Source organism: Mesorhizobium sp. BR-1-1-10 (genome assembly GCF_020165595.1).
Lineage (GTDB): Bacteria > Pseudomonadota > Alphaproteobacteria > Rhizobiales > Rhizobiaceae > Mesorhizobium > Mesorhizobium australicum.
This window is the reverse complement of sequence record NZ_JAIUIL010000001.1, coordinates 515,440-573,110: the sequence shown is the minus strand read 5'-3', so window position 1 is coordinate 573,110 and position 57,671 is coordinate 515,440. Positions and strand designations below refer to the sequence as shown.

48 protein-coding genes, 4 pseudogenes and 1 other annotated feature (2 of these 53 only partly in view) are annotated in these 57,671 nt (G+C 60.4%); of the genes and pseudogenes, 28 read left to right on the top strand and 24 right to left on the bottom strand.

What is annotated here, in order from left to right; translation table 11 throughout:
* From LB555_RS02595 to LB555_RS02580, 4 genes and pseudogenes are all read left to right on the top strand, one after another.
* Positions 1 to 298 (top strand): annotated as a pseudogene (locus LB555_RS02595) (NADP-dependent oxidoreductase); its annotated part reaches 309 nt to the left of the window's first position; the annotation flags it as partial.
* Between the two features lie 436 nt (positions 299 to 734).
* The gene (locus LB555_RS02590) at positions 735 to 1,019 is read left to right on the top strand and encodes a hypothetical protein (RefSeq protein ID WP_140877066.1); all 285 of its coding nucleotides are present in this window, start codon (positions 735 to 737) and stop codon (positions 1,017 to 1,019) included.
* A 416-nt stretch (positions 1,020 to 1,435) separates the two neighbouring features.
* Positions 1,436 to 1,621, top strand: coding sequence for a hypothetical protein (locus tag LB555_RS02585; RefSeq protein ID WP_140877068.1), 186 nt, complete (start codon positions 1,436 to 1,438; stop codon positions 1,619 to 1,621).
* A gap of 897 nt (positions 1,622 to 2,518) precedes the next feature.
* Positions 2,519 to 2,817 (top strand): annotated as a pseudogene (locus LB555_RS02580) (IS630 family transposase); the annotation flags it as partial.
* 291 nt (positions 2,818 to 3,108) lie between these two features.
* Here the strand turns inward: LB555_RS02580 and LB555_RS02575 are convergent.
* The 5 genes and pseudogenes from LB555_RS02575 to LB555_RS02560 all read right to left on the bottom strand — a co-directional run bounded on the left by LB555_RS02575 (position 3,109) and on the right by LB555_RS02560 (position 8,515).
* On the bottom strand, positions 3,109 to 4,656 hold the full coding sequence (locus LB555_RS02575) for a Do family serine endopeptidase (protein ID WP_140877070.1): 1,548 nt from the start codon (positions 4,654 to 4,656) through the stop codon (positions 3,109 to 3,111).
* A gap of 290 nt (positions 4,657 to 4,946) precedes the next feature.
* Complete coding sequence (locus LB555_RS29250; protein ID WP_281405332.1) at positions 4,947 to 5,189, bottom strand: AcvB/VirJ family lysyl-phosphatidylglycerol hydrolase; 243 nt, start codon at positions 5,187 to 5,189, stop codon at positions 4,947 to 4,949.
* Positions 5,186 to 5,527, bottom strand: a pseudogene (locus tag LB555_RS29245) (AcvB/VirJ family lysyl-phosphatidylglycerol hydrolase); the annotation flags it as partial. The gene LB555_RS29250 and the pseudogene LB555_RS29245, both read right to left, overlap by 4 nt.
* Complete coding sequence (locus LB555_RS02565; RefSeq protein WP_140877076.1) at positions 5,527 to 6,288, bottom strand: hypothetical protein; 762 nt, start codon at positions 6,286 to 6,288, stop codon at positions 5,527 to 5,529. The gene LB555_RS02565 and the pseudogene LB555_RS29245, both read right to left, overlap by 1 nt.
* A 1,522-nt stretch (positions 6,289 to 7,810) precedes the next feature.
* A complete protein-coding gene (locus tag LB555_RS02560) occupies positions 7,811 to 8,515 on the bottom strand; it encodes a DUF4336 domain-containing protein (protein ID WP_140877078.1) in 705 nt (234 codons plus the stop codon).
* Positions 8,516 to 9,002: 487 nt separating this feature from the next.
* Here LB555_RS02560 and LB555_RS02555 point away from each other — a divergent pair.
* Positions 9,003 to 9,786: pseudogene (locus LB555_RS02555) on the top strand (TAXI family TRAP transporter solute-binding subunit).
* Between the two features lie 400 nt (positions 9,787 to 10,186).
* Positions 10,187 to 10,242: a sequence feature (sul1 is cis-regulatory element that is thought to sense ions involved in sulfur or methionine metabolism; They are found in Alphaproteobacteria), on the bottom strand.
* 483 nt (positions 10,243 to 10,725) lie between these two features.
* Here the strand turns inward: LB555_RS02555 and LB555_RS02550 are convergent.
* The 11 genes from LB555_RS02550 to LB555_RS02500 form a co-directional block, all read right to left on the bottom strand.
* Entirely contained in the window at positions 10,726 to 11,511 is a 786-nt protein-coding gene (locus tag LB555_RS02550) for an anti-sigma factor family protein (RefSeq protein ID WP_140877082.1), read from the bottom strand.
* Positions 11,498 to 12,031 carry a sigma-70 family RNA polymerase sigma factor gene (locus tag LB555_RS02545; RefSeq protein WP_140877084.1) on the bottom strand — a complete coding sequence of 178 codons (534 nt, stop codon included), beginning with the start codon at positions 12,029 to 12,031 and terminating at the stop codon, positions 11,498 to 11,500. The genes LB555_RS02550 and LB555_RS02545 overlap by 14 nt, the downstream gene beginning before the upstream one ends.
* A gap of 55 nt (positions 12,032 to 12,086) precedes the next feature.
* Complete coding sequence (locus LB555_RS02540) at positions 12,087 to 12,278, bottom strand: ribbon-helix-helix protein, CopG family (protein WP_224682251.1); 192 nt, start codon at positions 12,276 to 12,278, stop codon at positions 12,087 to 12,089.
* Between the two features lie 670 nt (positions 12,279 to 12,948).
* Positions 12,949 to 13,437, bottom strand: coding sequence for an invasion associated locus B family protein (locus tag LB555_RS02535; RefSeq protein ID WP_140877088.1), 489 nt, complete (start codon positions 13,435 to 13,437; stop codon positions 12,949 to 12,951).
* A gap of 248 nt (positions 13,438 to 13,685) precedes the next feature.
* Positions 13,686 to 14,243, bottom strand: coding sequence for an SH3 domain-containing protein (locus LB555_RS02530; protein ID WP_140877090.1), 558 nt, complete (start codon positions 14,241 to 14,243; stop codon positions 13,686 to 13,688).
* Positions 14,244 to 14,510: 267 nt separating this feature from the next.
* Positions 14,511 to 14,918 carry a hypothetical protein gene (locus LB555_RS02525; RefSeq protein WP_140715735.1) on the bottom strand — a complete coding sequence of 136 codons (408 nt, stop codon included), beginning with the start codon at positions 14,916 to 14,918 and terminating at the stop codon, positions 14,511 to 14,513.
* A 476-nt stretch (positions 14,919 to 15,394) separates the two neighbouring features.
* Positions 15,395 to 16,294: a dihydrodipicolinate synthase family protein gene (locus LB555_RS02520; RefSeq protein ID WP_224682217.1), complete on the bottom strand. Its 900-nt coding sequence runs from the start codon at positions 16,292 to 16,294 to the stop codon at positions 15,395 to 15,397.
* A 29-nt stretch (positions 16,295 to 16,323) separates the two neighbouring features.
* Positions 16,324 to 17,211 (bottom strand): shikimate dehydrogenase family protein, encoded by an 888-nt coding sequence (locus tag LB555_RS02515; RefSeq protein ID WP_140877094.1) that lies wholly within the window; start codon positions 17,209 to 17,211, stop codon positions 16,324 to 16,326.
* Positions 17,208 to 18,503 (bottom strand): TRAP transporter large permease, encoded by a 1,296-nt coding sequence (locus tag LB555_RS02510; RefSeq protein ID WP_140877096.1) that lies wholly within the window; start codon positions 18,501 to 18,503, stop codon positions 17,208 to 17,210. The genes LB555_RS02515 and LB555_RS02510 overlap by 4 nt, the downstream gene beginning before the upstream one ends.
* On the bottom strand, positions 18,500 to 18,997 hold the full coding sequence (locus tag LB555_RS02505; RefSeq protein ID WP_140877098.1) for a TRAP transporter small permease: 498 nt from the start codon (positions 18,995 to 18,997) through the stop codon (positions 18,500 to 18,502). The genes LB555_RS02510 and LB555_RS02505 overlap by 4 nt, the downstream gene beginning before the upstream one ends.
* A gap of 14 nt (positions 18,998 to 19,011) precedes the next feature.
* Complete coding sequence (locus LB555_RS02500; protein ID WP_318012978.1) at positions 19,012 to 20,019, bottom strand: sialic acid TRAP transporter substrate-binding protein SiaP; 1,008 nt, start codon at positions 20,017 to 20,019, stop codon at positions 19,012 to 19,014.
* Between the two features lie 243 nt (positions 20,020 to 20,262).
* Between LB555_RS02500 and LB555_RS02495 the strand changes: the two genes are divergently transcribed.
* The 10 genes from LB555_RS02495 to LB555_RS02450 all read left to right on the top strand — a co-directional run bounded on the left by LB555_RS02495 (position 20,263) and on the right by LB555_RS02450 (position 32,006).
* Complete coding sequence (locus LB555_RS02495) at positions 20,263 to 20,919, top strand: GntR family transcriptional regulator (RefSeq protein WP_140877102.1); 657 nt, start codon at positions 20,263 to 20,265, stop codon at positions 20,917 to 20,919.
* 1,473 nt (positions 20,920 to 22,392) lie between these two features.
* Positions 22,393 to 23,373, top strand: a complete 981-nt coding sequence (locus LB555_RS02490) for a manganese catalase family protein (RefSeq protein ID WP_140877104.1) — start codon at positions 22,393 to 22,395, stop codon at positions 23,371 to 23,373.
* 4 nt (positions 23,374 to 23,377) lie between these two features.
* Positions 23,378 to 24,208: a DsbA family protein gene (locus LB555_RS02485; RefSeq protein ID WP_140877106.1), complete on the top strand. Its 831-nt coding sequence runs from the start codon at positions 23,378 to 23,380 to the stop codon at positions 24,206 to 24,208.
* 139 nt (positions 24,209 to 24,347) lie between these two features.
* Positions 24,348 to 24,722 carry a hypothetical protein gene (locus LB555_RS02480; RefSeq protein ID WP_140877108.1) on the top strand — a complete coding sequence of 125 codons (375 nt, stop codon included), beginning with the start codon at positions 24,348 to 24,350 and terminating at the stop codon, positions 24,720 to 24,722.
* Complete coding sequence (locus LB555_RS02475; protein ID WP_140877110.1) at positions 24,719 to 26,815, top strand: pyrroloquinoline quinone-dependent dehydrogenase; 2,097 nt, start codon at positions 24,719 to 24,721, stop codon at positions 26,813 to 26,815. Before LB555_RS02480 ends, LB555_RS02475 begins: the two co-directional genes overlap by 4 nt.
* 160 nt (positions 26,816 to 26,975) lie before the next feature.
* Positions 26,976 to 27,989 carry a ubiquinol oxidase subunit II gene (cyoA, locus tag LB555_RS02470; protein WP_224682216.1) on the top strand — a complete coding sequence of 338 codons (1,014 nt, stop codon included), beginning with the start codon at positions 26,976 to 26,978 and terminating at the stop codon, positions 27,987 to 27,989.
* Positions 27,979 to 29,982 carry a cytochrome o ubiquinol oxidase subunit I gene (gene cyoB, locus LB555_RS02465; protein WP_140877114.1) on the top strand — a complete coding sequence of 668 codons (2,004 nt, stop codon included), beginning with the start codon at positions 27,979 to 27,981 and terminating at the stop codon, positions 29,980 to 29,982. Before cyoA ends, cyoB begins: the two co-directional genes overlap by 11 nt.
* Positions 29,979 to 30,686: a cytochrome (ubi)quinol oxidase subunit III gene (locus LB555_RS02460; RefSeq protein WP_140877116.1), complete on the top strand. Its 708-nt coding sequence runs from the start codon at positions 29,979 to 29,981 to the stop codon at positions 30,684 to 30,686. The genes cyoB and LB555_RS02460 overlap by 4 nt, the downstream gene beginning before the upstream one ends.
* On the top strand, positions 30,683 to 31,147 hold the full coding sequence (cyoD, locus tag LB555_RS02455) for a cytochrome o ubiquinol oxidase subunit IV (protein WP_140877118.1): 465 nt from the start codon (positions 30,683 to 30,685) through the stop codon (positions 31,145 to 31,147). The genes LB555_RS02460 and cyoD overlap by 4 nt, the downstream gene beginning before the upstream one ends.
* A gap of 124 nt (positions 31,148 to 31,271) precedes the next feature.
* The gene (locus LB555_RS02450) at positions 31,272 to 32,006 is read left to right on the top strand and encodes a DUF4396 domain-containing protein (RefSeq protein ID WP_140877120.1); all 735 of its coding nucleotides are present in this window, start codon (positions 31,272 to 31,274) and stop codon (positions 32,004 to 32,006) included.
* 271 nt (positions 32,007 to 32,277) lie between these two features.
* Here the strand turns inward: LB555_RS02450 and LB555_RS02445 are convergent, their stop codons facing one another.
* Genes LB555_RS02445 through LB555_RS02435 form a run of 3 tightly spaced genes read right to left on the bottom strand, consistent with a single transcriptional unit; the run spans position 32,278 to position 36,049 of the window.
* Positions 32,278 to 33,531: a c-type cytochrome gene (locus tag LB555_RS02445; protein WP_140877122.1), complete on the bottom strand. Its 1,254-nt coding sequence runs from the start codon at positions 33,529 to 33,531 to the stop codon at positions 32,278 to 32,280.
* Entirely contained in the window at positions 33,528 to 35,294 is a 1,767-nt protein-coding gene (locus tag LB555_RS02440; RefSeq protein WP_224682215.1) for a GMC family oxidoreductase, read from the bottom strand. The genes LB555_RS02445 and LB555_RS02440 overlap by 4 nt, the downstream gene beginning before the upstream one ends.
* A 5-nt stretch (positions 35,295 to 35,299) precedes the next feature.
* Positions 35,300 to 36,049 (bottom strand): gluconate 2-dehydrogenase subunit 3 family protein, encoded by a 750-nt coding sequence (locus tag LB555_RS02435; protein ID WP_140877124.1) that lies wholly within the window; start codon positions 36,047 to 36,049, stop codon positions 35,300 to 35,302.
* Between the two features lie 232 nt (positions 36,050 to 36,281).
* Here LB555_RS02435 and LB555_RS02430 point away from each other — a divergent pair, with 232 nt between their 5' ends.
* Positions 36,282 to 37,499, top strand: a complete 1,218-nt coding sequence (locus LB555_RS02430) for a cation:proton antiporter (RefSeq protein ID WP_140877126.1) — start codon at positions 36,282 to 36,284, stop codon at positions 37,497 to 37,499.
* Between the two features lie 224 nt (positions 37,500 to 37,723).
* Here LB555_RS02430 and LB555_RS02425 read toward each other — a convergent pair whose 3' ends face one another.
* From LB555_RS02425 to LB555_RS02410, 4 genes are all read right to left on the bottom strand, one after another.
* A complete protein-coding gene (locus LB555_RS02425; protein ID WP_140877128.1) occupies positions 37,724 to 38,422 on the bottom strand; it encodes an ABC transporter ATP-binding protein in 699 nt (232 codons plus the stop codon).
* The gene (locus LB555_RS02420) at positions 38,419 to 40,269 is read right to left on the bottom strand and encodes an ABC transporter permease subunit (RefSeq protein ID WP_140877130.1); all 1,851 of its coding nucleotides are present in this window, start codon (positions 40,267 to 40,269) and stop codon (positions 38,419 to 38,421) included. The genes LB555_RS02425 and LB555_RS02420 overlap by 4 nt, the downstream gene beginning before the upstream one ends.
* Positions 40,270 to 40,279: 10 nt before the next feature.
* Positions 40,280 to 41,155 carry a branched-chain amino acid ABC transporter permease gene (locus tag LB555_RS02415; RefSeq protein ID WP_140877132.1) on the bottom strand — a complete coding sequence of 292 codons (876 nt, stop codon included), beginning with the start codon at positions 41,153 to 41,155 and terminating at the stop codon, positions 40,280 to 40,282.
* Positions 41,156 to 41,306: 151 nt separating this feature from the next.
* Positions 41,307 to 42,662 (bottom strand): substrate-binding protein, encoded by a 1,356-nt coding sequence (locus LB555_RS02410; protein ID WP_140877134.1) that lies wholly within the window; start codon positions 42,660 to 42,662, stop codon positions 41,307 to 41,309.
* 226 nt (positions 42,663 to 42,888) lie between these two features.
* Here LB555_RS02410 and LB555_RS02405 point away from each other — a divergent pair, with 226 nt between their 5' ends.
* From LB555_RS02405 to LB555_RS02350, 12 genes are all read left to right on the top strand, one after another.
* Positions 42,889 to 43,602 (top strand): Crp/Fnr family transcriptional regulator, encoded by a 714-nt coding sequence (locus LB555_RS02405; RefSeq protein ID WP_181174044.1) that lies wholly within the window; start codon positions 42,889 to 42,891, stop codon positions 43,600 to 43,602.
* 180 nt (positions 43,603 to 43,782) lie between these two features.
* Positions 43,783 to 44,622: a GntR family transcriptional regulator gene (locus LB555_RS02400; RefSeq protein ID WP_224682214.1), complete on the top strand. Its 840-nt coding sequence runs from the start codon at positions 43,783 to 43,785 to the stop codon at positions 44,620 to 44,622.
* Positions 44,623 to 44,668: 46 nt separating this feature from the next.
* Complete coding sequence (locus LB555_RS02395) at positions 44,669 to 45,655, top strand: sialic acid TRAP transporter substrate-binding protein SiaP (RefSeq protein ID WP_140877138.1); 987 nt, start codon at positions 44,669 to 44,671, stop codon at positions 45,653 to 45,655.
* Between the two features lie 81 nt (positions 45,656 to 45,736).
* Positions 45,737 to 46,288 (top strand): TRAP transporter small permease, encoded by a 552-nt coding sequence (locus LB555_RS02390; protein ID WP_140877140.1) that lies wholly within the window; start codon positions 45,737 to 45,739, stop codon positions 46,286 to 46,288.
* 12 nt (positions 46,289 to 46,300) lie between these two features.
* On the top strand, positions 46,301 to 47,575 hold the full coding sequence (locus LB555_RS02385; RefSeq protein WP_140877142.1) for a TRAP transporter large permease: 1,275 nt from the start codon (positions 46,301 to 46,303) through the stop codon (positions 47,573 to 47,575).
* Positions 47,576 to 47,772: 197 nt separating this feature from the next.
* Positions 47,773 to 48,972 (top strand): amino acid ABC transporter substrate-binding protein, encoded by a 1,200-nt coding sequence (locus tag LB555_RS02380; RefSeq protein ID WP_140877696.1) that lies wholly within the window; start codon positions 47,773 to 47,775, stop codon positions 48,970 to 48,972.
* A gap of 29 nt (positions 48,973 to 49,001) precedes the next feature.
* Positions 49,002 to 49,865, top strand: coding sequence for a branched-chain amino acid ABC transporter permease (locus LB555_RS02375; RefSeq protein WP_140877144.1), 864 nt, complete (start codon positions 49,002 to 49,004; stop codon positions 49,863 to 49,865).
* Positions 49,862 to 50,809, top strand: coding sequence for a branched-chain amino acid ABC transporter permease (locus LB555_RS02370; protein WP_140877146.1), 948 nt, complete (start codon positions 49,862 to 49,864; stop codon positions 50,807 to 50,809). Before LB555_RS02375 ends, LB555_RS02370 begins: the two co-directional genes overlap by 4 nt.
* Positions 50,806 to 51,540, top strand: coding sequence for an ABC transporter ATP-binding protein (locus LB555_RS02365; protein ID WP_140877148.1), 735 nt, complete (start codon positions 50,806 to 50,808; stop codon positions 51,538 to 51,540). The genes LB555_RS02370 and LB555_RS02365 overlap by 4 nt, the downstream gene beginning before the upstream one ends.
* 5 nt (positions 51,541 to 51,545) lie before the next feature.
* Positions 51,546 to 52,271 carry an ABC transporter ATP-binding protein gene (locus LB555_RS02360; RefSeq protein ID WP_181174064.1) on the top strand — a complete coding sequence of 242 codons (726 nt, stop codon included), beginning with the start codon at positions 51,546 to 51,548 and terminating at the stop codon, positions 52,269 to 52,271.
* Positions 52,272 to 52,450: 179 nt separating this feature from the next.
* A complete protein-coding gene (locus LB555_RS02355) occupies positions 52,451 to 54,748 on the top strand; it encodes a glycogen debranching N-terminal domain-containing protein (protein WP_140877152.1) in 2,298 nt (765 codons plus the stop codon).
* Between the two features lie 167 nt (positions 54,749 to 54,915).
* The gene (locus LB555_RS02350; RefSeq protein ID WP_140877154.1) at positions 54,916 to 56,118 is read left to right on the top strand and encodes an FAD-binding domain; all 1,203 of its coding nucleotides are present in this window, start codon (positions 54,916 to 54,918) and stop codon (positions 56,116 to 56,118) included.
* Between the two features lie 1,092 nt (positions 56,119 to 57,210).
* On the opposite strand, the gene LB555_RS02345 is transcribed toward LB555_RS02350, so the two are convergent.
* Positions 57,211 to 57,671: the final stretch of an AI-2E family transporter gene (locus LB555_RS02345; RefSeq protein ID WP_224682213.1), read on the bottom strand. Its footprint extends 688 nt past the window's final position; the window shows 461 of its 1,149 coding nt (coding positions 689–1,149); its start codon lies off the right edge, out of view; it ends in the stop codon at positions 57,211 to 57,213.

Sequence of the window (57,671 nt, the reverse complement as noted above, 5' to 3'; positions counted from 1 at the left end):
ACCTCGCGCCGCTGCCGGGCGATGTCGACCTTACAGCGGGCGCGAGCCTGCCGATCTCGGGCCTGACCGCATGGCAGGGGCTGTTCCAGCATGGCCGCCTTGAGGCGGGGCAGAGCGTGCTTGCTCATGGCGCAGCGGGTGCCGTCGGTTCGGCCGTGACGCAGCTTGCGCGAGAAGCCGGCGCCTATGTCGTCGGCACCGGGCGCGCTTCTGACCGCCAGAAGGCGCTCGACTTCGGCCGAAACGAATTCGTCGACCTGGGGAAGACACCCTGGAAGACCTCGGCGCAGTCGATTTGGGTTCGGTGTCGCTATCGTCGTTGTGCAGACCTGCCGTGACAATGCTGCCGATTGGTACGCACTAGCGAAGGAAACCGATCGGGAAGGATGACAGCTCTGCCGCAATTCATCTTGTCAGCACAAGCTCTAATCAGGCTTCATAGCGGTCTGCGGGGTTTCAGCGTCCCAAATACTGCAGTTCCGATTGCGTCCGCGAACTCAAGGCCTGTCCTCTCCCTGATCGGCATTACTTTTGAACAGCAAAAAGGGCCGGCGGATTGAGACGCTATCCACCAGCCCTTTGGCGAGGGCGGGTAGCAAGAGGGAAGGACTCCTCACGCCGCCAGCGACGCCACAGGCAACAATAGGGCGCAATTCGGACCTTGCCACAATTTCGTTTCATTTCGGACCATTCGCAAGGTCAGCGGCTCCGGTTGGACATGGAGACAATCTGACATGAATTTCCGTGAGAATTCGAACGGACAGATGACCGTTGCTGCCATCATAAAGCGTCAGATTGGCTCCAATGGAGTGAAGCGCTACACGGCGACCTTGCCGGTGTTCCAAGTTGACGACACCATCCCGGAGGTGTTCAAAGCATTGCTTGAACAGCTGGATCAGGCAGAAAAGACCAGCCTTCACAAAGAACCTCCCCGACGGGCCTCCACGAGGCAGGGCATTGAGACTGGCCTCTGCCTTTCGTCAGTCGTAACCGGGTCCAAAAGTCGACGAGCGGATTGAGCTTCGCTGATCGTACCTCGCGATCGGCCAACCCGTGGCTATGGCGCATCGTCGAAGATCGTCATGTCTGGCTGCGGAATGTTGATCGTGAATGGGCGGGTCGAATTGGCGAAGCTCGCGCCCAGAACTGCTTCGGGAGCAGTGATAAAGCAATTGAAGCCTAGATGCCGCAACAAGTTCGCGCCTTGTGAGTGAATGTAGTTCTGGTGATACGACGTCCTCTTTGCCGATCTGATCCACTTAGACGCGAGACTCAAAAATCAACTGACATCGAAGGCAATCTATCGCACGATCGTATCGGTGGTACGTTTGTACCGATTGATCAATTGCCCACTGTCGCGATTGAAAACCGCTGAAGCGCAGCTTGGCTGCTATCGTGCTGAGCTGGATGCGCGGCACGTCGTGAGCCTTGCGGCTTGCGCATCGAACTCGAAGCCGCGCCTCGATGGACCCCGGCCTATCTGATCGCCGCCAACTGTACGACGCCGCGCAAGCAAGGCGGTTCCACAGCCACGCCATATGCGCGCTGGCGCGGTCAAGACACCGGCGCAGAAAGCTGGGCGGGGAATGGTTTGTGTGGCAGTTTCGGCGACAAGGCATGAACGGAAGACCCGGAAGACAGACAGCTGCCAGGATCGAGATCGCCAGTGGCAAACTTCCCGTTGCTGCAGCGAGCACGCCAATTGCCATAGGTCCGATTGCGCCGAGCAGCCGACCGAAACTAAAAGCGAGCCGGATCTGCCGGCAGTGGTCGATCCCAAGCGTATTTGCACCATCGGATCGCGAATGCCGATCCTTGCTCCCGCTCGGCCCGGCGCTGCCTGATGGCGTCGCTGCGCAATGCGCATCGCGTGCTTGGCATGCGGCGCAAAGGCTTGGGACTCGGCAGGCTCGGTTTCGGCTCCGCCAACGCCGCGCTGACGACTGACATCGCAGAGAGAACTCATGTAGATCGTCCTGCCGTTTGATCCCGCGATCGTCTACCGCGCTCCCGCACCGCCGCAAGGCGATCCTGTTTTGCATGGTGATCCTGCAGCGCACGCTCGAGATAATCGTATAACGGGAGCCATGCTTCACCTTGCTCGCCTCGCGCAAGGAGGATCTCGGCTACGCGATCGAGCGCGCGCTCAATCCGCTCAACCGTGATCGGCCGAGCTGTTGGCGAGCGCCGCTTCACGGTCCGTTGTTTCTGGTCATCCACGAACAAAGCATATCATCTGCGTAAGCTAAGGGAAGGGCGTGCCTCTGGTCGGGCGGCGACCGGCGGCTGCGGCGTACATTTCGGACAGATCGCTGACCACACCCGCTAAGAGATGGTAGCGTCAGAGCGCTACCGCCAATACAGCGCTGCAACCGAGTTCGTCTGTCGAAGGGACTTCGCAAGCGAGGTCAGCAGATTCAAATCCTGTCCCCGCAACCACTTTCATCATAAATCAGTAACCGTCCCGGTCTGACCGGGGCGTTTTTTTGGTTCTGGGGGCCAGGAGTGTCTCGTGCTGGTTAGGGCATGGCTGGCGCGACGGCCGCACTACCAAGTCCACTTCACGCCGACGTCGGCATCCTGGATCAACCAGGTTGAACGGTGGTTCGCCGAACTCACCCGCAAGCAGTTGCGCCGCGGCGTCCACACCTAGACCAGCCAACTCGAAGCCGACATCCGCTCCTTCATTGATACAATGAGAACCCAAAGCCATACCGCTGGGTCAAATCCGCCGACGGCATCCTCTCATCCGTCAAGCACTTCTGCCAAAAGGCCGAACAGACCTTATGCAGCGAAATTTTAGATTCAGGTGACTAGTTCATCGATTTCCTATTGACGCAAAAGCTCGGATTCGGTTGCCCGTGGCTCGAAGTCCCAGCCCGCTGGCAGGAGTGGTGATTACAAGCGTGAAACTTCGGCGGAGCGCATTGAGGCGTAAAATTGGGCCAGGAGAACTTCGCCACAAATCGATCGTGGCCGCCTTCTGTGGATCGCAATAGAGGCCGTGGAGCGCTCCACCCTTAGTGAGCATTTCCGCTTCCGCAAATCATGCTTTCCCTGCGGCGGCTTGAGGGCGTTTGAACCCACCGCAGGGAAGGTCGGCAGAGGTTAGCCCTTGGCGACCGGCAGTGCGACGAAGCGGCTGTTGTCTTCACGGGTGATCTGCATCAGCACCGCCTTGCGGCCGGACTTCACCGCATCGGCCATCGCCTTATTGACGTCGCCTGCGCCGTTGACCTCGGTCGAGTTGACCGCGGTTATGACATCGCCGGCCTGGATGCCCCGGTCGGCGGCATCGCTGTTGGGGTCGACATCGGTCACCACCAGCCCCTTGCCGTTTTCGGACTTGGTGACGGTGAGGCCGAGAGCGGCCAGCGTGTCGGGCTTTGCCGGAGCGGCCGGCTGGTGCTGGTCGACTGAGGCCTGCTTGTCGCTGGCAGGCAGTTTGCCGAGATCGACCTTGACCGTCTGGCTCTTGCCATCGCGCCAGACCGTGACATCAACCGACTTGCCGGGCGAATAGGCGCCGATCAGGCGGGCGAGTTCCTTCGGCGACGCAACGTCCTTGCCGTCGACCTGGGTGATCACGTCGCCGGCTGATATGCCGGCCTTCTTGCCGGGGCCGTCGTCCTGGGCGCTCGAAACCAACGCGCCATTGTTGGACTTCAGGCCGAGCGATTCGGCGATGTCGGAGGTGACCGGCTGGATTTCGACGCCGAGCCAGCCACGCTGCACCGCACCGCTCTTCATCAGATCCCCGACGACCTGCTTGGCGGTCGAGGCCGGAATGTCGAAGGCGATGCCGACGCTGCCGCCGGAAGGCGAGAAGATGGCGGTGTTGATGCCGACCACCTGGCCGTTGAGGTTGAAGGTCGGGCCGCCTGAATTGCCGCGGTTGACCGAGGCGTCGATCTGGAGGAAATCGTCATAGGGGCCGGCGCCGATATCGCGGCCGCGCGCTGAGACGATGCCGGCGGTGACGGTGCCGCCGAGGCCGAACGGATTGCCGACAGCCACGACCCAGTCACCGACACGAACCTTGGAATCGTCGGCGAAGTCGACATAGGTGAACTTGCCGCCACCATCGACCTTGAGCACGGCGAGATCGGTGCGCGGATCGGTGCCGACCAGCTTGGCGTCGAGTTCCTTGCCGTCATTGGTCACAACGGTGAAGGCGGTGCCCTCTTCGACGACATGGTTGTTGGTGACGAGGTAACCGTCTTCGGAGATGAAGAAGCCGGAGCCCTGCGCTACCGGGCGCGGCTCGCCGTTGTTGCGGTCGCGATGTCCGAAGCGACGATGACCCTCGTCGTTCTGGCCGCCCAGGTCGCCAAAGCCGCGGAATTCCTTAAAGAAACGACGCAGCTGCGGATTGTTGGGAAGATTGTCGAGGCCGTCCTGATCGTCGGAGCCATCATCGGCGGTCGGCTGGATCTTGGCCTTGACCTTGACGCTGACCACGGCTGGCGACACACGCTCCACGACATCGGCGAAGCTCGGAACCTGCGGGGCCTCGACGCGCACGGCGTCAGCGAGAACGGGTGCTGTACCGGTGGCAAGGGCGCCTAAGCCGATCGCCCCGCTAATAGCCAGGGAAGCAGCGGCAGCCATCAAGCGTTTGCGGGGGCTGCAAGATACACTAGAGAAGGTTTTCATGATGTCGCATCCTCTTTCGATAATGTGGCCCTGAAAGGGCGTCGTGCTTAAAAGAATAGAGAGGCGTACATTACGACGTCATTGCCATTGCATGAACATTTCGTAACCTTGGTTGAATAATCTATCCAGGGATTACCTTGAGATGATCTCATGCTGCGGATCGCGGCGAAGGTCGGGAGCCTGAGTTACTACCTGTGCCCTGAATAGCACCAGAAGTGCTGCGATCATGCCGAGGCCGCGTTTGCAGCATGGCTGCGTTGGACTCCAGACCGGTGTGCAGTCGACGAGCGCTACATCCTGGCAGCGACCCTCCTGTTGAAGCCATCCAGGATCTGCTCGGCGAAACGGGCGTAGTTGCCATCAAAGTGATGGCCGCCGGTTGTGTTGATCACCTCGACACCTCTCCAGGAGAGCGCGTGGCAGAATGTTTCTGTCCCCTCATCTCCGTAGAAACATTGGACCACCTTTGAACGCACCTGCTCGATCGCTGTTGCGACCGGAACGGCTTCCGAACTGGGGCAGCGCCAAGCCACCCTTCGACCTGAATCTCCCAGTCGGCTGCATTCGCGAAGCCAAGCAGCGAAACACGCCCGATATGTGATTTCACGCCAGTGGCGAGGTCGTTGTAGACGAAGGGGAGGACGTCGGCGCCAAAGGAGTAGCCGACCAATGCGACGTTTTTGGCGTGCTATTTTTCACCGATGTCTGGATCACCGAAGTCAGGTCCGCGGCCGTCTGTTCGGGCTTTTTTCTTCCAAAAATAGCGGACGCTGTCCCTACCGACGACGGATACACCACGTGACTGCAGCTCTTCGGCGATTGTCTTGTCCAAGTCGTGCCAGCCGCCATCGCCTGACAGAACGATCGCCATCAGCCATTCGGATTTGGCGCCGGCAGCTCGATCAAGGGAAGTGCCGAGAGCCCGGTGGCGTCACCCGCATTGAAATGCGGCTGGGCAAGTGAGATGACTGCATCGCTCCCGGTGCCCGGAAAGGGCTGGATACTCATCGGCGTGCCAGCGCTTTGGAGGGAGGCAAAATAGGCGCGCGCTTCTTTCGGCTCAGCCGCCGTAAAACCAAGGCTCCAAAACCCCTGCAAGGCCTTGGAAGGTCCGTACGCGAAACCGCCAAGCCGAGGAGACGAGGGCGCTCCCGCGCAAAGCGGGCGCTCGCTGGGCAGAACCACACTCGGATCCACCGAGATAGCCCCAGCCACCGTGTTAGCTGGAGCCTGCGCCAGAATGGCGCCCGCAAGTGTTCCGCCGGCATCGACACCAGCCAAGATGGGAAAATGGTACTGCAGGCCACTGTGCTCACGTTGCAGCCGGCGGCTCAGTATCTCTACATCGCCCACGAGGTTATGGCAGGGCTCCTTTTCTTCGGAAAGCCTGGCCAGATAGGTTTTGGTGTCCACGCCGACCGCGAGCGCCCCCTGCCGCCCAAGGGCCGCAAGTGCCGTCTGGTTTGCGTCGCTCCATCCGTTCTGATCCGAAAACAAGACGACGTATCCCCGGATCTGGCCGTCCGGCACCAGAAGGTGGACATCTCCAAAGCGGCCGCCCTCGATAGCCAATGATGGTGTCGCTGCCAGGATTGCAAATGCTGCTAACAGGAGAAAGGCTAGCCTATTCATTCTGCTTGCTCCTGAGCCTCTAAACCTGCCACCGATCCCAGCGGTCCCGGACAGGGAAGTAACCGCTGGGCCCGATGGGAGCGCTCTCCTTCCGATTGCAAGCGCTGACGCTGTCGCAATTCGCCAGTGCCATGCTGGCGCTCCCAACAGTCGACCCTGGCTGCGACGTTTAAGTTCAACGAACTTCTGATGTCGGCCGGAAACTATTCCATCCTGTCAGCCTTTTTTCGCAAAAGGTGATGCGGCAGGCCGCGGACGGAGTCCTGCACAGTTAACGGGTGCCTCTGCTCCCGCTGCCCTTGCCTGGCTCACGACACCTTGCCAAATACCGAAATTGGCAGCTGTGACGAACTCGTTGTGCCCTCAATTGGGCGTTCGATAACGGTTCTCGATCCCGAAGTTGGTCAGCAGACCGATCTGCAAGCCAGCATTCAAGCCGCAACTGAAGTGCTACGAGCGACCACGACGCTATAAGGGAACGCTCTCGCTTCTCATTGGTACAGAGCAGTAAGTGCCAGGTCGCCCCGCTTGAACGCACTGCCGGGACGCTGCTCTTAGGTTGACTTGTCGAATGGAAGAGCTCGCTAGCGCCGTCTCGACTGGGGTCCGGGGAACTTTTCGACCGGTTTGCGGTCAGCTTGGCCAACCTTGGATCAATAAGGCGTGGGGACGTCTTCTTCGCGCCCACTCCGTCTGCGACCACAATAGCCTTCTTCGCGATAAGGTAGTCGGCCCTGTTTGTTCGGAAGTCCTGTTGCACAGCCATCATTGTGATCTCCCAAGAAATCAACGCAACTAGACGCAAACCGGTTCGAGATTCTTACCTAGTGCTGCAACGCCCTGAGCCGTTGCGTGTTTCGGAACCGCTTTCTTGGCGAGAAATCCTGGACCAAGCGCGCTTTCCATCCAATTCTTCCTCAGCCTGTGCACCGGTTTGGAGAACAAAGTCCGTCTCTGTTAAGGTTTGCAAATGCCAGATGTATCATTATCTCGAACATGTGGCCCTCCACACATTCGGACAGGACTTCGAGTTGGCCGGGCGGCAGCGCCGCCCTATTTAGGAGCAGGAGGTTCCGGTCATGGTCCGCGGAGCAATAGTTGCTCTCTCATGTTGGTTGGTGGCCGGGACCCAGGTTAAGACCATAGAACAATATAACGCCTTTCAATATGGCTCGCAGTCGGCCGCTTTGGCCAAGTGCCACAGCCTGTGGGTAACAAACCCCGTTGAGTACCTGCACCAGGCCAACAAATACGAACGGCTTGATCAAAGTGATCCCCTGTTCAGATACTATCGGCGCGGTATGGCGGATTTTAACAGCAGATGGAAACGCACCGGCGAAGCGAACTGCGGCGCCGAGGGTCTCCTAAGCAACTTCCTTGGCACAGACATTCGACACTAACCGAGCATTGCTGGCGATCGAATGTGACCCTTGAATCTTGACGTTCAAACCACGTGTAGGCGTCGAGAAGCACCAGATGGAGAGGATGCTCGCAATGTTTCGCCTGTTTGCCCATTTGCAGGCTACCATCGTTCGAGTATTCCGTTCCAAGCCGCAGCCGCCACAGCGCGAGCGTTACGATCGATCAGGTCGCCATGCGACAACACGATCTGCTGAAAGTCCCACGCCAGAATGCGCCGTAGCGACTTCGCCGCTGCGTGGCGGTCGCTCCACCCCATCCGGTATTCCGGCGCGGGACGGGGATTGTCCCACATCCGCAACACGTACTTGAACCAGAACTTCAACGCCCCTCCGGTATGAGGCGTGGCGTCGGTGAAGTTCTCGATGAGGTCGACGAGGATCAGCGTCCGGCTAGCGCGATGGAACATCGCGACCTCGCGCATTATGCGCGTGCCCTGCACGAGCACCTGGTCTATTTCGCCGATCCAGTCGGCGGGGGCAACGTCACCGAGGAGACCATCATATGCCAAGCCGGGGCGTCTTCTCTCGATGCCGGGACAGATCCACGTCTTGGCCCCTGGAAACGCGGCTTGCGCGGTGGCTGCGTATTTGTGGTGGAAATTTCCAGGAGCAACTATGTGGGCAACAGGTCCGAGCAACGAGATCTCTTCCGCCACCGTCGAAGTGATGTTGCATGGCGAGTGCAGCATGAGCTCGCCAGAGGCGAGGCGCACCACCGTCATTCGTGCCTCGAACCGCGTAAATGCCAATCGAATGGGATATGGGCAGAGCCATATCTGATCTGCGACATAGGGCGTAAGGCGCATCGCTATCCTTCGATGGGACGGTTGATGGATGTCGTGTCGGACGGAGCGCAATCCGATGGACCAGTCCAGGTGCACGCCCGCTAACAATAGCGGTAGCGCCGATCCATCACCTACAAGCGTGCCCCGCTTTGGGGCCGTACGATTTGGCACGGCCTTGAATCATGGTCTCAGGCGAAATCACCCGGAGACAATCGCCGCGTGCTCGATAGCTCCTTTGTGTTTTGCGTTTCGTTCCTGATATCTTGCGACATGCCTTTCATTTACGGTCGGCACCCGGCCACCGGTCGCCGGAGTAGGGGGTAAGGCGTCTTCGCCGCTCATCGCCACGGCCACAAGCGTGATGCGTCCGACGCTCGGCGTGTCGGCCGTCGCCACAGGTCTTCCAGATGCGGCGCGACGTCGAAGCTCGCTGTCATGGGATATACCGAGCTGGACACCAAACTATTCCAAGCTGCCGGATTCTTCGGGAAGAGATGGTCGTGCCTGGATGAGGCAGCGATGTGCATCAACCAGAAGTCTGTTCACCGTTGGCGCGGTCGCGCTGTGCATTGGCCTTGGCGCCACAACCGCCGAGGCCGATGAATTCATCAACGTGCTGACCGGCGGAACCAGTGGGGTCTATTAGCCGCTCGGCGCGGCGCTGGCCAAGATCTATGGCGAAAAGATTCCTGCGGTGCGCACACAGGTGCAAGCGACCAGGCTTCTGTTGAGAATCTAAATCTGTTGCAGCAGGGCAAAGGTGAAATTGCATTCGCTTTGGAGTTCGCGATGCGTGGGATGGAGATGAGGAAGCAGGATTCAAACAGAAACTGGACAAGCTCCGAGCCATAGCCGCGATTTACCCAAACTACATTCAAACATTCGAGGCGCATGTGCTCGCTGCCGAGCGCCTCCATGGCGATGACACCACCGTGCCGATCCTGGCCGGCGGCAAGACCGAACCGGTCGCATCTGAACCTCGGCCGTTCGGTGGAATATCGCCGCCGGCGGCGGCACTCTACTATGCCTCGCGCGACCGGCGGCAGGAACATCCCCGAACCCCATCTGAAGACCTTTGGCGGCATTCTGCAGGGCGATGCCTATGGCGGCTACAATCCACCGTTCAAGGGGATCGCGATCCCAGTCCGCTGACCCAGGCGCTGTGCTGGGCGCATGCGCGCCGCAAGTTCTTCGTAGTTGCCGACATGGCTACCAATGCCAAGCGTGGCAGGGGACGGCGCGCCGATCTCCCCGATCGCGTTCGTGGCGCTCAATCGTGCGGCGGCAAATAGCCAAAACTCAGATCGAGATCAGGGATAATATACAGCACCCCGGCTGCCTCTCAAGCGGCCTCGCGCGGAACGGCTTCCTTCGGCCACCCGTTAGCGTCAACATGACAGCGAACAACGCGAGACGGCGAAGATGGACAAGCGGCAAGATACGAGAACCATCGAGATGTGCTGTCTTCCGTGCCAGTGTCACTGCTCCTCACCGTGGTATTCGCGGGAATGGTCGTTGGCTGAACGGATACGCTACCAAGCGGTCTGCGTCGGCTTGTCGACGAGCGGCCTCTTCGGCGATCAGGGAACCGAATCAGGAGCTTACGCTTCACGAAGGTTGCATGAGGCGAAATGTTCAGGGATAAACGCAAAGCCGCCCCCTCAAAAGGGTGAACGCTAACTGGGCTTTGGAAATTGTCCGGCGGATCACCGGCCGGAATAGCCACCCGGGATCACACCGGGTCCGAATTGAGTTGTTCCCGTATAGCACGTGATTGCTGCAAAGCAACATATCACCGGGTGCTTGCCCGGCTATACCGAGGCTGCGCAACATTGCGCATGGCTTAACCGGTGACCCTCCACCGCAATTTGCAGGGGTGGCCTTCTTCTCACGTTGGTCGCCGAGCTACCGCTGCTCCCCGCTGCCATCTTACGTGAGCGGTCCGGCATAAACCCCCGCGGAAACGCCGGACCGCTAAGGAAGTGCTGGCGCGTTCGCACTTCCTCGATCGAAAAAGCTTAGAGCTGCAACGCCGCGGCAACCGTATTCAGTGGCGCCTCAACCGATGCGCTGAATTTGCCAGGCCTCACCTCGAGGCAAGTTTGTGTCCTGCGAAAATCAAGCCGGTTCCTCTCGTAAATTCGAGTCTTCCAGGCACTGCCGAGCTTCCAAAGCCGTCAATGCCGTGCTCCTGAGACATCCGTTCGTCGCTGCTACGGCCGGCCAGCAGCTTAACCTCTGACCTTGGGGGCGACATTTCTGCGGCTGGCCACTTCCATTTCCTTTGCTTCCTTCTCCAGGCGATCCGGCGTGGCAGAGCCCATCAGCGCATATGCCGTGCCACCTGACTGCCAGTACACGGTGGGCACTCGACCGTCAGTGGCCGGAGTTGGGGGGACGGCGTCTTCGCCGTTCATGGGAACTGCCACCAGCGTAATACGGCCAACACTTGGGGTGTCCGCCGTGACTACCAGGCTCTGCTTCCCGTTCCAGGGCTGAACCTGAACGTCTTTCACCCGCCAGACTGTCGGAAGAGCGGGCATGCTTATGTTTACCGCTCCGATCAGCCGTTCGATCTTATCCTGCTTCGGCTCGCTGCCCTTCTCAGGGCCGGCATTGAGCTGGGCGACCCGCAACGCGTCCCGCGCGGCCAGGATGAACGTCTCATCCGCCTTTTGACCGCCTTGGCGAAGCGGCTCGGTCAACGAATTGGCTGACCAGCCCAAGAAGACCAGCGCCGCCGCAGCCAGCTGCAACTTGAACACCGCAAATACTTTCCTTCGTCGGAACGCGTTCTCCAACTCCCGGGCTCTGTCCAGGCTTGCTCGAGGGGGAAACAGCCGCTGGGGCTGGAGATTGCGCAACGCTTCCATGCGCTGTGCTTGCGCGAATACCTCCGCCGCTGCTTCCGGCTCGCGGGCAAGACGCGCCTGGAGTTCAGACCTCCGGGACGGCAACAGCTCGCCGTCAAGAAACCGGTTTATCTCCTCTTCGGAAATTCGGTCACTTGGCCACATCACGGCCTCCCACTATTTTCAATTGAGCCCGTGCGGCGTCGTTCGCCTTTTCCATATTGTGTTTCAGGGCAATCCGGGCCCGGCTCAGACGAGACATCACTGTTCCCACCGGAACCCCAAGCACCGCGGCAGCATCCGAATAGGTGAAGCCTAAGACGGCGACCAAATGGAGCACTTCGGCTTGGTCAGACGGTAGTCCCTCTAGCGCCCGTTGAACGTTGGAGAGCTCAGCGCAGTGTTCTTGTGATGGCATCAGCAACGGGTCGCATTGTTGGGCATAAGCGGCCAAGCGACGGCGCTCAGCATCAGCTCGGACAGCGCTTGTGAAAAATGTGTTCCGAACGATCGTGATCAACCACGGCATCAGCGGGCGCGAGGCGTCGTAGGTGCGCGACAACCCGAGTGCCCGAACAAGCGCCTCCTGCACCAGATCGTCCGCGTCGGTGTCATTTTTTGTGAGCACCCTGCTGTAGCGCCACAGGTCCTCCAAGTGTGGAGTGACGTCGAAGTTCACCTTCATGGTCCATATACTGATCGGGAGCCGAAACTATTCCAAGCCCACTGACTACAATTTGCTACCGCCGGTCTGATTCTACCGATGGGATCAAATCGTCGCCTGGGACTGGATTCGTCAACCGTGTTTCCAGCCACTCGCTCAGAGCTCTCTCAATGAGATCATCGCGACTGACATTCATCCGGCTCGCCAGAGTTGCCAGCCCGTCTGCAGTTTTTGGCGTCAATGGCACACCTGGCGCGTTTCGTAACATGAAGGCTGCGCGCAGGTCCGAGCGCTGCAAATCCGCTACTTGGTGGCCGGCCGTGTCATTCCTGGCGCCAGACAGTGTCATGGATGCTCCTTTTGGCGGGGGAGGCCCAGCAGTGAAGGGACAACCAAGGAGGGCCTGCTGGGCCTGACAGGCGAGGGGCGACTAGCTTGCCTGTCCTGGAATATACCGGACAGCACCGGAAACTATTCCAAGGCCGCCGGATTTTTTGCCGCCCAAAGGGCGAGACGGATCACAGTGTATCTCCTTCTCGGGGATGAGAGGCCGGCGCGGGCTAAAGAGATTAGCGCCCGGAGAGCTTCAAGGGGTCGCGCTTGGCATCGGGTGTGAATGGGTGACGCCAAGCTGGAGATCGGACAGCTCAGGCCGCTCTATCCGAGGCTACCGGCAAACCGAGGCTAATGTTTGCAAGCCGCAAGCGAGAATGACCGGAACTAACAATCGGATCGGACGGACCGGTGCGAAAACCCCTTGGTGCCAGCAAAAGCAGGACAACTGCGAGCGCGATCAATGCGATCACGACAGCAGTCTTGAAAATCTCTCTCATGACTTCCCGTTCAAGATGGTGAGAGTGAGCCTGATGACTGAGCAGTCGCTCCCACTCGATATCGAGCCATCAACGCCTCTGGCAGTAAGCAGGGCCATTGGAATTCTATTTGCAAGCGCTACTCGCCTGCAATGCGGCGCTCAGTCCCATCAGGGAATATACGTACTGGGTTTGGGTGCCCCTCCAGGACGTGGCGAACAGCGTCATCTTGCTTCCGGCTCGCATCGCACTGATCATTGACCGATCCTCACCGGCGTTCTGAAGCCAGGCCTTATTATCTTGCGTGAACATTGAGAAGCGCTGGTCTGCGATCACGACATTGATATCCGACTCTGGCTTGAGCCGATACCCCATGATTGCCTCGGGCTGTTCCTCGACCGGTGTGCGCGAGACCGTTACAAAATTTTCGCCATGATCGACACCGGCCGGCAGTTTGGAAACGGGGACACTCAAGACATAGCACCTTGTCGTGTCGGCACCATAAGAATAGACGCCCCAAGCGCCGTGCCGCGAGAGGAGTCTTGGGGCAGCCTGCACCCAAGTGGTAGAAACCAGCAAACATGCGATGCCCGCTCCAACTGATTTGATGCCCATTATTTCCTTCCAGCTTAGCAGCGCCATAGTGTCCCCGAGGCCTTCGCCCGGAAAAATCTCGCTTTCGGCTCTTCGAGGGTTCGTGACTGCCGTCAGCCTGCCGTCACCACGATTCTCGAAATGGTGAGTGGAAGGATCCGGCCCGCAACAGGCAGCTCGTTGTTCACAAGGGCGGTCGCTCAACAATCCGTGCTCTGGGATGCTTGCCTGTGATCGTCCGCAAGCCACTCGACCCGTGCGGATTCGCTTCAAAGCACCTCGCCGGGATAGACGCCCCACATACTGATCTGCCTGATGAAGCCGGATTTGGGGCCCAGTGCAACAGCACACCACTGTCCGTCGCATCGGGTCAGTTCTACCCGCACGCCAGGCTGCAGCCAGGCAACAACCGAACTGCCAGTGGACGGTTTGTCGCGCAGCGCAACGTTGCCCTTGGCCCAGGGCTCGACAACGGCCGCCCTGCGGCCTGACAGGAGCGATTCATGAATCCATCCGCTGGTTCCGTCCCAGTCTCTGACCCGTCGCCAATTGTCATACTGTTGGTAGATTTCCAGCGGCATTCCCGGGCGCATAAGGACCCATTCAACTTGATACCCCATGCCAGGCCCGACACGAAGGTTGGCTGATGAGGCTCTCAGGGAGGCAAAGCGAGGCAGAACGAGAAGATTAGCCTTGGAGCGGAGTCCAGTCGCCGTCGCGGATCCTGCGAGCGATGCAGCTATCAGAATGAACCGAGCAAGAGAGATAGACCAGTGATGCCCGGCCTTGCTGAGGACGTTCGGGCCGAGATTCGCGGTCGACTTCATGCAATCTGCCACGGAATGTGGAACGGCAATCTCCCATAGCAACAAAAACGAGAGCGTTGATTGCCGGGCGCCGTTCCTATGCTCTTGTAGAAGCCCGACCGAGCTTTGAGGCGAGGTGATTTCAATGCCGCGAGAAGATGCACGATCCGTCGGTCCAGGTAGCGTCCAGATCGGCCACTGCAGCTCAAGCCGCCGGGGGGTTCAGATCAGGTTTTACCGGTTGCGACATACGCCAGTGAGGTTCTCGCCAGCAGACCACGTATGGCATCAGCCCTTCGTCTGATCCTCAGACACGGTGCTCGTCGGAATCGCGTCCAACGCGACCAGCTTTTCCGCGCACAGATCAGCGGCGCCCGGTGCATCCTTTTTTATTCCGGCGAATTTGACCCAGCCACCGTCGGTAATGAAACCGTCCCTCTGATAGGAAGACGTTTCCTTCAGCTTGGCCAGATTTTGGCTCGCGTCGGACGCCGTGATAAACTTTTGGACACACAGATTGGCGGCCAGTTCTGCCCTCGCTTTTATGGCTGAGGTCTTGGCCATTTCCGCCGCAGTTCCTGCCAGGGTCCAGCCGCCGGCAGTGAATCCGACGATGATGGTGAGGACCACCGCGCCTACCACTGACCAGAACCAGAGCGTCTTGGAAGGCCGATATTCTTCGAATTGTTGCGACATTTCCTGGTTCTCCGTCTTGTTTGTTCTCTGTGGACTGGGATCGAAGCCAACCCGCCCAGGTCGTCAAAAGCTTACTGCTGGCTGTCCAGCAGGTGGAGGGGTGGGGCATCTCACCGGCAGAGCTTCCGATTTGTCTGATGCACAATATACTTAGCATGGGCGGAATCTATTCCACGCCGGTCGCAAGTTTCTGAAGGCAAGATGCTGGCTGTCCGTTTTCTCAGCCGGCTGATCTCTTCCTGTGGCGTAGCGCTACAGACGGAAACTTCGAAGGGAGCCCGATGTCGCGGACTCGTGGGTCAGGGCGAGAACCGCAATCGGCACAGCGGTAGCTATGCGCAGCAAGGGCCGGTCTACCACCTTGGCGTCAACCGGCGCTGAACTGTCGATGTGCTTGCCCCCAAGTTTGGCTTCTCCGGGTTTCGCCGTCACCAATACCCTCTTCGACACACTCTGTCCGACAGGGGCGGAGGAGCTCATATCTCGCCCACGACCGTGCCGTCACCGTTGGCCACCATCGCCGCAATTTCCCGGCAGGCATCCAAGTCGCTTGCTTGATCGAGCGCCTCCAGAGGAGCGCGAACGCGCAACCATACGGCGTCCCCGGTCCGTTGGGCCAGAACCGCCTTCACCGCTGGCACGACGGGCAGCTTCAGCAGCTTGCCAAGCAGGTCGTCGATCAAGGGATCGTCCTCACCGCGCACGAGTTTCGCCAGCAGGGCCGGTGCGAAATTGGCCACCCCGCTGATCGCCCCGCTGGCGCCTTGCCTGACCGCTCTCGCCAGATGGCCTTCATGGCCGACGAGTATGGCGAGGTCGCGATGCTCGGCAAGCAGCGCCGCTGTCTGCTCCCAGTCGCCGCTGGAGTCCTTGACGCCGGCGATGGCCTTGGGAAAGGCGACGCGCAGGCGCGCGACCAGTTTCGGACCGATGCGGACGCCGGTAAGGCCCGGGATGTTGTAGAGGATGACGTCGCGGGCGGCCGCGCCGGAGCGCTCCAGCACCTCGCTGATCCAGCGATAGATGCCTTCCTCCGTTGGCTGCTTGAAATAGAAGGGCGGCGTCAGCAGGATGCCGCCGCAACCAGCTTCAAGCGATCGCCGGACGTGGTCGCCTGCGTCCTGGGACGACGGCCCGTAGACACATTCAATCAGGCTGTCGGCGTGGATGCCCGCCGCGGCCGTTCTCTCGTAGAGGGTCGCACGGACCGTGGCCGAAATCGACACGCCTTCGCCGGTCGTGCCGAAGGCGGTCACCACCCGCATACCTTGTGCCAGCAAGTGTTCAGCGTGTGCGACGAAGCGGGGCCAGTCGATTGCGCCACTTTGCTCAAACGGTGTTGTCAGCGCCGCGCTGAGGCCGATCTTCTTGCGCATGGGATGGTCGTCGGACACAGGTAATATCCTTAATTGGTTGGCGGGATTTCGAGGAGCATTCGGCGCAAGGATGAGAGATCGGCCGGCGCCCGCCCGGTGAAGATACGGAAGGCTTCGATGCCCTGGTGGAAGAACAGCTCGAAACCGCTGAGTACCTTGACGCCCGCCGCTTCCGCTTGTTGCTTGAACATGGTGTCGACCGGCGTGTAGACGGCGTCGAATGCCCAGCGCAGCTCCGGCAGCAATTCCGGCCGCACCGGAGAGCCCGGATGTCCGTGCATGCCGAGCGGCGTGCAATTGACGATGCCTCCCGCGCCGTCCATCGCCGGATCGACGTCGACGCCGGAGGACGTTGCGACAGCGCCCTTCGAGGCGGTCGCGATCGCGGCGGCTAGTGACCGCGCTTTGCCGGCATCTCTGTCGATGATGGTCAGGCCATCAGCCCCGAGGGCCAGTAGTGCGAAGGCCACGGCCTTGCCGACTCCTCCGGCTCCGATCAGGACGACCTTGCCCGGCGCCATGTCGTCGAAGACTGCGCGATAGGCGGCGACGAAACCCGTATGGTCGGTGTTGTAGCCCCGCGCGCCATGCGGGTCGAACACCACTGTGTTGACCGAACCTATGCGCCTGATCAGGTCGTCGTGTATGAGCAGCCTGGAGGCCACGATCTCCTTGTATGGATAGGTGACGTTGATGCCGCGAAGACCGGCGTCGCGGCAGGCGTCGAACACGGCGTCGAAGTCCTTACCCATCTCGCGCGGGATGAAGAGGTCGTAGCTGACGTCCAGGCCACTGAGGCGGCCGGCGAGACGATGCAGGTCCGGCGAACGCGAGTGCTTTATGGTGTCGCCGATCAACCCAAGCCTGACCGGGCCGATCAGGCCGGCACTTCGGTTATCGTGCAGAGCCGTGCTCATCCCTGGTATCCGAACTGCCTTGGCAGCCACAGCACGATTTCCGGAAACAGCATCATCAGCAGCAGCGCAACGACCAGCACGCCGATGAACAGCCAGATCTCGCTGATGACTTCGCGCAGCGGAATGCGGGTCGTCGCATTGATGACGAACAGCACGACCCCATAGGGCGGCGTAATCAGCCCGATCATGGTGTTGACCACCACCACGACGCCGAAATGCACCAAGTCGATCCCGAGCAGTCGGCAGGTCGGGATGAACAGCGGTACAATGACCAGGATGATCGTCGATGCGTCGAGCAGACACCCAAGCAGCAGCAGCAGCACGTTGACCATGAACAGGAAAGCGACCGGGGATATGTGCAGTCCCTGCAGCGAGGCTGCCATCTGGGCTGGAATGTTTTCGCTGGCGACGATGTAATTGAAGATCAGGGCGCCGCCGATGACCAGGCCAACGGCGGCGGACGAGCGCGCGCTTTCTGAAAGGATGGCATAGAGCTTCCGCCAGCTCAGCGCACGATAAAAGACACCGGCCAGTATCAGCGCATAAGCGGCCGCGACGGCTGCCGCTTCGGTCGGCGTCGTCGCGCCGCCATAGATGCCGTAGAGCAGGATGACCGGCATAAGCAGCGCCGGAAATGCATTGAGTGTCACCTTCGGCAAGGCTCGCAGAGGCACGGGTTCCTCGACCGCGAAACCTCGCTTGCGGGCGACCCACGCGTTGAGGCCCATCAGCACCGCGCCCATCAGCAGCCCAGGCAGTATGCCGCCGAGGAACAGGAAACCGATCGAGGCATCCGAGACCAGCGCGTACATCACCATCGGGATCGACGGCGGGATGATCGGCCCAATGGTTGACGCGGCGGCGGTGATAGCGGCGGCGTAGCCGCGCGGATAACGGCCGTCCCTGGTCATCATCTCGATGATGATCTTGCCCAGCCCGGCGGCGTCGGCGACGGCCGAGCCGGACATGCCGGAAAAGATCACGTTGGCGACGACATTGACATGCCCGAGCCCGCCTCGCATACGGCCCACGATCGCCATGCAAAACCGCAGCAGCCGCTCGCTGATCGTGCCAGCGTTCATGATGTTGGCGGCGACGATGAACAGCGGCACGGCCAGGATGATGAAGCCGTCATAGAGCCCCTGGATGATCTGCTCGGCGGCAAGCCCCAGGTCCTGACCCTTGACGGCAAGGTAGACGATCGCCGCGACGATCATGGAATAGGCGACTGGCGTGCCAATTCCAGCGAGGACGAACAGCGCCAGCAGGCAAAGAGAGAAGGCGGCGGTCACAGCGGCGTCGCCTCGTCATGCGGCTCGGGCGCGCCGCCGCGGGCAAGTTGCCATAGGCGCAGCGCATAGCGCATGATCACCGCGACGGCGAACAGCCCATAGACGCTGAACACGACGTCGAGCCGGATGCGCAGCGTGGCACTTTTCTTGATCTTGTAAAAGGCGATGTAGTCGTATGTCGCCGGCAGCGCCGCCAAGAAACCAGCGACAATCGCCGCCGCCGAGATCAGCGCGAAAACGCGCTGGGTCCGGCGGCTGGCAATCAAGTAGAACAGGTCGAACGTGACGTGGTCGCGCTCGGTGAGCACGAATGCCGAACTCCAGAACACCAACCACAGCCAGGTGGTCAGGCACACTTCCAGTGTCCATCCGAGCGGGTCGTTGATCACGTAGCGCGTGAATATCTGCAGGATGAAGGCGATGAACATGGCGGCGAGAAGCGCCACCGCCACGTTATCGGCCCGCGCCTGCAGCCAGCGGATGGTTGCGGACATCGGTCTTTCCCGGCTTAGAGGGCGTTGATCTTGTCGACCATGCCTTCCGGCCAGTCTTTGGCGAAGTCGGAGTCCAGATAGGCCTTCTGCACATGTTTGCGGAAGGCGTCGACGTCGGGCGCGTAGACCTTCAAACCCTTGTCCTTGAAGAACTGCTCGAGTTCGGATTCCAGCGTCAGCTGCTTCTGCCGCCCGGACTCGGCGGCGTCGTCCGCCGCCTTCTGCACCGCCGCCTGCTGATCCGGTGCAAGCCCGTCCCAGACCTTCTTGGAAAAGGCGAGATAGTTCAGGTCCACGAGGTGGCTGGTCAGGCAAATCTGCTTGGTGACCTCGTAGAATTTGGAGTCCTTGTCGGACGGCAGCGGATTGTCCTGCCCGTCGATCGCGCCGGTCTGCAGGGCTGTGTAGATTTCGGTAAACGCCACTGGCACCGGATTGGCGCCCAGCGCCTTGCCAAGAAACTGCCAGGCATCGGTTCCGGGCATTCTGAGCTTGACGCCGGCCAGATCGTCCGGCGTCTTGATTTCCTTTTCGATGCGAAGGTTCAATTGGCGGCGGCCGAGATACATCACCGTCAACAGCTTGACACCGAGTTCATCCTCCACCTTTTTCTTCATCGGATCCATGAAGTCAGCCGCGAAAACCTTCTTTTGGTGCTCGGCGTCGCGATGCAGATAGCCGGCGGTGAAGATCCCCCATTCGGGATAGAGCGAGGCGAGTTCCTGCGCCGACGTGATCGACATTTCCAGATTGCCACGGGCAATTGCTTCCAGTTCGGTGCCTTGCTTGAACAGTTCGGCGTTCCAGTGCGGCTCAAACGTGGCGAAGGCGCGCACCGCTGGGGCGAACACGCTGGTCAGCGCCACCGCACGCTGGTCGCCCGGTGTCGCCGGTGACGACAGCCTCAGTGTGATCTTGTCCTGCGCCAGGGCGCGGTTGACGCGTGAGGCGTACATGGCACCGGCTACTGCGAAAGCGGTTGTGCGGAGAAACCTGCGGCGATGGATCGTGATAGTGGTCATGCTTTTCCTCCCTGAATTGCATGTCGGGCGACGTCACTCCCAATTCGTCACGCGTCGAGCATCGCACGACAGCCTTCCTCGTTCAACCACGTAGCGAAGAACGTCAGGTATTCGTAGTTTTGTATGATGATCCACGATGTACCGCCTCTATATGGGGTGGCAGTCGCTCGGATCCGACCGCTGGCCCGGAAGGCCTCAGAGTGTATGTATGGTATTTCAGGAAACTTATGATATTTCTGCCAAATGCTAGCGAACGCTTCCGACGCCACGATATCGGATACCGCCTATCGGCAGATACGGGCCGACATAATTTTTGGCCGACTGGTTCCCGGCGAGAAGCTCAAGCTCGAAAGGCTGAAGGGCCTCTACGGAGCCAGCGTCTCAACCCTGCGGGAAATACTCAATCGTTTGGCCTCCGATGGGCTCGTGGTGGCAGAAGGGCAGCGGGGCTTCGAAGTCGCGCCGGTCTCACCAGAGGATCTGAAGGAAATCGCGGCGCTGCGGCAACTGCTTGAATGCCACGCGATGGAATTGTCCTTCGGCGCCGGGGATGTGGAATGGGAGGGTAAGGTGGTTTCGGCCCACCACAAACTGCACCAAATGGAAATCAGGATGATCGGCGGAGACCGGTCGGTAACCCAGGACTGGAAACGCTACGACTGGGAGTTCCACCAGTCGCTGATTTCTGCATGCGGGTCTCGTGCGCTCATGGAAACGCATGCTGCGGTTTTTGACAAATATTTGCGGTATCAGATGATTTCGCTGACCTTTCGTGGGCAAATCGCGGCCGACGAACACAGACAGTTGCTGGAGGCAGCGTTGGCCCGCGACGTGGCCACGGCGCAGATGGTGCTGCGCCGGCATGTCGAGGCGGGCGTCAAGCATGGTTTGACCGCCTGAGCTGGATGCCTGTGCGGCAGCCACACCGCAGCTCATCCCGTCGATCGTCCCCAGAGATCGGCGCATCCACAATCGCGGTCTCATCTACGCGCCAACTTCCGGTGCGACCGTGTGCAGCCCCGACACAGATTGCCGCGCGCCTGTTCGCACGGCATCGCCACGAGCAAATCTCCAGCCGAACAACGATGCTCCGCAATCTGATTTGTGGGTCAGAGGCACGCCGAGTGGTGCCTACCCGCGGAACTCTTTCAACGGGATAACGAGGTGGCGGCACAGGACGATCGAGCACGCCTGAAGTCTTTGAAAAATGCGGCGCACCAAACGCAGCAAGTGCGATCCTTGTGAATGCTCCCTCAGGCTAAGACTGCTTGGAATCTCGCCCTCCTCCCGCAGCTCACGAGCACATCCCGATTTCCCGGCGAAGGTTAAAGTTGGTGCGACCAGTCGGATGCGTCCGCCTGAACGAAAAGGTAAATGCCGATGGCCAGCAACATCGCCAGCATTATCCAGATGATCAGTTTCGAGATGTTCACAGGTGGCAGATAATCGCAATGGCGCCCCGGCAGCAATTCACATTTCGAGGCTTGGAGCGTTTGAGGGATAAGATTGCACGATTGCGTTATCGCTCTTGATCGGCCTCTTTTTTTAGCGTTCCCTGATGCGTTGTGACGAGATCGATTTTCGAAACGATATTCGCTGTCGCTGCTGGGGTCGCCCTGTCGACTGCACTCGGCTATCTCGCCTATGCTTGGCCGGGCGATGCCGTGCCCATGCTGGAATGGCTTGCCAGTCCGTTTACATTCAGCACCCTTCTGTGGGCGGCGCTCGGGGCGACGTTTGGACTCAGCGCCTTGCAATTCCGGCGAGGCCGGACATGTGTAAGCCGCAAAATGCGGCGCGACGAGCGCGAAACACCATAGCTGACAAGCGCCTGCTAGAGATGCGGAGAGCCCTGTGAAAAGCACGCGCCTATCGCGCCGCGAAGCATGGTCACCGATTGCCCTCAAACCTCTGCGCCTGTGTAGCTGAGGGTGCGCGAAGGGCTAGGGGCGGAAGCAGCCAGACTGGCATTGATCGAAGCGGCCGGGAAGCGCATCTGTTGCCGAGCAACTGACCGAGAAGCTTTTCCCCCGGTTCTGCCTATCCTGCGGACTGATCGCTTCGTGCGAAATGCTTCGATGAAGAAGACGCGTCCAGCTCAGCAGACGAAACCCACGCCCATGGAGATGCCGGCGAGGCGGCGTGTCCAGTCATTCCGCGCCACAAAGGCTCGGACAAGGCATGCTGCCGCGAACCCTGGCAGCTCCTTTGCCCTCACGACGACACCGCAAAAAGGAGTGCCCGGCTGGAGGAACAAAACTCTGCCCCTTCAGTTCGGCCCGAGGTGCTGCGCCCCGGTGTCGCACGTGAGCCCGACGTGAGTGCCCTCTGGGGTGAACCGTCGGATCGGCCACCCCCAAAACGGAGACAATCATGTTTCACCACGTCAAGGAACTTCAGTTCAACGCGCGTGTATCTGAACCCGACCCAAAATTCGCTGCCCTGCTGCTTGAACAATTCGGTGGCGCCAATGGCGAGCTGGCCGCCGCGATGCGGTATTTTACCCAGGCCTTCTCAACCCGCAAACCTTACCCCGACAAGTACGATATGTTGATGGACATTGCGACGGAGGAATTCAGCCATCTCGAGATCGTCGGAGCAACCATCACGATGCTTCTGGACGGGGTCAACGGTGAACTGAAGAATGCGGCCGAGGCGAGCCCCCTGAACAAACTGACGAAAGGTAAGGCCGGCAAGGAGGATGTGCTCCATGAGGCGTTGACCAACCCACAATTTCTGGTTCAATCAGCTGGCGGACCGACCTTGACGAATAGCCAAGGTGTGCCGTTTTCCGGCAGCTACATAGACGCCAACGGCGATTTGACCGTGGACCTGCGCTCGGACATGGCCGCCGAGGCGCGAGCGAAGATCACCTACGAATACCTGATGAAATTCACGGACGATCCTCTTGTCCACGACAGCCTGCGATTCCTGATGACTCGCGAGATCGCCCACTTCCAGATGTTCGGGGCAGCGTTGGAGACCATTCAACCCAACTTCCCAATGGGCATCCTGCAGGGAGACCCGCGGCATACCCACACCTACTTCAATCTCTCGAACGGAGCCGAGGTGCGGGGTCCCTGGAACGAGGGACAGGGTCCGTGGAGCGCCGGCGAGAGCTGGGACTATGTGAAGGAGCCTCACAAGCACGTCATCGACACCCAGGGAGAGATCAACCACGAACCAAAGAGCGTCAACATCACTCAAAAGCAGGTGGAGGCCAAGAACAAGGAGCTCTCCCACAAACGCAGCGCCGAGGTCAAAGCAAAAACAACCTCTGCTCCCACCCAGTGGTCCTCCTATCCGCAGGACTCGATCGACAGCCCGGTGAAAGCGCAAACCACGGGAATCTGACGACGTGGGTGAGAGCGAGAACCAAGCCTCGCCCGAACCCCGGCCCAATAACACGCCGGTTCTCGAGATCTCGTATTTCACGGATCCGCTATGCTGTTGGAGCTGGGGGTTCGAGCCTCAACTGAGACGCTTACGTTACGGCTTCGCCGGTCGAATTGCGTTGCGGTTGCGTTTGGGCGGCATGATCGGTGGCTGGGACAGGTTCAGTGATCCACTCAACGACGTTCACCGTCCGGCGCAAATGGGTCCGATCTGGGTCCAGGCGGCTCGCATTACAGGCATGCCATTCGAACCGACGATATGGGCTCGCGATCCGCCAGCCTCTTCGTGGCCTTCCTGTCTCGCGGTCAAGGCGGCGGGTCTCCAGTCGGCCGCCGCCGCCGACCTCTATCTGCGCCGCATCCGCGAAGCCGTGATGGTTGAAGGCCGGAACATCGCGAAAGAAGAAGTGCTGGCCGACATCGCAAATGATCTTGCCAAAGCACGTCCTGATCTGCTCGACCCCAAGCGGCTCGAGTTGGACTTCGCCGGAGCCGAGGCGCGAGCCGCGCTGGAGGAGGATGTGCGCGAAGCCAGATTCCGAGGCGTCGGCAGATTTCCCTGCCTCAGCCTCAGTCGGCCGGGAGCGGATCGCGCCTGGATAGTCGGCTGGCTGCCTTGGGACGAATTGCTCGCCAGATTGCTCACCTATGCCCCCGACCTCGGGGCGGCGCGGGAGCCCCCCAGTGCTGAAGCGTATGCACTTTACTGGGGTGGGATGATGACGCCCCGGGAAGCTGAGGGCACAGCAGGCAATCCAGACGGCACGATGGCCAACAAAGCTGCGTTTCCCTAGGCACGCGCGGCGCGTTCCGCCGCTCACGTGATGGTGAAGCCGCGGTTGGAACAGACCGGCCAAGCTCGGGTTAGCAAAGTGCTCCGTCCCGCAAGACGCCCCCTTTGGGGTCGCTTAAAGAAACGTCGCAGGAACGATCATGAAAACCCAGCAATCGCCGAACATCAATCATCGTGGCCCGCTCGTCGTCATCACAGCGGCGGTGCTGGCGAGCGCAATCGCCGTCTACTACTTCGCCACCCCACTGACTGGGGTAAATGGAACCCCCGGAGCCATGCTTGTGCTCGTTGCCAGCCTGGCACTTGCGCTGGATGGCCTCGTATTGCGCTTCAGAGGAGGTGGTGTCGTCTTCACCCTGGCCTGGATCTTGGGCCTTCTAGGAGCACTCGGCACATTCACCGCCGCCGTATTTCTCCATGCCTGGTGGCTCGTGGCTGCCGTGGCCGTTGTGTTGGCCGGGCTGTTGATCACGCTGGTTTTCCGTCAGACCAAGATTCAGGATCCGTCCCAATGAAAACTGGTAGCTTCCGTTCGACCCTGGCCTTTGCCATCTTCATGTTGATGGGGGTCGGCATACATTCAGTCTCTGCCCAGAATGACAATAATTCACCCGCGTCACAACCGGGCGGCATACCGGATGCCGTTAAACAGCCGAACGACACCAGCGGAGGCACCAGCCCTTCGGCCGGGGGCGCGGGTTCGCCGATGGAGGCGACAACAGCCCCACTCCCTGCACCTAAGCCAATCCCTCTGGTCCCGCCGCAGCCGACCTGGAACAGCTTTCATGGCCAGCTTAATGGTCAGAAGTTCTCGCCGCTAACCCAGATTACCACGGCAAACGTCGGCTCGCTGCGCAAAGTATGGGAGTTGCACACCGGTGATATGTCGGACGGCTCAGGGGCATTGCCACCCTCCGTCTGGTCCGCAACCCCCATTTTCGCCAACGACACGCTTTATATCGGGACACCCTTCTATGGGGTGCTGGCACTCGATCCGGGCACAGGGGCGATCAAGTGGAAGTTCGAGTCCAAATCCACTTTGAAAGCATTGACACAGCCGGCCTTGAAGAACCGTGGCGTTGCTTACTGGCAGAGCAAGAATCCGATAGCCGGCGAAGGCTGTCAGAAGATCGTCTATCTCGGCACCATGGACGCGCACCTCTTTGCGCTCGATGCCGATACCGGACAGCTCTGCAAGAAATTTGGCTCGGGTGGCGTGTTGGATGTGAACCAATGGAACGACGTCAACGCCAAGTACCCGCTTTCGCTGTTGCAGCCCCCCACCGTGGCGGGCAACCACGTCATCATCGGCTGGGCTGGTAAGGATTGGGCCTATGCCGAGGCTCCTCCTGGGACGGTGTTCTCGTTGGATCCTCAGACGGGCGTGCGACAGTGGTCGTTTTCGGCGCTGCCGGCGCAGATCGCAAAACGGACCGGGACCGCAAATGTCTGGACGGCGATGTCCGTGGACGAAGGGCTCGGGCTCGTCTACCTGCCGGTCTCCAGCCCGTCGCCGAACTACTGGGGCGGCAACCGTGCTGACCCCATACCACTTGCGACATCGACCACCGCGCTGGATCTAGAAACCGGCAAGGTCGTCTGGTCGCGACAGTGGGTCCATCACGACATCTGGGACTACGACATCAATTCGGCGCCCACGCTTATGGACATCACTGTGGCAGGCAAGCAAATTCCTGCCCTGATGCAGGCAACGAAAATGGGCTTTCTGTTCGTCGTCGATCGGCGCACCGGAAAGGACGTCTGGCCGATCGACGAACGCCCGGTACCTGGCGGCGACGGCACCATTCAAGGGGAAGTCTACGCTCCCACGCAGCCGTTCCCGACCAAACCCGCACCGCTCCTGGACCAGTCCAGAAAGCCGGCAATCTGGCGTATAGCTGATATCGTCGGCATGGGCGAGTGCTCCCGGTTATGGGACACCCTGTCCTATCGTGGCATGTACAGCCCCCCGACACACAAAGGCCAAGGCGTGCTGGCTTACCCGGATTCGGCGGGCGGCGTGCAGTGGGGCGGGGTGGGGTTCGATCCAGGCACCCAAACGGCAGTGGTCAACTTCTCGCATGTCGTCCAATCCATCAAGCTCTATCCCCGCGATGAATACCAACGGCTCGCCGGCGATTCCGGCAATGAGCAGGGCTACTATCCGCAGGAGGGTGCACCCTATGGCATGTCGCTGCACAACGCTCTCAACTGGCTTGGCATGCCCTGCTGGGCACCCCCCTTCGGAGAAATCGCCGCCATCGACATGACCACCGGCGACATCAAATGGCGCCGGCCGATGGGAGCATCGCAGAAGTGGGGCTTCTATATGCCTGAATCACTCGGGTCGGTGACGATTGGTGGCCCCGCCGTGACGGCGGGTGGTTTGATATTTATCGGGGGTTCGATGGACGCCAAGGTGCGCGCCTATTCTCTCGCCAACGGACAGGAACTTTGGTCCGACATCGTCCAGGCGCCCGCGGTGGCCAATCCTGCGGTGTACGAGTACCGCGGCCGCGAATACGTGGTGTTCGTCGCCGGTGGAAATACCATTCTGAAAGACCAGGTCGGCGATCAGGTTGCCGCTTATGCCCTTCCCGGGCCGTAACGGCCAAACGCCACCACCGGTAAAGCTTTGGTCGCAGATCCGGGTCGCTGCCGCTGTGACTGTCTGGCTCAGGATGCCACCATCGGCCACATCTAGGAAGCTGTGAAGGCTACTTCGAATGAGAGTTGGGAATTGCCAAAGCGCAAAGGCTTCGTCGTGCATGCAAGGCAAGGGCGAAGTCCAAAGAGGCACCTGGCAAAGGGTGGATCGCGCCGCACCGCTCATCGCACGAGCCGTGGCCACTCTGTCGGCCGCCTCCGCGGTTCTGACCGGGTGTTCGGGAGGCGTATTCGATCCGCAGGGACCAATCGCGGCCGGCAACACGAAGATCCTGCTCAATTCGCTGGCCGTAATGCTGGTCATCGTGATCCCTACATTGATCGCGCTGCTCCTTTTCGCTTGGAAATTCCGAGCCACAAACAGTCAGAGCCGCTACGACCCCGAGTTTGTTTATTCCGGTCGCATAGAGCTGATCGTCTGGGGGATTCCAACTTTGACAATCCTCTTCCTTGGTGGACTCATCTACTACGGATCACATCACCTGGATCCCCGCACGCCGATAGCTTCAGATAAGCCACAGCTGAATGTCCAAGTCGTGGCGCTCGACTGGAAATGGCTCTTCATCTATCCCGACCAGCAAGTCGCCACTGTCAACAAGCTTGTCATCCCGGCTGGCGTGCCGATACATTTCACATTGACTTCCGCCAGTGTCATGAATGCTTTCTTCGTGCCGCAGCTCGGCAGCATGATCTACGCCATGAACGGTATGCAGACAGACCTGCACCTGCAGGCTGACCACGTGGGTACCTACTACGGGCAATCGGCGCATTTTAGTGGCGACGGCTTTTCGAATATGCACTTCCAGGTGCACGCGATCCCGGCACAAGAATTCGACGCCTTCATATCCGGTTTGAAAGCCGAAACCGGCGTCTTGAACGCCGACGTCTACCTCAAGCTCGCGCAACAGGGCAGCGATGTTTCGGCGACCACGTTTGGTCATGCACAACCGGGTTTGTTTGATGCAATCGTGCATCAGGCGCTGCCTCCCGGCCCCGGTCCAGCCGACAACAAGGCCGGCAGCAAACCGGGCATCAGGCCCGAGTCGTCGCCGTCGCCCACCGCTTCGGCGAACCCGGCGACGAAGCAACGAGAGGAGGCGCATAATGCTCGGTAAGCTCGACTGGTCCGCCATCCCCTTTGACCAGCCAATCCCACTTGGAGCGGCCTTGATCGTGTTTCTTGCCGGCCTCGGTGTGCTGGGCTGGATTACGGTAAAGGGGCATTGGCCTTATCTATGGCACGAGTGGATAACGTCCGTCGATCACAAGCGCATTGGCGTTATGTACATTGTGCTTGCCGTACTGATGCTGCTGCGCGGCTTCGTCGACGCAATCATGATGCGCACCCAGCAGCTGTTTGCGATCCACGGACCGGGTTACCTGCCGCCCGAGCACTTCAATCAGATATTCTCGGCCCACGGGACGATCATGATCTTCTTCGCCTCGATGCCGTTCATGATCGGCCTGATGAACTTCGTTGTGCCGCTGCAATTGGGAATACGTGATGTGGCGTTCCCCACGCTCAACTCGGTCAGTTTCTGGCTGACGGCGACCGGCGCCCTGCTGGTCAATATCTCGCTGGTTGTCGGGGAATTCGCGCGGACCGGCTGGCTGCCCTATGCGCCGCTTTCCGAACTCGCATATTCGCCCGGCGTGGGTGTGGATTATTATTTGTGGGCGATCCAGATCTCCGGGGTCGGAACGCTCTTTACCGGCGTGAACTTGGTAACCACCATTTTGAAGATGCGCGCCCCTGGAATGGGGTATCTGCGCATGCCCATGTTCTGCTGGACATCGTTGGCCTCTAATCTCCTGATCGTGGCTGCCTTCCCGATCCTTACGGCGACGCTGGCGATGCTGACGCTGGACCGCTACCTCGGCTTTCACTTCTTCACCAACGAAGCCGGCGGGAACCAGATGATGTTCGTTAACCTCATCTGGGCCTGGGGCCATCCAGAAGTGTACATCCTGGTGCTTCCCGCCTTTGGCGTGTTCTCCGAGATCTTCTCCACGTTCTCGTCCAAGCCGCTGTTCGGCTATCGCTCCATGGTGGCGGCGACGATGTTCATCTGTCTCGTGTCGTTCATGGTCTGGCTGCACCACTTCTTCACCATGGGCGCAGGCGCGAACGTAAATACGGCCTTCGGCATAGCCACCTCGGTAATTGCTGTTGGAACAGGGGTGAAGATCTACAATTGGCTCTTCACCATGTATGGCGGGAGAATTCGCTTCGACACTCCAATGCTATGGGCGCTTGGCTTTGTCACCACATTCACCATCGGGGGAATGACCGGCGTCCTGCTTGCAGTGCCGCCAGCCGACTACGTTCTGCACAATTCGCTCTTCCTGGTGGCGCATTTCCACAACGTCATCATCTCAGGCGTTCTCTTCGGCGCTTTCGCCGGCTTTACCTTCTGGTTCCCAAAGGCGTTCGGCTTTCGACTGCACGAGGGCTGGGGCAAGGCGGCCTTCTGGTTAACGCTACTGGGCTTCATCCTCGTCTTCGCACCTCTTTATGTGGTTGGCCTGGAAGGCATGACGCGCCGGCTCCAGCACATTGAAGTGGATGCTTGGGCGCCTTGGATCGTCATCGCGGCAAGCGGTATCGCGGTAATGCTTTTAGGTGCGGGCTGCCAGATCGCGCAGCTCTTCCTGTCAATCAGGGACCGTGAGCAGCTTCGCGACGAGACTGGCGACCCTTGGGACGGGCGCTCGCTCGAGTGGTCGACACCGTCGCCACCCCCTCCGTTCAATTTTGCGCACCAGCCGCATGTCGAAAACGAGGAGCCCTATTGGAGCATGAAACAACGCGTGATCGAAGGCCAAGACCCAAAGACGGTCAGGCAGTACGAGCCGATCGACATGCCAAAGAACAGCCCAACGGGTGTCGTGACTGCATTCTTCGCAACGGTTATCGGATTTGCACTCATCTGGCACATCTGGTGGCTGTCAATTCTCGGGTTCCTCGGCGCCTACGCCACATTTGTCGTGTTCGCCTGGCGAGACCAGGCCGAAACCGTGATCCCTGCCAAAGAGGTCGAACGGATCGACCGCGACCGCACCGCCGCGCAAATCGCGTGGCTCCGGCGCAGGGAGCAAGTGACATGAGTGACCACTTCGATACGATGCCCAGTGACATCACCGCTGGAAGTACCAGACGCGACCCCTACATGGTGGGCCGTTCGAGCGGGCAGGGAGAAGGGCGGTCACGACACCAGGGTGCCACCGGACACGGCGAGGGCGGTCCCGCCTCGAAGTTTGTAACCGTCACCTACGGATTTTGGATTTTTCTCCTGTCTGACATAATCATGTTCTCGGCCTTTTTCGCGTCGTACGCGGTGCTCGCGAATGCGACCGATAACGGGCCGACAGGCAAGCAACTGTTCGACCTCACACGCGTTGCCATTCAGACCGGGCTCTTGTTGACCTCGACCTTTACCGCGGGCCTCGCCTCCCTTGCGGTCGAAAGACGTTCAATGGCTGGCGCACAGTCGTGGCTGGTCGTCACTGGGGTCCTTGGAGCATTGTTCCTGCTTCTCGAGGGACAGGAATTCATCACGATGATCGGGGACAATGCCGGTCCCGGCCGAAGCGCGTTCCTGTCGGCCTTCTTCGCTTTGGTCGGGTGCCATGGCGTCCATGTGGGGCTTGGCATCCTGTGGCTCGGAACCATGATGGCCCAGCTCGGGGTGAAGGGCTTTCGCGCCGACATCTTGCGCAGGCTTCACTGCTTTGGCCTCTTTTGGCATGCCCTGGACATCATCTGGGTCGCGATTTTCAGCCTCGTTTACCTGCTGGGAGCATCGCAGTGACAGATAAGACCGCCCCATCCGACGCGCCCATCGACACCCGCGATGCCGCCCCTGGCGAGGAGACGATCACGCGCAATGAGCCTGCGGCTGGACTGCGGGGATATCTGCTCGGCTACGGCCTCGCGCTCCTGTTGACGGTGGGGTCGTTCATCGCCTCGCAGACGGAGTTGATCTATCAGCCGGCCGTCATTTCTGCGCTCGTCGTGCTGGCCCTTGCACAGATCGGCGTGCATCTGGTTTTCTTTCTGCATCTGACGACCGGACCAGACAACACAAACAACATTTTGGCCCTCGCTTTTGGAGTGTTGATCGTTGTCCTGATTGTGCTCGGCTCCGTCTGGATCATGCGACACCTCGACCAGAACATGGCGCCCATGAACCCGCAACCGCTTGCGTCGCTGACGCTCCGGGCTGCCGAACGACTTCGGCTACTCTCGGCTTTGCCCGGCGCGGTGGGCTGATCGAAGCTGTTCCCGTCAGTCTCGTGAGCCGGCGCATCAAATTGGCGGCCAGAATGGCAGGCGGCATCTGAATGCAATAGAGCGGCCCAACCGCGGCCCAAGGACAGCGAAAGAGGAGGAAACTATGATTCCCGAATGGTTACGTTGGGTGGCCGTGCTTTCCTTGCTGGCCGGAATTCTGTCTTCAATCTGGATTGCATTAGACGAGTTCCGAGCCCCGCAGGATATGTGGATCATGAACCTCGTTTGGCCGGTCTGTGCCCTCTTCGGATATGGCTTCGTTCTTTTCCTTTATGTGCACTCCGGCCGGCCAAGTTCCAAGGGCACCGTCGAGCGGCCAAGCGGAGACGCAAAGAACGCACGCTCGCACAAGACAGCTCTTTGGCCGACGGCGATCGCAAAGGCAGCATTGCATTGCGGAGCCGGCTGCACCGTGGGTGATGTCATTGCCGAAACGCTGGCCCTTGCCTTCCCAACTGTCCTGTTGTGGTTGGGCTGGAAAAGCTTGTTTGCAGAGAGGACGATTTCGGTCTGGATCCTGGACTACATCTTCGCCTTTGGGCTGGGCATCGCCTTCCAGTATTTTACGATAAAGCCGATGCGACAGCTGTCCGCGAAGCAAGGATTGCTACAAGCCCTCAAGGCTGATGCTCTGTCGCTGACAGCATGGCAGGTTGGTATGTATGGCCTCATGGGCGTCGGTCAGTTTTTGATCTTCAAACCGGTCTTCGGGACGCAACTGGAAGCCAACACGCCTGAGTTCTGGTTTTTGATGCAACTGGCCATGCTGGCCGGCTTTGCAACCAGTTATCCCGTAAATTGGTGGCTCCTCAGGAAAGGCATAAAGGAACTGATGTAGGGCTGCGCCCCTCGCCAGAGCTGCCCCAGCTCCCTGCGGGAGAAACCTTTGCCTGGCGATGCGGCCATTCACGCAGGGCCGCTCAGCCTTAGCGCCGCCCAGCGCACGCCCTTGCCGATCAACACTCCGCCGGTCGGATGCTTGGTCGATCCTCGCTGCCGCGGCGGCACCGTTGTGCAGGCCTTTAAAATGGACCGCTTGGCATGCCGCCAGCTCTGGAAGATTGCCTAACACCGCTTTCGCTACGGCCGCCGGACGTGGTGCAGAACACCTAATACGCGCTCGCCGCCGCCTCGACCGACTTGCGCAGGTCTCGCACCTCGTCGGAGCTCACCGCGCCTGCCTTGTTGCCCCAGGCATTGCGGACGTAGGTAGCGACTGATGCAATCTGGCCATCAGTAAGCTTCCATCCGAATGACGGCATCGCCATTGGGTTGGGACTTTCGGGCATCGAGGCAGCGTGCCCGCCGTTGAGGATGATGCGTAAAACCGACAGCGGCTGGTCGGATTGGACGACTGCATCCCCTTTGAGGGAGGGAAAGAGTCCTTTCACGCCGACGCCTCCTGACTGATGGCAAGCAGAGCATTGGTCGGCATAGATCGCCTGTCCGGCACGAACGACGTCCTGGTCTGGACCTTCCGAGGCTTGCCCAGCGGTAGCCGGAAGCGACTTTAGATACGTTGCGATCGCATGCAAATCTTCGTCGCTCATTTTGGATGTCGAGTCCTTGATAACCTCGGCCATCGGCCCATAGGCGGTGGTGCGGTCATTGCGGCCAGTCCTGAGAAAACGGGCTATGTCCTCCGTGTCCCACGATCCGAGGCCCTCACGCCGGTCGCCTGCCAGGCTCGGCGCGTACCAGTTCTGAATTTCCCCGCCCTGATACATTTGGTCCGTCTTGGCCGAGCCGAACATGTTCTTGGGTGTGTGGCAGGCCCCGCAGTGACCGAGCCCTTCCACCAGATACGCGCCGCGATTCCACTCCGCCGACTGCCTTTTGTCAGGCTGGAATTCGCCGGGCGTGAAGAACAGTTCGTTCCATCCCGCCATGGCGATCCGATGGTTGAGCGGCCATGTAAACTCGTTGGCACGCGTCGGTGCCCGGACCGGCTCAACCGTACGCAGATAAGCGCGGATGTCGTCAACGTCAGCGCGCGAAACCTTGGTGAACCAGGGATAGGGAAATGCCGGATAGAGACGGTGGCCATCTGCGGCTATCCCCTCGTGCATGGCGCGGTAGAATTGCTCCTCGGTCCACGCGCCGATGCCCGTCTCGGGGTCGGGGGTTATGTTGGCTGAGTAGATAGTGCCGAATGGCGTCTCGATGGGCCGGTCGCCGGCAAAGGGCTTGCCGCCATCCGCCGTATGGCAGGCGACGCAATCGCCGGCTGCCGCCAGACGGCGCCCGCGCTCCTGCCTGGCGAAGTCCCCGATCTGCGCTTGGGCGAAGGGGCCGGGAAGAACCAACCACCCGCCGATCAGGGCGGTGGTTGCAGCCAGGGCGAGGAGCGTCTGCTTCGTCATGTCTGCACCAGAGGACCTGGTCGCTTGAGATACTGATTGCGGATCGCGTCCGCGGCCCAAAGCGCAAGTGCGCTCACTGTCCCGGTTGGGTTGTATCCGCTGTTGTGCGGAAAGGCGCTGGCGCCGACCACGAACAGGTTAGACACGTCCCAGTGCTGCAGATACCGGTTGACCACGCTTTGCTGAGGAGTGACGCCCATAATCGCGCCACCTGTGTTGTGCGTCGACTGATAGGTCTCGATGTCATAATGCGGCCCCCGCGGCGACTTCTTGATCTCGCGCGGCTTCATCGCCTTTGCAATGTCGACCATCTTGGCCATGGTGAAATCCTGCATCTTCAATTCGTTCTGCTTGAAGTCGTAGGTCATGCGCATCAGCGGGCGGCCGTAGACGTCCCGAAAGCTTGGATCAAGATCCAGGTGGTTGGCCGCGTTCGGCATTACCGCCCCCATCAACGAAACCGACATGGAGGTCAGATAGTTCTCGATGAAGGCCTTCTTCCACTTGGCACCCCATTTCGGGGTGCCTTCCGGCAGGAACTCCGTCTCGATTGGCCGGCCGGTGGTCACGTAGCCGGCAATGTAGCCGCCGTGGATGAAACCAAGCCCGCTATGGTCGAAGTTATCGCCGTTCCAATCGTCGACGATCATGCCCAAAGCGCCGGCCCCCACAAAGGGATTGAGGACCTTGTCGCCAAGGAAGACGTCCACCGAAGGGGTAATCTGATAGCAATAGTTCTTGCCGAGCGTCCCCTGGCCGGTGCTTGGGTCGTAGATTGTCCCAATTCCGGAGGTCATCAACAGGTGCACGTTGTGGGTGATGTAGGCGCACACGACCACAAGGTCGGCGGGCTGTTCGTATTCGTTCCCGTGCATGTCGACGTAGGTGACACCCGTGGCGTGTTTGCGCGAGCTGTCGAGATTGATCGCAGTGACCTCGCTTTCGGTGCGAAGACCAAAGTTTTTCTTCTGCATCAAGACGGGCAAGATCGTCGTCTGCGCACTCGCCTTGGAATAGTTGCCGCAGCCGAACTTTTCGCAGAACCCGCAATAGGTGCAGGGCGCCAGACTGACACCGAGCGGGTTGGTATAGGCCTGTGACATGTTGGCCGAAGGGCATGGGAACGGATGCAGCCCGATCGAGCCCGCCGCTTCTGCAAACAACGTCGGCCCATAGGTCTGCTTCATCGGCGGCGTGGGGTAGGATTTGGAACGCCGTCCCTCGAAGGGGTTCCCGCCCGATTTTTTCTGTCCGTTTACGTTGCCGGCCTGACCGGCGATCCCGCACAGTTCTTCCCACCGGGTATAGTACGGCTCGAGCTCGTCATAGGTGACGCCCCAATCCTGCAGCGTCATGTCCTGCGGAACCATGCCTTCGCCATAGCGTGCGATCGTCTGGCTGCGGATCTCGAAGTCATACGGCAGGAAGCGCCAGGCCTGACCATTCCAGTGTAGGATCGAACCTCCGACGCCGGTTCCGGGTAAGAATGACCCCAGGCGCCGCATCGGCAGCGCCTTCTGGTCGGACGTATTGCGGAACGTCAGCGTCTCCTGGGCGGTCTGTTCGAACAGATGGCCGCGGTAGCGATAGCGCAGCTCGTCCTGGATGAAGGTTGGGGCAAAATCAGTGCTGGTTTCCCGCAAACTGCCACGTTCGATCGCAAGGACTTCGAGCCCAGCCTCGGTCAGTTCGTGTCCCATGATGGCGCCGGTCCAGCCGAATCCGACCAGCACGACATCAACCGCAGGAAGCTTCTGAGCCATCGTGCCTATCCCTTGCTGTCCCAAGCGGGCCGACCGCGAATACCGACAGGGGGCTGATCGTAGCGGTCCCCGTGGCGGTCGACCCAGTCGAGATAGTTGTAACGCGCACCCGGAAAGCCGAGCATCTTCCAGCCGGCCATGTCCTTGTTGCCGCCATAGATGGGATCGCTGAACATGCCCTCCTTGGTGTTCAGCCACAGCATTTTAAAGAATGTCTTGGCATCGACGCCGCCGAGATCAACCTTGCCCTTCTCAAGATCAGACAGGAGTGCATCCTGCGCTTCGGGCGCAAGCTCCGCGAAACGCCTGCCGCCTTGCGAAGCGACTGCATGCTGGTCAATCGCAGCGATCGCTGCGCGGTAGAGCGCGGAAGGCGTCATGCGCGATTGGTAGCCCTGCGTGTCCTCGCCCTTGTCCCAGGGGCCTTGCATGTACCAGCTGCCGCCGCGTCCATACGCCCCAGCGAGCTGATGGTCGATGAACAGCGGCACACCACAGCCGCGGGCACCCGGGCCCAGAGCATCCTCAGGGATCAGCCTTTCGGTCGCGGCTTCGACAAAGGCGGCCTCGTCGGCGGTGAAGAATTTATAGTCAGCCGCATCGAGCGGGTTTGGCGCGTCCGCCTGATGTGGCAGCCACCTGTCAGCGTCGCCGCCTTTGACGTCTCGCGCCGAAGCCGCCCCAATCGTGGCCGATGCTGCGACTGTCGCACCTGCCGTGAGAAACCTACGGCGGCTCAACAGGTTCGGCTTCATGGCGGAGATCCAGCAGCTGTGGGATTATTTGATCCGCAACCCGCTTCATCCCGAAATGTTCCGCTGCTGACGCGTTTGTGATCGGGAACATCGCGCGGCGTATCGGCCAGGGTGCATCCGCATCTGCTCTGGTCACATCTCCACTTCCAGCTATTCGAACTTCTTCGCACCGGCGGTTCCACTGGGGCTTCAGAGCCCTAGTTGTCCTGGTCAGACCTTACCTGAGGCCGCTATGAACGATCTTCCAATCCTCACCCTGGGGATGATCCTGCTCACCGCTTCCTTGGTGGCGATGATCTCCAGACGGCTGCAACTTCCTTACAGCGTCGGGCTTGTTGCGGCAGGTATCGCGCTTGGCTTCATGCCCGGCGTTGTCGAACTTCCGCTCAGTCGGGATCTGATTTTCACGGTCTTTTTGCCGCCGCTGATTTTCCAGGCGGCCCTTGCGATCGAATGGCGTCATTTTCGCCTGAATCTGCCGGTCACAGTTCTGCTCGCTTTTCCCGGGGTCGCAATTGCCGCCGCAGTGGTTGCGGCTGGCATGCATTTGCTGCTCGGATGGACGTGGATCGGAGCCGGACTGTTCGGCGTGCTGATAGCGGCGACCGATCCGGTGTCGGTTATCGCAGCCTTCAAGGAGATGAAGGTTCAGCCCCGCCTGGCTCTGCTTGTCGAATCGGAAAGTCTGCTTAATGACGGCGCGGCCGCGGTTGGCTTCGGCATCCTGGCGGCAATCGCGGCAGGCGCCGAAGCGACACCCCTGAACGTTGCTGCGTCGCTGTTCTGGACGGTTGCCGGTGGGATTGCCTCCGGCGTGGCCGTGGCAGCTGTGCTGCTTCTGATTGCCGGCCGGACCGAAGACCATCTCGTTGAGATAACCCTGACCACCATCGCGGCCTATGGTTCGTTTCTGCTTGCTGAGGATCTTGGCATGTCGGGCGTGCTGGCTACACTCACCGCAGGCTTGATCGTCGGCAACGTCGGATGGAAAGGCGCTATCTCCGCCAATGCCAGAAGTCACGTTCTGGCGTTCTGGGAATACGCGGCCTTCCTGGCAAATTCCGTCGTGTTCATCTTGATCGGCGGCCATGAAGCCCATCAGCCACTTGGGATATTCGCAGGCACCTCGGCGATCGCCATCATCCTGGTGCTGGTTGGCCGGACCTTGGCTATCTATCCTTTCTGTGCCCTGCTTGCTGCGACTCCCCTGAAGGTGGATGCCAGCTATCAGCACATTCTGGTATGGGGCGGGCTGCGCGGTGCGCTCGCTCTGGCCCTGGCGCTTGCACTTCCTGAAAACGTCGCCGAGCGCAGTCAAATAATCGTTGTCGCGTTCGCGGTCGTTGCCTTCTCCATCTTTGTCCAGGGGCTGAGCATGCCGTGGCTTATCAGATGGATGGGGCTTACCGCCGAACGCGCGGGTTCCTCCACACCTGACCGGAGCCGGTGAGGAAGTCGAGGCCGTTCGCGGGTTCTCGACTGCTCAGGCGCTGTCATGTCAGCAGGCTGGAAAAGCCATCCCACTCGGTTGCAGCTCGGGCTGCGCCGGACGCATGCCTGTCCAGCAGATCGCCACGCATCGGGCGCAATGAGATGCGCGGCCCGCGTTGCGGGACCTGATGCCAGCCGCGTGCCCCCGCTCACGGGACGACCAGGAACAGCACGCCGCCCGGGCTAAACACCGATGTAGCGTTGCAAGAGTTCAGGCTGCGCCTTGATCTCCGCGGCAGGGCCTTCGTGGACGATATGGCCGTTGTTGATGATGTAGACCCGCTTTGCCAGCGAAAGCGTTGCCGCCAGGTTCTGTTCGACAAGAACGAGGGTATGGCCGGCTTCGGCCAGGTCGCGGCAGGTGCGAACGAGATTCTGTACGATGACAGGTGCAAGGCCCTCGAACGGCTCGTCGAGCAGGATGATTTTCGGGTCGCGAACAAGAGCGCGGGCGATCGCCAGCATCTGCTGTTCGCCGCCCGAAAGATCGGTACCCCGGCTGCCCCGCCTTTCCTTCAGCCGAGGGAAGATCTCGTATATGCGCTCGAGCGGCCATCTGTTGTCTGCGGTCAATCCAGCCAGGATGATGTTGTCTTCGACGCTCAAGCTGCCGAAGATGCGGCGATCCTCGTGGACCAGCTGCATTCCGCGTCGAGCGATGCTGTGCGCCTTGCTGCCCGCCAGTTCCTCACCATCGAGCTTGATACTGCCCGTTCGCGGCGTCACAACTCCCATCAGGCTCTTTAGCGTCGTCGACTTGCCGGCGCCGTTCCTGCCAAGCAGCGCGATCACCTCGCGCTTTTCAACACGCAGCGATACGTCGAATAGAATGTGGCTGTCACCGTAGTAGCTGTTCAGCCCGGCGACCTCGAGCAGGCTCATGCTAACTCCTCGTGGATCCCGCCGAGATAGGCTTCCTGCACCTTTGCATTGGCCTTGATCTCATCTGGCGTCCCTTCCACGAGGACGCGGCCCTCCTGCAGCACGGTCACCCTTTCGACCAGTTCGAACAGCGCATCCATGTCGTGGTCGATGATGATCATCGTGCGGCCGCGCGCGACCGACTTCAGCAGTGCAACGGTCTCCACGCGCTCTCGTGGACTCATCCCCGCAAGTGGCTCGTCAAGCAGCAGCAGGCTGGGCGAGGTTGCCAGGGCCAAGCCAATCTCGAGCCGGCGTTTCTCACCATAGGCAAGTTCGGATACTGAGGTCTCGGGCCGGTGCGTGAGGTTCACCAGCGCCAGCGTGCGCTCCACCTGCTCTTCGAGACCTGGGATTGCGCGGATGTTGCGGAAGAGATCGAGCCTGAACCTGCCGCGAAGCTCGCCCAAGGCGGCGATCGTAAGATTCTGCCTGACCGTCAACCGATCAAAGAGCTGGTTGATCTGGTAGCTCTTGGTCAGCCCGAGCTGGCATACATCCGCGACGCCCAAATTGGTGATGTCACGGCCCTGGAACAGGATCCTGCCGGATGTCGGCGTCACCTCTCGGGTGAGCATCTTGAAGAAGGTGCTCTTGCCGGCACCATTTGGACCGATTATGCCCCGCACCTCGCCGTGCTCTACGCTGAAGTCGATGTCGCTGTTGGCCAGCAGGCCCCCGTAACGCTTGCTCAACCCGATGGCGCGAAGGATCGGTCCGGCCGCGGAGTCTGTCGGGCGGTGTCTTGTCGGCATCAGCTGCGCGCTGGAGGGGAACCTAGAGTGGTTGTTCGAGGGGAGTGCGTCTGACAACTGTGCCGGCCCCGCGGCTTTCTTTCCGCCCGTGCCCCATTCATAGACGTCGATAATAGCGCCAACGATGCCTCGCCTGAGAAAACAGACGAGCAGCACGAAGACGATGCCAAGCACCAGCTTCCAGATCGCGCCAAGGTGCAGCGTGTTCTGGAAGAAGTCGCTCAGAAAGAGCCACACCGTGGCACCGACCAAGGGCCCGAACAGTGTTCCAGCGCCGCCGATTGCGGTCTGCATGACGAGCTGGCCGGAGGTGTCGAACATGAAGGCTTCGGGCGGCATGAAGCCCTGCATGACACCGAGCAAACCGCCGGCGAAGCCGGCATAAACGGCGGCAATCACGAAAGCGGCGTGTTTGTAGCGGTGGATGTCGTGGCCCAGCGCCGCGGCGCGTAGAGGGTTGTCCCGGATGGCCGAGAGGATCGCTCCCACGGGCGAGCGCACGATCCGCAACGCGATCATCAGGCCAACGAAATACCAGAAGGCCAGGAAGACATACATCGTTCGATCGGTATCGAATTCGAGTGTGGTGAAGCCAAGGTCGAAACTCGGCGTCGGCACTCCGGGCAGGCCGTTTTCGCCACCGGTGTAAGCCGATAGCGGGTTGAACTCGACGAAGAAGAACACCTCCGAAATCGCCACCGTGATCATCGCGAAGTAGATGCCTGTCCGCTTCAGCGCGATCAATCCGACCAGATAACCAACGAGGCCGGCCACGATGGCGCCGATGCAGACGGACGCCAGCACGTGGGGGAAGTTCAACTCGGTCATCAGATAGGCCGCGAACATGCCGCCCGTGCCGAAAAACGCGGACTGGCCGAACGAAAGCAGCCCGGTGTAGCCGAAGAGAATGTCGAATCCCAATCCGAACAGGCCCCAGATCAGAATGCGATTTATGGTCGCCGGCGCAAAGCCGAAATGCGGCAGCACGAATGGCGCTACGACCAACGCGATCGCCGTCAGCACCTCGACCAGAAATGGTTTTTTGCTGTTCATGGCGCACCCGTCACTCACGGCCCGCCGTGCCGAACAGTCCGTACGGGCGAAGCACGAGCACGAGAGTCATCGCCACAAAAAGCATGACATAGGCGTAGCCCGGGTTGAACATCGAGGTGATGGAGATGATCTCGCCAGCGATCAGGCCCCCGACAACGGCACCCGGGAAAGATCCTACGCCGCCGATGACGACGACAACGAAGGTCTGCACCAGGATCCACTCGCCGACGTCCGGCGCGATCGACACCACTGGCGCGTTTACGATACCGGCAAAACCGGCCGCCATCGCCCCGATGCCGAACACCAGCGTGAAGATCTTGTGGACGTCTATGCCAAGCGAGCTGACCATCACAGAGTCCTCAATGCCGGCGCGCACGATCATGCCGATGCGGGTGCGGTAGAGCACGAAGTAGAGCGCGAGCAGCGCAACGGCGACGATAGCCAGCAGAGCCAGGCGATACGTGGGATACATCATGAAACCGAGCGGGGTGATGCCGACCAGCGGGCCGGGCGGGGGCACGGTCTTCGACAGGCCGCCGAAAAAGAAGCGCACCGCCTCGACAAAGACGATGCCCAGTCCGAACGTGACGAGTAGCTGATCCTCATAGGGTCGCGAATAGAAAGGCCTGATGATGAGCTTCTCCATGAGGAGGCCGACCAGCATGACGAAGAGCGAACCGGCGACCACGGCAGCGACGAAAGAGCCGGTATAATCATAGGCGACGTAGCCGGCATACCCGCCAAGCATGAACATCGCGCCATGCGCCAGGTTGAGCACACCGAGTGTCCCGTAAATGATGGTCAAGCCGGAGGAAATGAGGGCCAGCAGCGCCCCCAGCACCAAGCCGTTGAAGCATTGCGATATAAAATTGGCCCAGTTGATCACGCTGCCGCCCGCCGTCCGAGGTTAAGGAATAGTTCGTGCCGTCGCTGCCAGGACGAGCCATCCGGTAACGTAGGTCGTTCGGGCCGCGGGTCGAAAGCGGGAGCGCCGGCCTTCTCCGCGCTCCATGCGCGGAAAAGGCCTCACGCGTACCTCAGGTATAGTCGCCGAGCTGACAGCCGAAAGCGTCGGGCTTCTGCATCAGACCTTCGCCGGGCACGATCTCGACGACGTCCCAGAAATCCTCCTCATTTTTCATGTCCTTGGCGGCCTTGCCACGAACGATGACGACGGGACGAATGAGCTGGTGATCCTCTGCACGGAATTTCACATCGCCGACCATCGATGGGAAGGTCTCGCCCTTCTCATACTGCTTGATTACGTCGGGTGGATAGAAACTTCCTGCTTCCGAGACCATGCGTGCCCAGATAGCGAATTGCATGTAGCCATTCTCGGCGCCCCATTCAGGCCGGTAGTTGTACTTCTTCTGGAAAGCATCGACGAAAGCCTTGGCCAGGGGGTACTGGTCTTCCATCGTCCACCAGAAATCGGTGGCCGCAAACACGCCTTCAGTCAGGTCCGCCCCGACTTCCTTGGCCAGGAATGGGATTTGGTACGGAATCACCATCTTCATGTTCGGCGTCAGGCCGAACTGCTTGGCCTGTTGTACTGACAGCACGGCGTCGCGGCCCCAGTTGACGTTGACGATGAACTCGGCGCCGGAATTGGCAATATTGGTAAGATACTGGCTGAAGTCCTGGGTTCCGAGCGGCGACACCTGGTTCGTCACCATCTGCCAGCCACCCTGCGAAGTCAGATAGTCGTTGACCGATTTGGTGACGGTGTGGCCGTAGGTATAGTCGGGCGTCATGAACGCGGCCTTCTTGCCGTTCCCAAAGTTCTTCAGCAGCACCGGACCGATGGCGTTGGCGCAGGTTTCGCCATAGACGCACTGACGGAAAGAGTAACGCGCGCAGTCCTTGCCAGTCGTGTCATTCGAGCCGGAGATGGCCACAAGGTAGAGGATCTTTTCGCGCTGGGCGAATTTGTTGAGTGCGACGGCCACCGCCGAGGACGTGGAGCCCGTCATGGCGACGATCTTCTTGTCGTTGATGAAAGTCTGCTGTTCCTGCACGGCGTTGTTCGGTTTGGCGGCTGAGTCGGCGACGACCAGTTCCACCTTCTTGCCCAGTACCCCTTTCTCGATCTTAGGCGCGATCTGTTTGAGCAGATCGTTGCCTTCGTTGATGTGCTCGATCGCCAGCTGCATGCCCTTGAGTTCATCCTCGCCCTGTACCGCATAGGCGCCCGTGCGCGGGACAGAAGCGCCGATATAGACGGTGTCTCCCTGCGAGCCTACAGGCCAGGTGCCGAGCGCAGGCTTGTCGTCGGCGGCAAAGGCCGGGCGTAGGAATGAAGCTGGCAGCATCATGCTGCCGGCAACGCCGGCGCCGGCCTGCAGCATGGTGCGCCGGGACAGGCCGGCCGATTTATGGTCGTTGAATTGCATTGCATGTTCCTCCCTTGGCAAGCGCTTCTGGAGCACTCGTTGCTGCCCGCGCTCGGGCAGAAATCGGATCGCATTGGCATTCGCAACCGCACGAGAGGTTCGGTCAATGCAACTTTGGTTGGATGATTTGGATTAATAATCTAGATTAACAAGCCACCGCAAATTGCATCGGCAGACGGAACTCTCACCGCGCGGACGTGGAATGCCCCTAAACGGTCACGCAGTGATGGCCAGACTGACGCAGGTCATGAAACTTGGGGCAGCTGACCTCGCCAGTCTTGAAGCCCTCTTTGAGCGAGAGGTTACCGTCGGGAAGCGAGAGGAACTCGTCATCCACGGCTCGCCCTTCCGCAGCTTGTGCTTTGTCAAAGACGGATACGCAATTCGCTACAGGGTGCTGCGAAGCGGAAGGCGTCAAATCCTCAAGCTCATCCTGCCGGGTGACGTCATCGGATTTCCGGTCAGCTTTTTCGATCGATCCACCTATACCGTCGTGGCGCTCACTGAAGTGACCTGCACGGTCTGTTCGCTCGAGTCCTATATCGGCCTGTGCTACGAGCAACCGCAATTCGGACTTGTTCTGAGTTGGCTCGCCGCGCAGGAAGCGGCAGGCTATGCCGAGCATATCGTCAACATTGGCCGGCGCAGGCCGATCGAGCGCTTGGCCCACCTCCTGCTCGAACTGCATGAACGCCTTTCGCAGGTCGGACGTGCCACCGAAACTCGCTTTGATCTCCCGTTCTCGCAGGAGATCATGGCCGACGCCCTCGGGCTGAGCGTGCCGCATCTCAACCGCGTCATGCAGCAGTTGCGCGTGCAACGACTGATTACGACCGAGGCACGTCGCATCGAATTGACGGACGCCACCGCTCTGCAAACCCTGGCCCAGTATGAACCGCTAGGCCTCGCCCCGATCGGCCTGCCGGATCGTCTGCGCTGAGTGCTGGCTGCCTTCTTCAGGGCAAGTCGCCAGGCATGTGGACACGCGAGGGCCGGAACCGAGCGATACGAAAGCGTCGCGCAAGCAGCTCCCTCCGGTTGACCTGTTTGTCGTGGGCCAGGCGCTTGGCACGGTCGCACTAGTGCGACCTGGGCTGCCTTCAGGGCTTGTATGTTAGATATGTCAGGGCGTATGATCCTGTTCGAGAAACTGGGCAGGGATGGTTTGACGGACGAAACGACAACGCTGCTTTCCGCCGCAACCCCGCCGCCGCGTGACGGAGCGGGTCGCAACGCTTTCGGCTTTTCCGGCAGTGCGCAGAAGATTGCGACTCTCGTTCATCGACGCCTACGCGACGATATTCTGTCGCTTGCGCTCAAGCCTGGGACGGTCGTTTCGGAAAATGAGCTTTCGGCTGTCTACGGCATCGGGCGAACGCCGGTCCGGGAAGCCCTGTTGCGCCTATCCGACGAAGGCCTGGTCGAAGTCGTCCCGAAGTCGGGGACGCGGGTTACGCGGATTCCGGCGTCACGGTTGCCTGAAGCTATCCTGGTGCGCAAATCGCTGGAAGACATCACCACCCGGGCCGCGGCTGAATGCGCCAGCATCAGCGATCTTATGGGCTTGCGCATGCTGATCCAGCGCCAGCGGGAGGCCGCCGAACAGGCAAATGAAGCCGCCTTCCACGCCGCGGACGAGGCTTTCCATGCACAGATCGCACGGGCGGCAGGTTATCCCGGTATCTGGGTGCTGGTCCAGCAGGTGAAGGCACAGGTTGACCGCTATCGCCGCCTTACCTTGCCGCAGAAAGGGCGCATGGCGCGCGTCCAGAAGGATCATGAGGCCGTCCTGGCCGGACTTGAAGCGCGTGATTGCGCCGCCGCCGCCGCTGCCATGGCCGCGCACATCGACCAGCTGAGGCTCGATATCGGGGCGATCCGAAGTCTTCATCCGGACTATTTCACAGACGAGACCGATGCCGACCGCAGATCGGACATGAGGGAGAGCAGCGGCGGATAGGCGAGGGTGTCCGCACCGAATTGGTTGAACACAGGGAGGAACTGTCATGATCACCAAACTTTTCAGGCTGGCCGTCGCCGCTTTCGCGGTGCTTTCGGCATTTGCCATCGGGCCGGCATCGGCCCAAACGGTGCTGAAATGGGCGCATGTCTACGAGACCGGCGAGCCCTATCACATCCAGGCGCTATGGGCCGCTGACGAAATCGCCAAACGCACGGACGGCCGATACAAGATCGAGGTATTCCCGGCCTCGCAGCTGGGCAACGAAAACCAGATAAACGAGGCGCTGACGCTTGGCACGGTCGACATGATCTACACTGGCGTCGCCTTCGCCGGCTCGATCTACGGTCCGCTGTCGATGACCAATGCCCCGTTCATCCTGCGTGATTTCAACCACTGGAAATCCTATCGCGATTCACCGCTCTTCCAGGATCTGGCCAAGGGCTATGACGACAAGACCGGACACCACATCGTTTCCCTGACCTACTATGGCCAGCGCGACGTGACTGCCAACAAGGAGATCAAGGAACCGGAGGACATGAAGGGCATGAAACTGCGCGTACCCCCGGCGCCCTTGTTCAAGATGTTCACCAAGTCGGTCGGCGCCAACGCCACGCCGATCGCGTTTTCCGAGGTCTATCTCGCTCTGCAACAAGGCACGGTCGACGGCCAGGAAAATCCGCTCCCGACCATCATGGCCAAGAAGTTCTATGAAGTGCAGAGCCATATCATGCTGACCGGTCACATCACCGAATCGCTGGTCACCATCGTCGGCGGTCATGTCTGGAGCGCGATGAGCGAGGAGGACAAGAAAGTCTTCACCGACGTGCTGAAGGAGGCTGCCTCGCGCTGCACCGACCAGATCCGCACCCAAGAAAGCGAGCTCGCCGACAAGTTCCGCGCTATGGGCAAGACGGTCGTCGACGTCGATCGCGAGGCCTTCATCAAGGCGGCGCGGCCGCTGCACAACGATCCCGACTCCGGCGCTGTCTGGACGAAGGAGCAGTACGACGCTTTGCAGGCCCTCAAATAGTCGCCAAATCCCGCCCCGGGGGAGGCCTCGCCTCCCGGTCTGCTATCCGCAAAGCTGCGGGCCAGGAATAGGGAAACCGCTATGACGCAAGACAGCCTTGGCGACGCGGCGCGCATTCGCGTCTCCGAAGAGGAGCCCGATCCTCCAATCGAGCATCATGTCGAGGACTGGCTTGCCTTCGCCATCTTCTGGAGCATGGCGATCATCGTCTTCCTGCAGTTCTTCACGCGCTATGTGCTCAACAATTCGCTGGCCTGGACCGAGGAGATCGCCCGCTATCTCCTGATGATCATCACCTTTGTCGGCGCCGCGATCGCCATGCGGCGCGGCACCCACATCAGCGTCCAGGTTGCGCATATGTTTTTGCCCGCACCGGCCGTACGCGCTTTGAACTTCATCATCGACGTGCTGGTGATCGGCTTCGTGGGACTTTTGTGCTGGTTCTCCATTGCGATCACACGGCTCATGCAAATCCAGACCATGACCGTGTTTCCATGGCCGATGAGCATCGTCTATGGCGGCATCGCCATCGGTTGTTTCCTGATGCTGTGGCGCGCGGCGGGGCGCTTCCTCGCCGGCGCCAGGCGCGGCTGGCGTCCTGATCTGAGCCGCACAGAACTGATCATCGATTGAGGCCGGACAAAAATGTGGCTCCTGTTCCTAGCGTTTTTCGCCCTGCTGCTGATCGGTGCGCCGATCTTCCTTGCCCTGGGCGGCGCCTCCCTGGTTTACACCGTGTTCTTGTCCAGCATCCCCGACTTCGTGGTGCTGCATCGCATGGCCGGCGGCGTCGATTCCTTTCCGTTGCTGGCGGTGCCATTCTTCATCCTCGCCGGCAATCTCATGAACACGGCTGGTATCACGAACCGCATCTTCGACTTCGCCGCCTCCGCCGTGGGCTGGCTGCGCGGCGGGCTCGGGCATGTCAACGTCGTCGCCTCGATCATCTTTGCCGGCATGTCGGGAACCGCCGTGGCCGACGCCGGAGGGCTCGGCAACATCGAAATCAAGGCGATGCGCGACCACGGCTACGACCACGAATTCTCGGTCGGCATCACGGCCGCATCCTCCACCATCGGGCCGATCATCCCGCCTTCGCTGCCAATGGTGGTGTTCGGCGTCATGGCCAACGTTTCGATCGGTCAGCTTTTCACCGCAGGGATCATACCCGGCCTCGTGGTAGCAGCCGCACTGATGCTCTACGTGAGTTGGTATGCTCGACGCAACGGGCTGGGCCGCGACCAGTCGTTCCGCTGGCGCGCACTTGGGCGTGATTTCATTCGCGCTATTCCCGCATTGCTGACCCCCGTCATCATCATCGGTGGCATGACCACGGGAGCCTTCACACCGACCGAAGCGGCCGTCGCTGCTTGTGCCTGGGCGCTGTTCCTCGGAATTTTCCTTTACCGCTCGCTCACCTTCCGACAGTTCTACCGCATCACGCTGGAGACCATAGAGACGACCGCAAGCGTGCTCATCATCGTCGGCGGCGCCTCCCTGTTCGGCTGGGTGCTGACCACCACACGGGTGACGGAACATGTAGCCGCCGGGTTGCTCTCGATCACCGACAATCCGCTGCTGCTGCTGCTGATCATCAACATCATCCTGCTGGTCGTCGGCTGCTTCATGGAGACCATCGCCGCGATCTCGATCCTGGTGCCGATCCTGATGCCGGTGGTCAATCAGGTCGGTATCGACCCGGTCCAGTTCGGGGTGGTCATGGTACTCAACCTCATGATCGGTCTGCTGACTCCGCCTGTCGGCATGGTGCTGTTCGTTCTGTCGCGCGTCGGCAAACTGTCATTCGACCGCACGGTCATGGCGGTGCTGCCGTTTCTCATCCCGCTGCTGATCGTTCTGGTGCTGGTTTCGGTGATCCCGCAACTGACGCTTTGGTTGCCGACGATGTGGTACCGGTGAGCTGTCCGCCAGGGCGGGCTGCCTTGCACGAATATCGCAGCACCCCTCTTGCCCTGGAGCCTCCAAACTCCAGCTTTCAAGGATTAGCCAGTGGCCGAACAGTTTTGGTTGAGGAGACCCGTTCCATTGGACAGCCTGCCGCTGCTAGCCGGTGGCGCGGCAAAGACGCTTAGGGAGGAAACATCATGTCAAACAAAATGCTTCATCTGGCCGGCGCGTTGCTGGCCGGCGCGGCCTTTGCATTTTCATCGGGTGCGGCATGCGCGGACGACATCGTGCTCGGCGCATCGGTGCAACTGACCGGCGCCTCAGCCAATACAGGCCGCTATTACAAGGACGCCTATGAGTTCGCGATCGACAAGATCAACGCCGCCGGCGGCGTCACGGTGGGCGGCGAGAAGCACAAGCTGGCGCTGAAAATCTACGACAACCAGTCGGACGTTAATTTGAGCGTGCGCCAGTACACGCAGTTGGTCTCGCAGGACAAGGTTGCCCTGCTGCTCGGGCCGTTCGCGTCGAACTTCGCGCTGGCCGATTCCGCCGTGTCGGAGAAATACCAGGTTCCCTTGGTGCAAGGCGGCGGCGCGTCCGACCAGATCTTCTCGCGCAAATTCAAATACATATTCGGTACGCTGGCGCCGGCTAGCAACTATTTTGGCTCGACGGTCAAGATGCTTGGCGAACTCGATCCCGCACCCAAGTCCGTCGCCTTGCTCTATGCCGACGATGCTTTCGACGTCTCGGTCGCGGATGGCACGCGGCCGTTGCTGAAGAATGCCGGGCTGACGATCGCCATGGACGAGAAATACAGTTCCAATGCCAGTGACTTCAATTCGCTGCTGTCGCAGATCAAGAGCAATGGCGCGGAGGTGGTTCTGGTCGCCGGCCACGAAACCGAAATCCTCAATTTCGTGCGCCAGGCAAAAAGCCTGGCCGTCGCGCCAAAGCTCTATTCCTTCACCGTCGGCGTGCCGAGCGAGGATTTCCGCAAGGCGCTCGGTGCGGACGCCGACTATGCCTTCGGCATGACTGCCTGGCTGCCTTCGGCGGAGCTGAAGGACAAATGGTTCGGCGATGCTGCTGCCTTCGCCAAGGCCTACAAGGCGAAATATCACTATGATCCCGATTACCATGCCGCCTCGGGTGCGGCCGACGTCGAGGCATTGGCGCAGGCGATCGAGGATGCCGGCGGCATCGATCCCGCCAAGGTCCGTGATGCGCTGGCCAAACTCAACCTCGACAGCCTCTATGGCAAGATCGCCTTCGCCGAAAACGGTCAGATCGACCTGCCTCAGACCGTTATCCAGGTGCAGGGCACGGACCTCAAGCCGATCTATGGCGCCAAGGGTTTCATAGAGAAGCCGAAATACCCGATGCCGGCTTGGGACAAACGCTGACGCTGTAAAGGCAAGTTGGGGAGACCGGGATGGATCTGCTTGCGCAAATCCTGATCAACGGCATCCTGCTTGGCGGGCTCTACGCCGTCATGGCGCTCGGGCTCGCCCTTGTCTGGGGCGTGCTCAACATCGTCAATCTGGCACACGGCGCCTTCATCATGCTTGGAGCCTATTTGTCCTGGCATCTCTACACCTATCTCGGCATCGACCCGTTCCTCGGCCTGCCGATTACCGCCATAATCATGTTCGCGCTCGGCTATGGGGTGCAGCGCGGGTTACTCAACCTGGTGGCGCGCGGGCCGATGTTCAACACGCTGCTCATCACCTTCGGGCTGGAGGTGGTGCTGACCTATCTGGCGCAGCTCGCCTTCTCCGCCGATTTCCGCACCATCAACCCGCCCTACGCCGGCAACAGCATCGCCCTCGGCCCGATCGTGCTGCCGCAGGCCCGGCTGATGGCGTTCGGCGTGGCCATCGTGCTGACGCTTGCCATGTGGGCTTTCCTGCTGCGCTCCAAGCTTGGCCGCGCCATTCGCGCTACCGCTCAGAACCTCGTGGCGGCAAGGCTTTACGGCGTCGAGCCGCGTCATCTCTACGCCGTGACCTTCGGCATTGGCATTGGACTTGCAGGTGCTGCCGGCGGGCTTTACGGCACGGTTTCGCAGATCAACCCGTATATCGGCGCGGCATTGACCGCCAAATCCTTCGCCATCGCCATCATCGGCGGACTGGACAACCCCTTAGGTGTGTTGGTCGGAGGGCTGTTCCTCGGCACGGTCGAGTCACTGGCGGTGCTCTATATCGGTGCGACCTTCGCCGACGTGGCAAGTTTCGGCGTACTGGTTGCCGTGCTGATTGCGCGGCCGAGCGGACTGCTGGGCAAGACCGCATGACCGCTTTGCGCACAGTCGTCGCTTTGGTCGTGGTCGCGGCGCTCGCGGCCGTGCCGTGGTTCGGCTCGGACGTGCTGATCCAGTTCGGTATCAACGCGCTGCTGTTGGGGGTTCTGGCGCAAGGCTGGAACATCATCGGCGGCTATGCCGGTTATGCCTCTTTCGGCAATTCCGTGTTTTACGGCCTCGGCAGCTACGGCGTCGCCATCGCCATGGTGCAGTGGCAGTTGCCTTTCGCCGTCGGGCTGGTATTCGGCGTCGCCCTTGCGGTCGCCTTTGCCTTTCTGCTCGGCCTTCCGGTGCTGAGGTTGAAGGGGCATTATTTTGCGATCGCCACCCTGGCGCTGGCGCAAGTCATGATCGCCATTGTGTCCAACATCGGACTGGCCGGCCAGAACATCGGCCTCGTGCTGCCGCCGCTCAACAACGACCTGCTGTTCTATGAGCTGGCTCTCGGGCTGCTGGTGCTGGCGACCCTGACGATTTTGTGGCTGACGCGAAGCCGCTTCGGCTTCGGCCTGATCGCCATTCGGGAGAACGAGGAGGGTGCCGCCGTGATGGGCGTCAACACGACGCTCTACAAGGTGCTGGCCTTCGCCCTGTCCGGCGTTTTCACCGCTCTCGCTGGCGGCATTCACGCCTATTGGATCACCTTCCTCGATCCCGAAAGCGCTTTCGATATCAGCCTCAACGTGAAGATGATCATCATGGCGGTCTTCGGCGGGCCCGGCACCGTCCTCGGGCCTGTCGTCGGCGCGTTCACTCTGTCTGCGATCTCGGAGTTCCTGTCGAGCGAGGTCACCAGCCTCGCCGGCCTGTTCTTCGGTGTCGTTGTCGTGGTCGCTGTGGTGCTGATGCCGCGCGGGCTGGCAGATGTGGTGCGTCGTTTCCGCAAATCGGGATGGCGCTATTTCATTGAAAATGTGCGGGCCCACCGCATATGAGCTCGATCCTTCAAATCAGCCACGTGACACGCCGCTTCGCGGGGCTGATCGCCGTCAACGATGTCTCCTTCACGCTCGACGAAGGCGAGATCCTCGGCGTCATCGGGCCTAATGGCGCCGGCAAGACGACACTGGTCAGCCTGATCAGCGGCACGCTGGCGCCAAGCTCGGGCGACATCATTTTCGCCGGGCAACCGATCACAGGCCTGCCTGCCTATCGACGCGCGCGCCTTGGCATTGGCCGAACCTTCCAGATCATGCGACCTTTTCCCGGACTGTCGGTGCTGGACAACGTGGCTGTTGGCGCACTGTTCGGCCATGGCGGCGGCGAAGCCGATCTGGACCGCGCACGCGAAAAGGCCCGTGGCTACCTCGATTTCGTCGGGCTTGCCAAATCGGCCGATCAACGCGCTGACGAGCTTGGCGGTCCAGGACGCAAAAGGCTGGAACTCGCCAAGGCGCTCGCCATGGAGCCGAAGCTTTTGCTGTGCGACGAAGTGATGGCGGGATTGAACCATGTCGAGATCGAGGAGGTGATCGACGTCATCCGCAAGGTGCGCGACCGAGGTATCTCCATTCTGGTGATCGAACACGTCATCAAGGCGATCAAGAGCCTCTCTGACCGGCTGCTGGTGCTGCACCATGGCGAAAAGATCGCCGACGGCGCGCCGGATGCGGTGCTCTCCGACAAAACGGTGGTGGAGGCCTATCTTGGCAGGAGGCGCGCATGAATGCCGTGACGCACAACGGGCATGAGTCGCTCTTGAAGGTTACCGACCTTGGGGCCGGTTATGGCGGCATGCCGGTGCTGCGAAACGTCTCTCTGGAAGTGCGCAAAGCCGAGATCGTCGCCCTGGTCGGTGGCAATGGCGCCGGCAAGACGACACTGCTCCGCGCCCTGTCGCGTGTCATCGCTGCCACCGGAACGATCGAATTTTCCGGCCGGGATCTGGTGCCGATGACCTCGGACGAAGCGTTTGCGTCAGGGCTGGTGCAGGTGCCGGAAGGCCGACAATTGTTCGACCGCATGACCGTCGAGGACAACCTCTTGATGGGCGCCTACCGGCGTATCGACAAGGCGGCCGTGGAAGGCGATCTCGCGCGCATGTATAGTCTGTTTCCCCGCCTAGGCGAACGCAAGAAGCAGCTTGCCGGATCGATGTCGGGCGGCGAGCAGCAGATGTGCGCCATGGCGCGCGGCCTGATGGCGGCACCCGCCCTACTTATGATCGACGAGATGAGCCTTGGCCTGGCGCCGGTCGTGGTCGAACAGTTGATGTCGGTGCTGGCAACCATCCGCAACGAGGGTGTGACGATCCTTCTGGTCGAGCAGGACGTGCATCTGGCGTTGTCGGGTGCCGATCGCGGCTATGTCATGGAGACCGGCGAGATCGTGCACCGGGGCACGGCCAAGGACCTGATCGACGATCCCGAGGTTCGCCGCGCCTATTTGGGACTTTGATCAGGCATGTTGGGTCCAGCGTTCAAGCGGTCCGCTTCGTTCGCCGCGTCGACCAACTCGGCCTTCGATCGCTCCCTCGAGCATCCGCCAACGGCGATGATTTGCTTCGACCTTGTGCCCAGCGATGCCCGGCAGAAATCACGAGCGCGCGCCGGCAGCGCGATTGCCGAGGAACATTGATGACGAAGACACGGCACAGACCAGCCGCAAAAAAGAAGCCAGGCAGGGCCACCCTTGCGCAAGTCCCGCGATCGTCACGCGAACAGGAAAAGGCGCAACAGGCCCCTAAGGCGAAACGGGAGCGGGAACGGCGTGTGCTCACGCAGGGCCATCCGGCCATCGTACGCAGCATCGCCGACGCCATCACCACTAAGGACATCAACCTCTATTACGTCGTCGCCCCGGATGCGCAGATACCGCTGAGTGATGAGCACGGGTTCGGGCTCTATTTTCATGATTGTCGTTTCCTCGGCGGCTATGAAATGTCGCTTGCAGGAGTGGCCCCCATCGTGTTGGCCTCGACCGCGGAGAAGGGCCACATCGCGCTTTTTCAACTCACCAATCCGGACTTGCACGTGGGGCAGGGGACTTTGATCCCCAAGGAAGAGTTGGGCCTCCGCTGGGAACGGGTTCTGGATGCCGATCAAACGCGCGTGCGCGAGACCATCTCATTCCAGAACTTTGGCCATAAGGCGCACCACTTCTCTCTTACCCTGGGCTTCCGCGCCGGTTTCGAAGACATATTCAACGTGCGCGGGTTGGTGCGCGAGACGCGCGGCAAACCCGAGCCGCCGCGCTGGAGCGGCGGCAAACTCCATTTCGTATATCATGGCGCCGACGGCTTTCGGAGAACGACGGCAATCGCCTTCTCTCCGCCACCTCACGCCAGCCATGACACCACCGCCGAGTTCAGGATCAGGATCTCCCCAGGGGACACCAAGACCTTTTCGGTTGGAATCGAGCTGACCGAAACCTGCGCGAAGCCCGGACACAATGATCCCGAGGAGCAGCCGAATGGAGCTCGGCAGGTGGGCCTTGCAAACCCGCGAAATGGGTCCGAGCAGCGCCTGGAGCAGCATACAAACTTCATCAGCGACAGCTTGCTTTTGAACAACATCGTTGATCGCTCGCTGCGCGACCTTGGAATTTTGCGGTCGCGGCTGGGGCGCGAGGAGTATTTTGCCGCCGGGGTGCCTTGGTTCGTGGCTTTGTTCGGCCGTGACAGCCTGATCGTAGCTCTCGAAATGCTCGCCTTTCAGCCGCACATCGCCGCCCAGACATTGCGCCTCCTTGCCAGCTACCAAGGGCAGTGCGTGGACCGGTGGCGTGACGAACAACCCGGCAAGATCCTTCATGAACTCCGCGTCGGAGAATTGGCCAGGGCGGGTGACATTCCCCATGCCCGCTTCTACGGCAGCGTGGATGCGACCCCGCTGTTTCTTCTGCTGTTGGGCCGATATGTGGCGTGGACAGCAGACCTTGCACTGTTCCGGGAGCTACGAGACACCGTCGATCGCGCATTGGCTTGGATTGCCGAAGCGTCGGACATGAACGGCTACGTGGCGTATCGAAGCGCTTCGCGAAAGGGCTTGGTCAATCAGGGCTGGAAAGATTCCGGGGATGCTATCGTGCGTGCGAACGGCAGTATCGCGCAGCCGCCGATAGCCTTGGTCGAGGTGCAGGGCTACGTTTTTGCCGCCAAACGCGCAATGGCCGATCTCTTCGAACGCGAGGGAGAGATCGACCGGGCCAAGCAGCTTCGAAGCGAAGCCAAGATGTTGAGGAGCAGGTTCAATCACGACTTCTGGAGCGAGGATCTTGGCCTGTTCGTGCTCGCGCTCGAGAAAGGAGGGCGTCAAGTTTCGGTTGTGTCCTCCAATCCCGGACAGGCGCTGTGGACCGGCATCGCAGACGAGGACAAGGCCCAAAGGTCGCTCGCACGACTGATGCAGGACGATATGTTCGGGGGCTGGGGCGTGCGTACCCTCTCGACCACAGAGCGGCGCTACAATCCAGTTGGTTATCACCTCGGAACCGTTTGGCCGCACGACAATGCCTTGCTGGCGGCGGGATGCCGGCAGTATGGCGAGGATACGGCAGCGTTGCGGGTCTTTACGGCCATTGCAGAGGCGGCGATGCATTTTCGGCATCAAAGGCTTCCCGAAGCAATTGCAGGGTTTGGACGGGAGGATTTTCAGGTACCGGTTCACTATCCGGTCGCCTGCCATCCGCAGGCCTGGGCGGCGGGAGCCGTACCATTTCTCCTGACCACCTGCCTTGGGCTGCAGCCGGAGGCATTGGCCCGTACTTTGCGGATCATACGACCGCGCCTTCCCACTTTTGTGAGCCGCATCGAGCTGCATGGCTTGCGCGTCGGTGGAGAGAGCGTCGATCTGCAATTCACGAAGACCGCCGATGCCGTTACGGCGAAGGTCCTGCGGGTCAGCGGCGATCTCGCCGTCCACATCGAGGGATAAGCTACAATCCGGTCGGCTCAAGCAAGGACACAGCTCTCAATGTGCTTTGTTCTGGCTCGAAACTGGTCCGGACTCGGTAGTGCTCCTGCCTTGTCGGCCTCCGAGCGAAACCGCTGGAGGTGAATTGATCCTCTTGTCCAGGATGCAACAGCCTCTAGCTTCCGATCATGACCACCCGTACCGTACTGATCTCCGGTGGCGGAATTGCTGGGCCAGCGCTGGCCTTTTGGCTCAATGCAGCCGGATTCCAGCCAACCTTGATCGAGCGAGCGCCAACTTTGCGCACCGGCGGATATGTTATCGATTTCTGGGGCCTCGGATACAGCATCGCCGAACGCATGGGGCTTGGCGCGGATATAGAGCGCGTTGGCTACCATGTGCGCGAGGTGCGCATCGTCAATGACCACGGCAGCCGGATTACGGGTTTTGGCACCAGAGTCTTCAGCGAGGTGACTGATGGCCGTTATGTGACCCTCGGGCGCAGTGACCTGTCGCGATTGTTGTTCGAAAAGATCAGCCACACGACCGAAATTACTTTTGACGAGGAGATCCTCGCGCTTCAGGAACTGCCAAATGGTGTGGGCGCTCGGCTCGAACGGGGGGGCGAGCGCCAGTTCGATCTGGTGATCGGCGCCGACGGATTGCACTCGGCCGTTCGCCGGCTTGCCTTCGGCCCCGAACACGAGTTCGAGAAAAAACTCGGCTATACGGTCGCCGCCTTCGAGACGCAGGATTATCGTCCCCGTGACGAGGACGTGTATGTGATGTACGGCCGACCCGGGCAATTGGTCGGACGCTTTACGCTTCGCGACAACCGCAGCCTGTTTCTGTTCGTCTTTACCTCCCAGGATGACCCCGCTCCCCTCGGGCTTCACGCACAGAAGGCCATGCTTCGACAACGTTATCGCGATGCAAAATGGGAATGTCCTCGCATTCTGGAGGAGCTTGATAAAACCACCGAACTGTACTTCGACAGCGTCAGCCAGATCAGGATCAACAGGTGGACGAACGGCCGCGTTGCCCTGACCGGCGACGCCGCGTTTTGCGTGTCTCTTTTGGCGGGGCAAGGGTCTGCCTTGGCCATGATTTCCGCCTACGTGCTGGCGGGCGAGCTGTTGAGGGCTGAGGGACGTCATGAGGAAGCCTTCCCCAAATACGAAGCATACCTGCGCGACTATATCGGGATAAAACAGCAGGGCGCCGAGCGGTTTGCTACAGCCCTTGCTCCCAAGACGCAGATGGGCCTGTGGTTCAGGAATCTGGTGATAAGAACATTTGCAATCCCCGGCCTGGCGCGTTTGGCGGTCAGCAGGGAAATTGCCGATTTGCTCGAACTGCCCGACTATCCGTGGCCGGCCGCTGTGGATTGACGGGAGCCTGACGTGCGCATCGGCACGTTCAAGCTGCCCGAACAAACCGCTTCAGCTCCCTTCAAAACGCGAGCAAGGAAAGTGCCCGCCGCGGCACATTCCCGAACAGGCTTTCAGGATGGAATAGTTTCCCGACATGCTCAGTAGATGGGGTGCGAGTAAGTTTCGGTGCGCCTCGAGGGCCATCGGCGGCCGCAAGGAGTGGTAGCGCGGGCTAAGTCTTGGGTAGCTCAGCGCTTCGCGTTTTGGGAGGAGCGCGCTCCTATCAGGCCCAGCGGCTGTTCCCTGGCCGCTGGGCCGGTCCGCATGTTGTGAACAGATGGGCAGTGTTGATCATGGATACGGTGCTTGGAGGCAGAAGATATTACCCGTCTATTTGCCCGGTCTGCGCGGGAACGGCACTCGAAGCCGATCTCCTTCCGCAATTGTGCGAATTCCAGTGCGGCTTTTGCGGGGCCTACGAAATCACCGGCACCGCACGCTCTGTAATGAAAGGTATCTCCCAGGAGTACAGGCAGCTGTGGCTTTCTCAGGCCCGAGACCGGGCTGTGGGTTCGCGGCACATCCCTCTGGTGGCTTGCATCAACGAAGAACCGGAGACGGTAGAGCCAGATTCCGCTCCTCGAAACAAAGAGCAACAGCGCGCCAGAGGCAGTCAGGCCAGCCCCCGCGATCAAGTAGTACCAGGACCCGCCGAGCGCGACGAGCCAGATGCCACCGGCTCCAAGCATCGCCCCGATCAACACAATGGCAGCGCCTAGAATTCTGCAATAGTTGATCCAGCCGCGACCCTTACCGCGCTTCGATGTCCGCATTCGAGTCCTCCTGGGGCTGTCGCGAGGCAGGGCCAGCACTGGGCCCGATCACACATTGTTTCATCTCGCTACAGAACAGAACTGCGCGGCGGCGCCATTGTTCCCCGGTTTTCCGCGAACCCCGAACGCCGTTGCGCGGGCCAGAGGCATCTTCGTTGACCATCCCAGTCGCGCCCACCGCGTGAAGGACCATCGCCGAGGGAGACGTCGCGGCCGCGTCCTCTCGGTCCAACGAGGTTTCCGTCCAAGTCCGAACTTGCCAACACCTAAACCAGTTTCACGAAGCTCTGCCCGGCTTGCCGGGTTCTGCCAACGCCGAGACATCCTTGCTGGCAGGGGTGCGCTCGACGTGTAGCCGCAAGAAAAAAACGCGGATGATAGCAGCCAAAGGTGTGGCAAGCGCCAAACCGTAGACGCCAAACAGTACCCCAAGCACAATCTGTCCGGAAAAGAGCATAGCTGGAGGCACCGAAACCGCTCGCCTTTGGACCATCGGCGTCAAGACGTAGCTCTCCAGCGTCTGTACGGAGACATATATCGCGGCCGCTCCGATCACCGCCCAAATGCCGAAGGGCAAGCTCGCGACGATGATTATGATACCTGCGAGCAGCGGGCCCAAGGTTGGCACAAAGGCAAGCAGGCCCGCTTGCAGGCCCAGAAGGGCAGCCGGACCGACCCCAATGAGCATTAATCCAAGCCACACTAACAGCCCAATTAGAGCCATCGTTACCAGCTGGC

Bases quoted from the DNA above. Each gene is read 5' to 3' on its own strand.
- cyoA (WP_224682216.1), top strand. From the start codon at position 26,976: ATGCAAGGCAAGGGCGAAGTCCAAAGAGGCACCTGGCAAAGGGTGGAT.
- LB555_RS02525 (WP_140715735.1), bottom strand. From the start codon at position 14,918: ATGTCGCAACAATTCGAAGAATATCGGCCTTCCAAGACGCTCTGGTTC.
- cyoB (WP_140877114.1), top strand. From the start codon at position 27,979: ATGCTCGGTAAGCTCGACTGGTCCGCCATCCCCTTTGACCAGCCAATC.
- LB555_RS02390 (WP_140877140.1), top strand. From the start codon at position 45,737: ATGACGCAAGACAGCCTTGGCGACGCGGCGCGCATTCGCGTCTCCGAA.
- LB555_RS02505 (WP_140877098.1), bottom strand. From the start codon at position 18,997: ATGTCCGCAACCATCCGCTGGCTGCAGGCGCGGGCCGATAACGTGGCG.
- LB555_RS02480 (WP_140877108.1), top strand. From the start codon at position 24,348: ATGAAAACCCAGCAATCGCCGAACATCAATCATCGTGGCCCGCTCGTC.
- LB555_RS02400 (WP_224682214.1), top strand. From the start codon at position 43,783: ATGTCAGGGCGTATGATCCTGTTCGAGAAACTGGGCAGGGATGGTTTG.
- LB555_RS02375 (WP_140877144.1), top strand. From the start codon at position 49,002: ATGGATCTGCTTGCGCAAATCCTGATCAACGGCATCCTGCTTGGCGGG.
- LB555_RS02520 (WP_224682217.1), bottom strand. From the start codon at position 16,294: ATGCGCAAGAAGATCGGCCTCAGCGCGGCGCTGACAACACCGTTTGAG.
- LB555_RS02490 (WP_140877104.1), top strand. From the start codon at position 22,393: ATGTTTCACCACGTCAAGGAACTTCAGTTCAACGCGCGTGTATCTGAA.
- LB555_RS02565 (WP_140877076.1), bottom strand. From the start codon at position 6,288: ATGAATAGGCTAGCCTTTCTCCTGTTAGCAGCATTTGCAATCCTGGCA.
- LB555_RS02355 (WP_140877152.1), top strand. From the start codon at position 52,451: ATGACGAAGACACGGCACAGACCAGCCGCAAAAAAGAAGCCAGGCAGG.
- LB555_RS02385 (WP_140877142.1), top strand. From the start codon at position 46,301: ATGTGGCTCCTGTTCCTAGCGTTTTTCGCCCTGCTGCTGATCGGTGCG.
- LB555_RS02405 (WP_181174044.1), top strand. From the start codon at position 42,889: ATGGCCAGACTGACGCAGGTCATGAAACTTGGGGCAGCTGACCTCGCC.
- LB555_RS02495 (WP_140877102.1), top strand. From the start codon at position 20,263: ATGCTAGCGAACGCTTCCGACGCCACGATATCGGATACCGCCTATCGG.
- LB555_RS02535 (WP_140877088.1), bottom strand. From the start codon at position 13,437: ATGGGCATCAAATCAGTTGGAGCGGGCATCGCATGTTTGCTGGTTTCT.
- LB555_RS02450 (WP_140877120.1), top strand. From the start codon at position 31,272: ATGATTCCCGAATGGTTACGTTGGGTGGCCGTGCTTTCCTTGCTGGCC.
- LB555_RS02460 (WP_140877116.1), top strand. From the start codon at position 29,979: ATGAGTGACCACTTCGATACGATGCCCAGTGACATCACCGCTGGAAGT.
- LB555_RS02475 (WP_140877110.1), top strand. From the start codon at position 24,719: ATGAAAACTGGTAGCTTCCGTTCGACCCTGGCCTTTGCCATCTTCATG.
- LB555_RS02515 (WP_140877094.1), bottom strand. From the start codon at position 17,211: ATGAGCACGGCTCTGCACGATAACCGAAGTGCCGGCCTGATCGGCCCG.
- LB555_RS02430 (WP_140877126.1), top strand. From the start codon at position 36,282: ATGAACGATCTTCCAATCCTCACCCTGGGGATGATCCTGCTCACCGCT.
- LB555_RS02545 (WP_140877084.1), bottom strand. From the start codon at position 12,031: ATGAAGGTGAACTTCGACGTCACTCCACACTTGGAGGACCTGTGGCGC.
- LB555_RS02435 (WP_140877124.1), bottom strand. From the start codon at position 36,049: ATGAAGCCGAACCTGTTGAGCCGCCGTAGGTTTCTCACGGCAGGTGCG.
- LB555_RS02440 (WP_224682215.1), bottom strand. From the start codon at position 35,294: ATGGCTCAGAAGCTTCCTGCGGTTGATGTCGTGCTGGTCGGATTCGGC.
- LB555_RS02350 (WP_140877154.1), top strand. From the start codon at position 54,916: ATGACCACCCGTACCGTACTGATCTCCGGTGGCGGAATTGCTGGGCCA.
- LB555_RS02550 (WP_140877082.1), bottom strand. From the start codon at position 11,511: ATGTGGCCAAGTGACCGAATTTCCGAAGAGGAGATAAACCGGTTTCTT.
- LB555_RS02370 (WP_140877146.1), top strand. From the start codon at position 49,862: ATGACCGCTTTGCGCACAGTCGTCGCTTTGGTCGTGGTCGCGGCGCTC.
- LB555_RS02365 (WP_140877148.1), top strand. From the start codon at position 50,806: ATGAGCTCGATCCTTCAAATCAGCCACGTGACACGCCGCTTCGCGGGG.
- LB555_RS02540 (WP_224682251.1), bottom strand. From the start codon at position 12,278: ATGTTACGAAACGCGCCAGGTGTGCCATTGACGCCAAAAACTGCAGAC.
- LB555_RS02575 (WP_140877070.1), bottom strand. From the start codon at position 4,656: ATGAAAACCTTCTCTAGTGTATCTTGCAGCCCCCGCAAACGCTTGATG.
- LB555_RS02500 (WP_318012978.1), bottom strand. From the start codon at position 20,019: ATGACCACTATCACGATCCATCGCCGCAGGTTTCTCCGCACAACCGCT.
- LB555_RS02425 (WP_140877128.1), bottom strand. From the start codon at position 38,422: ATGAGCCTGCTCGAGGTCGCCGGGCTGAACAGCTACTACGGTGACAGC.
- LB555_RS02590 (WP_140877066.1), top strand. From the start codon at position 735: ATGAATTTCCGTGAGAATTCGAACGGACAGATGACCGTTGCTGCCATC.
- LB555_RS02445 (WP_140877122.1), bottom strand. From the start codon at position 33,531: ATGACGAAGCAGACGCTCCTCGCCCTGGCTGCAACCACCGCCCTGATC.
- LB555_RS02530 (WP_140877090.1), bottom strand. From the start codon at position 14,243: ATGAAGTCGACCGCGAATCTCGGCCCGAACGTCCTCAGCAAGGCCGGG.
- LB555_RS02395 (WP_140877138.1), top strand. From the start codon at position 44,669: ATGATCACCAAACTTTTCAGGCTGGCCGTCGCCGCTTTCGCGGTGCTT.
- LB555_RS02560 (WP_140877078.1), bottom strand. From the start codon at position 8,515: ATGCGCCTTACGCCCTATGTCGCAGATCAGATATGGCTCTGCCCATAT.
- LB555_RS02380 (WP_140877696.1), top strand. From the start codon at position 47,773: ATGCTTCATCTGGCCGGCGCGTTGCTGGCCGGCGCGGCCTTTGCATTT.
- LB555_RS02420 (WP_140877130.1), bottom strand. From the start codon at position 40,269: ATGAACAGCAAAAAACCATTTCTGGTCGAGGTGCTGACGGCGATCGCG.
- LB555_RS02410 (WP_140877134.1), bottom strand. From the start codon at position 42,662: ATGCAATTCAACGACCATAAATCGGCCGGCCTGTCCCGGCGCACCATG.